Below are 55,786 nucleotides of genomic sequence, written 5' to 3'. Positions count from 1 at the left end.
GCCATTGCTAAAGCCGCCAATGTTGAAACACGAATGCGCCCCCTCATGAACAGCTTTTCAACCAAGGGAATAAATAATGGGCCAGTAGCAAACAAAACGACCCCCTCAACGAGCGTTAACGTTTGTAATGACGCGATAAAGCAAAGTTGTGACAAACCGATACAAAGAGCACGCAATAAAATAGGCTTTAGCGTGCCCGCTTTAGGAAAGGTAAGGTTTTTCACACGAAGTAAGATAAGCAAGATAAGCGCAGGCACCAAAAAACGTAAGAAGCTAAATAGTGTGACGGAAAGTTCGCCTGACAACTGCTTTGCTAACAGTCCAGTAACAGATAAGCTTAACGTAGACATCAACATGAAAAGGATAGATTTATTTACAGCATTCATTCAATACTCCTTAATATATGGAGCATTTTAAAAGACATCACTTATCGTAAATAGCGAGTAATATTAACCATTGATGTAAGAAAAACTTACAGTTTAACTTATCTATCACCAGCTACGGTTTTTAAATTATGCGGAAACTAGTCCCCTTAAAGTCCATCTACGCATTTGTTGCAGTAGCTGAGTCTGGCAGCATGACAGAAGCAGCACAGATATTAAGTGTGAGCCACTCAGCCGTAAGTCAGGCAATTAAATCGCTGGAGAGTCAAGTCAACAAGCCTCTATTTGATCGCATAGGCAGACAAGTTCAACTCAACGCGGACGGTAAAAAGTATTACAGGAAGGTGGCACCCGCTTTAGAGCAAATTGTCGATGCAACGGAAGCACTCATCCAAGATCAGAACTTGCAGCGTGTTACGCTCAATATGGTGAATTCATTGGCTCTTCACTGGTGGATTCCTCGAATGTCAGATTTACAAGGGTTTGCTCCTCAATTAGACGTTCGTTTATCAAACCTGTCTGGCAGATTCAATTTAGAACAAGAAGGTATCGACGCGGCCTTGGTGCATGGAAATCCCGAAGAATGGCAGGATTACTACTGCGAAAAGCTCAGTGAAGATGAACTGGTTTTGGTGTGCAGTCCTGAATTGATAGCGAAGACCAAGGACTCAAACATCACTCAACTCTTAAAGCAGTATCCCATCATTGAAGTTACTAACGAACGAAGAAAAAATGACTGGAACGTGTGGCTGGACGCGACGGGTATCCAGCGACCTAAAAATAAAAAACCAATCACTTTTAACATGTCGATACAAGCCGTCCAGGCCACAACTCGTCGTTTGGGGTTATTGGTCACTCATCGCTTGTTTGTGAAGGATGACATCAAATATGGTCAGCTAATCGAGCTGGGTGAACCCGTCATTAATCCTCATCAACAGCTTTACTTTGTATGCCCGCCACACAAGCTAAAGCTTGAATCGTTTCATCTGTTGCGATCTTGGCTACAACAATCATTCAACTATTAGAAACTTTTGTTAAGCACATTCACTGAAAAACTAGTATAAAGTTAGAAGAGCACTTTTCATCCAAGGATGGTTTATGAAGCAGTATCAAATATGGCTAAGCGCACTCTGTTTTGCAGTATCTTTGAGTACGACCGCTGAAGTAGAAAATGATAACCGCCTTTCAGAACAAGGGATCTCCACGGCAATTATTGGGGGTCAGCAGGCTACCCAAAACCAACTTCCTTTTTTTGCACGTCTTATTCTACATAAAACTGGCGCTAATCAGTTTGCCAATATTTGTGGGGGAACCATTGTAAACGACCGCTTCATTTTAACTGCGGCTCACTGCGTAGAACCAAGCGTTTTTACTGACGGCTGGACAATCAACGACCTACGAGTGTTAGTCAAAAACCCTACGATGAATGACGTGTTTGTTGAAGAATTCAAAGATGTTCGCTCTATCACGATTCATCCTGATTATGTGCCTAGCGATTTATGGATTAATGACATCGCTGTCCTTGAATTGACTAGACCTATCACCGATAACGTCCAATCCATCACTTTACCGCAAGACTTTGGAGACTACAGCAGCAAGTCAGTTTATCAGATATTCGGTTTAGGTCAGACCTCAACCAATGATGAAAGCCCCCCTAACTATTTACGCTGGGCAGAAGTAAAACCCCTTACCGACACCCAATGCGCTTCGTTGGTAACAGGGTTTAACGCTCAGGAAAGTTTATGTGCGAATGGATTTCCTGAACGAAGCTACACTGGTATCTGTCGTGGTGACTCAGGCGGTCCTCTCACCTATCAAGACAATAATGGCATGTATCAGCAAATTGGCATTGTGAGCTACGGTTCTTCAGTTTGCGAATCCGCTGCGATTCCAAGTGTGTTTACCGAGATTTTGAACTATGCAACATGGATTGAGACCCAAACCAGCTCAGGTGTAAAAACCAGTTATAACGCCCTCTTAGCAAGTTCGGAAGATTATCATAGCGAAGGGGACTCTGGCTTTGAGCCTGTCGATACCAACACATCTGGCTTTGGTAACAACGGCAGCAGTGGCGGCGGTGCTCTCGGATCAGGGTTGATCATGCTTGGAGGCTGGTTTGGTTGGCTAAGACACCGCAGAAATTATTCGCGCTCCTAGTAGCGTCAACAAGACATCATAATATCTTACGCTTAACGCGAGAGTTAATGATGTCTTCAATCATCTTTTGCTCTTTTTTCGCTTTTTCATAGTTCTGCTTAGTACGCCAACGATCAAGCACTTTTTCTAACCCTTGAACGCGTGCGTGCTTGTGTTCTAGCGTTTTCTGTACAGATGCACATTCCGCTTGCATAACGGCTTGCTCTTGCTCGTGGTGACGAAGCATTCTTTGTAGCATTTGGTCAACACGATTAAAGTTCATCAAAGCCGCGCTCGTCAGCGTCGGGCCGGTTCGGGTTGATTGTCCAGCGTGGCCTTTCAACGCCGACAACTGTTCCAATTGCATTGAAAGATGGGAGTGACGCTGACGCATGGCATCAAGTTGTTGACCCACACGGTCACGCTGTTTTTCTTCCATTTGCTGTAACTTGCCTACGGCTTTTAACTTGGATTTCATTTCAGCCTTGTCACTCCCATTTGATTAAGCACTTTGAAAAAGCTGCGCGAGCTCGGTCAAACTGGTTGGGTAATCTACAGACTCGTTGGCAGCTTGTTGTAGATATGCACGCAAATTTGGATACATAGCAACAGATTGATCTAACTCAGGATCTTGTCCTGGTTGATAACCCCCTAATGGCAGTAACTCTTTAACCTGAAGGTAGTTGGAGTACATTTGACGGAAGTTATTCGCAATCGTGCTGTGTGCGTCCTGCGTACAAGTATTCATACAACGGCTAATAGACGCGTTGATATCTATCGCGGGATAATGCCCTTGCTCAGCCAGTTGACGCGATAAAACGACATGCCCATCTAAGATGGCGCGCGCGGAATCCACGACAGGATCTTGTTGGTCGTCCCCTTCTGCCAATACGGTGTAAATTGCCGTTAAGCTACCATGTTGATTTTCACTGTTACCCGCTCGCTCTAAGAGTTGAGGTAACACGCTGAAGACTGAGGGCGGATAACCACGAGAAGCTGGAGGCTCACCGAGCGAAAGAGCGATTTCGCGCTGTGCCATGGCGTATCGGGTTAGAGAGTCCATCAGAAGTAGAACGTCTTTGCCTTGGTCTCGGAAATACTCTGAAACGCGATGACAAAGTAATGTCGCTCTTAACCTCATTAGCGGGGATTCATCAGCAGGAGCCGCGATAATGATCGCTTTCTTGCGCGCTTCTGGGGTTAAGTTTCTCTCGATGAACTCACGTACTTCTCTGCCTCGCTCACCGATAAGCCCGACCACAATTACATCGGCCTCCGTGTTTTTGGTGATCATCCCCATTAACACACTTTTACCGACGCCACTGCCAGCCATCAAACCAATACGTTGGCCTTTGCCTACCGTCAATAGTCCATTAATCGCTCGCACGCCTACGTTGAGTGGTGTATCAACTGGGCGTCGCTTCAGTGGGTTAATCGGTTTTGGTTCAAGTGAAACTCGATCTCCCCCCTTAAGCGGTGCCCCATCATCTAACGGCTCACCTAAACCATTCAGTACGCGTCCTAACCACTGAGAGCTTAGCTGCACGGTACTGTCACCATCAAGAGGGATGACTTTTGCACCTGCAAACAAACCGCCTAAACGGCGGATAGGCATGAGGTAAGCAATGGTGTGTTCAAAGCCCACAACTTGCGCTTCGATCATATCGCCTTCCGCGGTTTCTACGAGACAACGCTGCTCAAGCTTAAACCGACACCCTACGGCTTGTAACATTAAGCCGTTTACTTTTATCAATCGCCCTGTTACGCGAGCAACAGGGATTGAATCGAGCGAAGCCAAGGCTTCGCTCAAACGCTCACTTAATAGTTCATGGCTTAGGGTATTACTCATGCTCAGACTCTACCTGTGGAATACTGACTTCATCCAAAAGGTGTTGCTTTACATTGTCCATACAGGCTTCCAAGCGAGAGTCGCAGCTCGCATCCGCTTCTGCGTCATCAGTCACTAACTGACAGCCACCAATAGGAAGCTCCGTATTAGGGACCAGTTTCCAAGATTGCGGCAAATCAGCATTGATGTGAGTAATGCGCTCTAAATCTTGCGGATTTAAATGCACAGTTACTGTTTCCGCTTTACCAGGCATGGCAGACAATGTCTCGTCCACCAAAGCTAGGATCTGCTGAGGCATTAGAGTGAGCTCGGCACGAATCACTTGCTGAGCAACCTTTTGTACCAGTTCACAAATCATATGGCGTTGTTGCTGTTCTTTTTCATCTTGCCAACGAGAAAGGGCGTGAAAAAGTTCATTGACAGGCTTCGCCGCCTCCAAAAAGCCTTGCTTTCCAGACTGCTCACCGGAAACAAAGCCTTTTTGGAAACCTTCTTTTTGGCCTTCCAACAGACCTTGTTGCTTGCCCTGTTCGATACCTTGGCGTAAGCCTTCCTCATGTCCTTGTTGCAAACCTTGTTGAAAACCTTCTTCAAGTTGCTGTTGGATATCTATTTGAGGTTCTTGCCAGCCTTGGTTATCTAGCCCGAATTCGTCTTCGATAGTCTTAGGTTGCGCTAAAGGCGGAAAACGGTGTAAACGATACCCGCTCGGAGGCAATCGCATAGTACTTGATTTTGTCTCTAGCATGACCTTACTCCACCGTTGGCTCTTCATAGAGAAGCAGCTGAACTTCACCAGATTCATCCAACTCACGTACCATTTGCATGATGTCTTGACGTGCTTTTTGAACTCGACTTAACGCAACAGCGCCGCGTGCGTCCATGTCATCTTCTAGCGCTTTCACCATACGTTGCGGCATTGAACGCTTAATAGCTTGTTGTAAGGTAATATCGGAACCTTTTAGCGCAACAGCCCACAACTCTAGCGGGATTTGCTGCACCAACATGTCCATAGTTTCTTCGCGTTGTCGGCCAAGAACCATAAAGTCGAACATGTTTTCTTCAATTGCATTAACAACATCTTCATCATGCAACTTCAGCATTTCCATCAATGAACCACGGTCACCTTCAAAGCGGTTAATGATATCTGCTGCTTGCTTAACACCTGATAACGGCGTGCTTTGACTTGCGGATACTTTTTCGATGCAACGCTCAACGAGTTCATGCAAATCAACGGCAACTTGATGATCGATATCTTGCAATTGAGCAATACGGAACAATATTTCGTCATGGTAATCTTGTGGCAAGTGCTTCAATACCGCTGAAGAGCTGTCCGCTGGCAAATACGCTAGAAAAATTGCTTGCATTTGTGGGTGCTCATTCACAATGAAACGAGCGAGAGTTTCTGCTTCCACCCACTGTAAGCGCTGCATATTGTTGCGAATTTCATCGCCATATAAGGTATTTAATAACCCTTTTGCCAAATCGTTACCCAACGCTTTGCGCAATGTATTAGATAGGTATTCCTTAGAGGCTCCTCGAATACCGCTGTGCTCACGGAAATCTTCAAAGAAAGTTTGAATAACACCACGAGCAGAATCGCTCTTAATGCCATTTAACTTCGCCATTGCACGAGTCACACGCTGGGTTTCATCACGGCTAAAGTGTTGCAAAACCTTCGCTGCGGCATCCTCGCCCATGCCTAATAGCACGAGCGCGGTTTGTTCAACATAACTAAGCGTCTGCTTTGATAGAACTGTGTTCATTGATGTTTACCCATTGTTTCAGTATTTCGGCTACGCGCTCTGGCTCTTCATTAGCAATAAGCTGTAGGTGTTTCAATTGAATTTCTAATGGCGAACCTGCTGGTGGTAGCATGTCGCTGTTTACATCTAAACCTGAAGAGGCTGAGATGCCTTTTTCAGATAGGCGGCGATCAAGTACTTCTTCATGCTCGCGCTCTTCACGCGTTTGCAAGTTTTCGTAGTCAGGTTCTTCCTGAGGCTCAGCAAAATTTAGCTCAGGCACAGGTTTATCAACGCCAGTTAGGTGCATGATTAATGGACGCAGTACGAAGAAGATCATCGCCAAGCCTAACAAGCCACCAATAACGTAGCGTATTGGCTGCTGTACTGTAGGGTCTTGCCACCACGGCAGTGCAGGAGGAGCATCAATTTCAATTGGGGTGAAGTTGAAACTCATTAAACTTAAGCTGTCACCACGTGTGGCAGAGATACCAACAGCATCCATGATCATGTTTGAGATTTGCTCTTTATCGGCTTCACTCCACGCCACACCATCTGGCGAAGCTTTGGAGTTCAACAGAACCGATACACTAAGCTTTTCTATTTGGCCTTGTTGGTATTGAGTACGACGAACACTGCTCCCTACAGCATATTGACGATTCACTTCAGATCGCGCATTCGTGTTTTGGCTATCGTTCGTTTCCACTTCACCAGATCCTGTCACTGGCGGTTGGTTACTTAGAGAACCAGGAACACCCAACGCAATTTGATCAACCGAGTTGTTATGAATGGTGTGCTCATTACGCACAACCGGTGCGTTATCCAAAATTTCTTGTGTTTCTTCAACTTGGCTAAAGTCCAGATCGGCAGCGACTTGTACTCGGAAGTTACTCGGCCCCACAATCGGCGTAAGCATATCTGCTGCGCGTTGGATGATCTGTTTTTCAACACTCTTCTGGTATTCAAGATATTTCGCATTTACTTTACCAGCTTCCGCAGAAGCGACATCCGCACTAAGAAGACGGCCATACTGGTCAATGACAGAAACAAATTCTGGCTTCATTGCCGTGACACTGCCGACCACTAGGTTAATGATCGCTTCAACTTGTTCAGGCTTTAAGTCTTCACCAGGTTTGAGCTCAAGCATGACAGATGCTGAAGGATTCTCACTGTTTTGGCGGACGAATAGAGTTTGACGAGGTATTGCTAAATGAACACGCGCGTTCGCTACTGAGTTCAAAGACATGATAGTACGTACTAACTCACCTTCTAAACCATGACGATAACGCGCCGTTTCCATAAATTGGCTCGTACCAAGAGAGCTATCTTCCTTGAGCGAATCCAAACCTGTCGGCAGCTTAGCTTTAACACCTTTTGATGCAAGCAACATGCGTACCTTCGCAACCTCACCTTCTGGTACAAGAACTTGTCCATTTTGCTCTTGCATGCGGTAGCTTACGCCTTCGCTTTCTAATACCGACACAATTTCGCCGATATCAAAACGCTCTTGCTGGCTATATAGCGGACGAAAGCTCTGCGAGGAACTCCATAGTGCAACCACAATAATCGCTGCAACAATCGCAGCTAACACCGCAGATAGCACTAAGTTTCTCTGACTGCTAGACCAGATTTGCTTCAGCTTCGTTGTCACATCGTCCATGCCGTTGGCAGTAGAAAATGTCTGTGCTGTGCCGGTAGCCATAGCTGTGTTTCCGGCGACTTGGGGGGTTAGTTCTGACATGAATTACACCGGCATCTTCATAATATCTTCAAATGAGGTCACGACTTTGTTGCGCACTTGCATCAAAGCATTAAAGGACAAGCTGGCTTTTTGGCTCGCGACCATTGCACCAACTAGGTCATCACTTTTTCCTGTTTCTACGGCCGTCATTTTTTGACTAGCCACTGATTGATGTTGATTCACTGTATCCAACACATTTGTCATCGCTTGTGAGAACGATAAAGGTGCGTTTAGTGATTGTTGATCTAAAGGATTTGCACTCACGATAAACTCTGGCGGCTGCACTTGTGCCTGCATCGCCTGCATTTTTGACAACATAAGTTGCTCTGCCGAGACCGCATGAGTAGGTTGACTTGCCATCTATTTTTTCTCCTATTAGGCAGCCGAGCCTAGTGCCGACTGTAAATCAATACCATGTTCTCGCATTGCTGCGAGCTTGTAGCGTAGCGCTCGAGTAGAGACTCCAAGCGCGTTTGCGGTTTTCGTTCGGTTTCCACCAAACTGACGTAACTTTTCCAAAATAAACTGATATTCAGCTTGCTTCTTCGCTTCTACATGACCAAAACTTGCAGTTGGCTCTGCTGTAGGAACTGACGCGACAAGCTCAATAGGCAGCATCAGGTCATGGGCTGTAATGTAATCACCATGACGCATGACCAAAGCGCGTTGAATGACATTTTCCAACTCACGAATATTGCCCGGCCAGTGATACTGACTCAGCGCACTAATCGCATCTTGGGATAGGTGACAGCGGCTGCTATCTTGATACTTTTCAATAAAGAATTGGCTAATCGGTAGAATGTCCTCTTTTCTTTCACGCAAAGGCGGCCAGTGCAGAGGCAGCACATCTAATCGATAATAAAGATCTTCACGGAACGTGCCTTTTTGAACTTCCTCACGTAAGTCTTTGTTGGTTGCCGCAATAACACGAATATCGAGCTGAACGGCTTTATGGCTACCAACACGTTCTACTTCACGCTCTTGAAGGACGCGTAACAATTTCGCTTGAACCGCAGGTGACATTTCACCAATCTCGTCAAGCAGAATCGTCCCGCCATTTGCTTCTTCAAACTTACCGCTTTGAGAATTTGTCGCTCCGGTGAACGCGCCTTTTACATGACCGAATAGCACAGCCTCTAACATTGACTCTGGAATGGCGGCACAGTTAACCGCCACAAATGGACCATTGATACGCGGAGAGTGCTCATGCACATATCGCGCCAGCACTTCTTTACCCGTTCCCGATTCACCTGTAATAAGCACACTCGCGTTAGTACATGCTGCACGATGCGCTAATTGCAGAACTTGTTTGCTTCTCCAAGACTCCGCAACAATGTTGGCCATTGGCTTACCTAACGCTTCAACACGTTTAAGCAGATTAACCAACTGATTAGATTCAAATGGGCGTAATAGATAATCAGTAGCGCCCGCTTTCATCGTCTCAGCAGCCAAGATGCCTTGTTCTTGGTCGACAATCGCAATAACAACACCCGAATTTCGCTGCTTTTGGTGACACGCGACAAACTCACGAACACACATATCCGGCAGCGTAGAGCTCACTAAAGTGATTTCTGCTCGCTCTTCAAGCAAAGCGCCTCGACCAGTACGAGTGTGTTTCGCGGTGTAACCTGCATTTTGCAACACATCCAATACTGGTTGAGCAAGAGCTTCATTTGGCTCAACCAACAAAATTTTCGTTTTCGTCATCATTGAACCTTAACTTTCGTTTGTTGATTTTGTGATTGTAGATCTGGGTGGTGCTTCGTAGCCGTATACTCGTTGTCCCTCACTAAACGCAGGGTGACACGTCGGTTTTTTGCTTGGCCATTAACCGAGTTATTGCTGGCAATTGGGTAACGCGAACCATGAGCTCGTGTTTCGATCATCGACTCGTCGACCCCAAGCTCAATCAAAGCATTGGTGACTTGCTCTGCTCGAGTACGTGACACAGAAAGGTTCGTTAAACTTGAACCAACGTTATCGGTGTGACCGTCGATGAGGATTTTGGTCACTCGATCATCCACAGATACATAGCTATACAGCGCTTCTAGTGTTGCTTTCTGTCCACGACTTAACGTCTTCTGACCAAACTCAAATGAGAGCGCCATATCCCTTGCCTCTGAAAAAGACAATTTAGGCAATCGCGCGCGACACGCATTAAATGATTTCAATGCGTTTTGAATTTGAAGAGTAGGAATCACAATCTCTGAAACAGAGGAAGCATTACTTCCTTTAAGTGACAGCGTCACCCAGCTACCCAAAGCAATTGAATCCATGAATTCTTCAGCGCCTTTATTAAAGATGAAACGCTGAGACGGCTTAGTAAATTCAAGGGAACCAAATTCTTTTCTATAAAGCTCATCACCCCAAGGAGCATTTTGAGTTGTTAAAGCAATCGTTTTCCATTTATTGTTTTCATATTCTATATCGGAAATAAAATAGAATTTATTATTAGGTTCCGCTAGGAAATAAAACTTCCCATAGTCTTTATTTGATTGCAACAAGTTGCATTTGAATTTATTTCCCTCATATGTCCATTTAGAGAGGTCCATAGGGATTGTTAAGACTTCTTCTGAATATGACACTTTTGAAAAAATAAAACTGATAACAATAATTGTGTTACAAATTATCAAACGGACATGATTCATGTATATCTTACATTCCCATGACTTAAACCGTTTAATTAAATATGCCACCAAGCCGAGAGAACTGGCATAGCTAATCATTTTAATTACCTATTCTGAATATTAAAATTGGTTACAAAACGCTCAAGAGAGCACGCTTAGCCTCCAACGGAAGCTTTAAGCATAAAAAACAGTATCTTATAATTTATTTATTTGAAGTTGTTGTTACGCCATAAAGGCAATTTAAAAAATCTATAACAACTAAAACGCTCAACATTGTTATTTTATTTATTAAGCGATTTATAAAGAAAACTAACTCTTTTTAAATTTCATTAAAAGATTATGACTATATGAACAAAGCAACATGTGAACTAAAGTCACAATCTTAGAGTTTGGAGCTAAAAGATCATTAAAATTTCTGTGTAGACTACACGCCATTAAGTTAAAACACTTTCGATTGTTAACGCACGGTAAAATATAAATGGAAAATAGAGTTAGCGAGCCTATTTCTGATAGTCAACTACTTGATGTAGAATTATTAGGCAAACCTATTCATATCATTCGTGAGAAGCTCGATAATTTAATTTCAGAATCTTGCTCAAACCTTACGACTGAATTACAAAATTGGCTCAGCACAGGAAAAGTGGAAGCTAGCTTAACCTCAGTAGACTTGCACCGCTTTACATCGGTTGAGATGGACAAAGAGCAAACGTCGACCTATCAACATCAGGAAGGCGGCATGGTATTCATCCATGGTAACCCTCACACGCTCATAAAGTTGGCTGATAGATTTTATGGTGCAAGTGCAGAGCGCTCAGCCGCTACTCTGACGGCCAGTGACTTACGTTTACAAGAGCGCATCAGTCGAATCATCATCGGTTGGCTTGCTCCTGGTGAAATGTGGGACACGGGTGAGTATGAGACCCCTAGAGGTATTGGCATTAACGTTCAATTAAACATTGCGTTTGACGATCATCAAGGCTCAATTCATCTCAAGCTAGATGGTCATCTTATTCAAACGCTAATCGAGCAGCTTGAACTGCAGCCTGATACCGATTTGTTTCAACCTTTCTGTCGTTCTTTAGAGACGACCCCCGTTCGACTGAACGTTGTTCTAAGTAAAAAGAAGATGCCTTTAAGTGATGTGGTTGGCTTACAACCCAACGATATTTTACCTATTGAGCTTCTTAACACGGTTCCAGTAAGCATTGGCAACCAATCTCTATTTACAGGTCGTATTGCCGAGCAAGACGGCCAACTTGTTTTGATCTTTAACCCTGATAAGGAACCGCAGCGATGAGCGAAGCGCTAGAAATTAATGCATTCGACGCAGAAGAACTGAACTTTGATGATTTTCAATTAGAAGACTTTGAAGCCGAAGATACGCTCCAACAAGAACCAGCCACTGCGGAACGTGACCTTAGCTTTTTCAAAAGCATTCCTGTCACAGTCACGCTGGAAGTTGCGAGTAAGGAGATCCCACTTGGGGACTTAATGAAAGCGGGTGAAGGCACGGTTATCGAGTTGGAAAAGCTCAATGGCGAGCCTTTAGACGTGAAAGTAAACGGTTCTCTTATGGGCCACGCTGAAGTTGTCGTTGTCAATGATAAGTATGGACTTCGTCTGATCGATGTACATGACTCTGCATTGAGTGGCGTTGGTCAATAATCTTAGGTAGGCATCACAATGAAAAATCTGAGCGCTTGGCACCGTTGGTTACCTCTTTTGGTATTGGTGTCACTTTTGTTTGCTTTCCCAACAATGGCGGCTGACAACGGCTTAACTATCTTGTCCGTTTCTGATGGCGACACACAACAAGAATACAGCGTTAAACTGCAAATTCTGTTGTTGATGACGGCGCTCAGTTTTCTTCCAGCATTTATTTTGATGGCGACGAGCTTTACTCGAATTGTCGTTGTCCTTGCGATTTTGCGCCAAGCTCTTGGTCTTCAACAAAGCCCACCTAACAGAGTGTTGGTCGGGATCGCTCTCGCATTGACGTTACTGATTATGCGCCCTGTCTGGAGCGATATTTATGAAAATGCGTTTCAGCCATACGACAACGGCGAAATCACGCTAATACAGGCTTTTTCTGTTGCAGAGAAACCAGTGAGAGAGTTCATGCTGGCACAGACGCACCAAAGCTCTCTTGAACAAATGTTACGTATTGCCAATGAGCCTCTCGACCAAAACGTTGAGGATATTTCATTTGCCGTTGTCTTGCCTGCATTTGTCATTAGTGAACTAAAAACCGCCTTCCAAATTGGTTTTATGCTTTTCATCCCGTTTTTGGTCATCGACTTGGTTGTCGCCAGTGTCCTGATGGCAATGGGTATGATGATGCTATCACCTTTAATTGTCTCACTTCCCTTTAAGTTGGTGGTATTTGTACTCGTGGATGGTTGGGCAATGACAGTTGGCACCTTATCTGCCAGCTTCGGTTAACTAGGAGCAGTTATGACCCCAGAACTAACCGTAACGTTATTTTCCGATGCAGTATGGCTGATCATTTTGATGGTTGCCGTATTGGTTGTTCCAGGCTTAATTGTCGGTTTGTGTATCGCCGTATTTCAGGCTGCCACACAAATCAACGAGCAAACACTCAGCTTTTTGCCACGTTTGCTCGTTACCTTATTAATGGTGATTTTTGCAGGTCACTGGATGCTACGTAAGATCATGGAACTGTTTGATTTCTTGTTCCACAACATACCAGGGATGATTGGCTAATGGCCATCACATTTGCAGAGCTCTCGGCGATACTCGGTCAACTCTGGTGGCCGTTTTTTCGTGTGGGAGCCGTATTTATTTCAATGCCTTTCTTTGGTGATGCAATTATTCCTGTTTGGGTTCGTACTTTACTGGCCCTCTCGATCGTTGTCATTACTGGACCGTTAATGCCACCCATGCCACAAGTCGAGTTATTCTCTATGACTTCCCTGTTCCTTGCTTTTGAGCAAGCTATTTGGGGAGTAATGTTTGGGTTAATTTTGCACATGCTCTTTAACGTTTTCACCATGCTTGGCCAGGTGATTTCTCTGCAAATGGGCTTAGGTATGGCGATGATGAATGATCCTATTAACGGGCTTTCTGTCGCCATTTTGGGACGCATATTTCTGATTTTCTCAACCTTGTTGTTCCTCGCGCTAGAAGGACACTTACTCGTCATAGATATCGTGATTCAAAGCTTTGTTGTTTGGCCGGTCGGATCTGGTATCACATCGCTTTCTCTGCAAGGTGTTGTCAATATTTTCGGTTGGATGTTTGCCTCTTCACTCGCTTTGGCTTTGCCCGCTATTGTTTCCATGCTTCTAGCCAACATCAGTTTTGGTGTAATGAACCGAGCCGCACCATCACTTAATGTCTATGCGTTAGGTTTTCCTATGACGATGCTGCTGGGTCTATTCAGCGTATTAATCTCAGTTTCTGGTGTTCCTGGTCGCTACACGGCGCTCGTTCACGACACCATTAGACACTTGAGTAACTTTATGTTGGGGGGAGCATGAGCGATCAATCTTCTCAAGACAAAACTGAAAAAGCCTCACCGCAGAAGGTAAAGAAAGCCCGCCAGGAAGGACAAATTCCTCGCGCGAAAGAGTTTACTACTGCGGTAATATTTCTAGCGGTGGCGCTCTACTTTTACTCTCAGCTTAATAGTATTTGGGAAAGCATGTCGGGGATCTTTCGCTACAACATGATGCTGACGCGAGCCGACCTAGAAAATCCTAAACAACTTGTCGAGCAATTGGGACAAAGTTTAGCGGTCATCATCGACATGCTATTACCATTGTTTACCGTCATTATTATCGTGACCTGTGGTAGTAGCCTTGTGCTAGGCGGCTGGATGTTCCGTCCCGCGAACGTGATGCCAAAGCTCAGCAAAATTAATCCTTTGAGCGGGATAAAGCGCATTTTTTCGACCCGCTCAGTGGTTGAGCTCTTAAAGTCAACGTTCAAAGTAGCCGTGATATTCGGCATCTTATATGGCTATTTAGACAACCACTTACAGCCATTACTTGGCATGCAAAATCTCCCGCTCAGCCAAGGTTTTTCTCTAGTAATGTCAATTCTGTTTGAAGGCTTACTCTTAATGGGCTTCGCCTTGTTGTTATTTGGGGTTATCGACATTCCTTATCAGCGTTGGGAACACCTAAAAGAACTCCGCATGACGAAACAAGAATTGAAAGAGGAATTTAAAAATAATGAAGGTCGTCCGGAAGTAAAGCAACGTATTCGTCAAATACAGCAACAGTTTGCGCGCCGTAAGATCGATAAAATGGTGCCGACGGCTGACGTGATCATCACAAACCCAACGCACTACGCAGTCGCACTGAAATACGAGCCTTCGCTTTCTGACGCGCCCTTTGTCGTCGCAAAAGGCGTAGACGAAACTGCTATGCACATTCAACGTATCGCCCGAGAAAACAAAGTGGAAATCATTAACTCCCCGCCACTTACCCGTTCGATTTATCACACGACGGCGATTGAACAAGCAATCCCAAGCCAACTGTACATCGCAGTGGCACATATTCTTACTTACGTTTTGCAATTGAAAGCCTTTCGTAAAGGTGAGGGAAAAGAGCCAATTCCTTTACCTCATTTTTCGATTCCAAAACATTTGCAGCACTGATTAACCCGCGTTTATCCAAGGACACGAAAGTATGCTTAACCGGTTAAAACAACTTCAAACATCAACCAAAGGCTACGTTGGCATTCCAATCGTCTTGCTAATGATATTAGCAATGGTGATTCTTCCTTTGCCTCCTCTGCTACTGGATGCGCTGTTTACCTTTAATATCGTCTTAGCAATCCTAGTATTGCTGGTCAGCACAACCGCAAAGCGACCATTAGATTTCTCTGTTTTTCCAACTATTTTGCTGGTCGCAACATTATTACGTCTCACATTGAACGTGGCTTCTACGCGAATTGTACTCCTAGAAGGACATAATGGTGGTGACGCAGCGGGTAAGGTCATTCAAGCATTCGGTGAAGTCGTCATTGGCGGTAACTACGTCGTTGGTATGGTGGTGTTCGTCATCTTGATGATCATCAACTTCGTCGTAATCACCAAAGGTGGTGAACGTATTTCTGAGGTTTCAGCCCGCTTTACGTTGGATGCTTTACCAGGCAAACAAATGGCAATTGATGCCGACTTAAACGCTGGCCTTATCGATCAGGAAACGGCTCGCTTACGCCGTAAAGAAGTCGCCAACGAAGCCGATTTTCATGGTTCGATGGATGGTGCATCAAAGTTTGTGCGTGGCGATGCCATCGCAGGTTTGTTGATTCTGTTTATCAATATCATTGGTGGTATCAGTATTGGTGTCTTCGAGCATGGACTCGCTGCGTCTGACGCCTTTAAAACTTATGCCCTACTCACAATCGGTGATGGTCTAGTTGCTCAAATTCCTTCACTACTATTGGCAACGGCTGCCGCGATTATCGTTACGCGAATTAATGATAGCGATAATGGCATGTCGGAAACCATGCAAAAGCAATTACTGGCAACTCCTGCAACGCTATTTACTGTCGCAGGTATTATGGCGGTAATCGGTATGGTACCGGGTATGCCACACCTAGCCTTTTTTGCGTTTGCTGGCGCATTAGCGTTCGCAGGGTGGCGTCAAACCAAGAAGCCAGTGCAAGACTCCCAGATTGAAGAGGTCGAAGCACTTTCACAAGCGATGCAAGACGATGATACACCGCTGACATGGGATGATATTCCTCACGTCCAAACATTATCACTTGCGCTTGGTTACCGACTCGTCCATCTAGTCAACAAAGAACAAGGGGCTCCTTTATCACAACGTATCCGCGGTGTGCGTCGAAACCTTTCTGAACAAGTTGGCTTTTTATTACCTGAAGTTCGTATTCGTGACAACCTGAGCCTCAAGCCAAACCAATACACAATTTCTCTAAATGGCGAAGTCATTGAGCAAGGCTTTATTGAACCAGAGCGTTTAATGGCGATAGCGGTTGGCGAAACTTACGGTGAGGTAGATGGCATTTTGGGTAGCGATCCTGCTTATCAGTTGCCAGCTGTGTGGATTGAGCATCAAGATAAAGCAAAAGCACTTAATATGGGTTACCAAGTTGTCGATGATGGCACTGTTATTGCCACTCATATTAGTAAAATCATGAAGACAAACCTTGCAGAGTTGTTTACGCACGACGATGTGGAAGCAATAACCCAGCGTTTGACACAACAAGCCCCGAAACTAGCAGAAGCATTAGCAGCAGCACTTAATCCAGCGCAGCAGCTGAAAGTATATCGTCAGCTTTTATTGGACCAAGTGCCACTAAAAGATATTCGCACGATTGCCAACACAATGTTGGAATCCGCGGAAAATACAAAGGACCCGATCCTACTTGCATCTGATGTACGCTGTGCACTAAAGCGTACGCTTGTTAACTTAATTGCAGGACAAAAGAACGAATTAAATGTCTACGCACTGTCTGATGAGTTAGAACAAATGCTACTAACTTCACTGCAACAAGCACAATCTTCTGGTACGGTAACACTAGATAGCTTCCCAATTGAGCCAAACATTCTTGGTCAGTTCCAACAAAACTTGCCATTGATCAGACAACAGCTTAAACAACAGGGGCTACCTCCGATCCTTCTCGTTATGCCACAGCTGCGCCCTCTTCTAGCGCGTTACGCTCGCACATTTACACAAGGGCTAGCAGTATTGTCTTACAACGAAATCCCAGAAAACAAACAAATCAATGTGGTAGGAAACCTTGGTTAATCTTATTTCAACACATGCGATGTACGAACATTTGGTTGGTCTCGCAGTACAACACATCGTCACGGATGACGATCAATTAGTCTTTGATGCTTTAAAACACAATGATGTCCAACACGCATGCCAAGCAATTAGGGAAGCTCAATCAGGGGAAGTAGAATTCCAACACCTGACGTTGAGATTTGGTATGCGTGGAGAACAAAGTGTCTATCAATTCAAACTCTCTGAACAAATGCAGTACTGCCTGGATTTGTTCAGTCTTTACCTTGCACTAAGACAAACACAATTTCAGTTAGAAGCCTTTCATCACGACTTGATTAGTAATGTTGTCGTGCCGATTCGCGTGGATGCATTACTGTGGGAGCCTGGGGTTTATTTTCTCGAACAGACGATTCAATTCCACTCTTCTGCTTTTCAACATGTGATTCCTTCTCTTCAAGCTGATGAAACGTTATGTGATCGTGATAAAGTCGCCACACTCACCAAAAAGTTAAAAGAGAATGCATATTCACTTTGGTTTGAAGTCGCGACATCGCAAGTGAACTTCGAGCGCGTCGCAGACTTTAGTCCCGATATGATCAAATTGTCAGTCACACTAGAGGATAAAGAAGAAAGACACGCTTTCCTACCTATTGCTAAGTTCTTAAGAAAGCATAAATATACTTGGGTTGCCGGACGTGTAGCGAGTCAAACGGAACTTAACCGTTATCGTTTATTGGGTGCCAGTTATTATTTTGGTTATTTCAGCGATATCCCAACCTCTCTCTCCTTTCAGTCTTTTGATGAGGAATAGTTGAAACTCAACCATTTATATTTAAAACAGCACGATTTATTCGTGCTGTTTTTTTATTTATAACGGATAACCACAAGATCATTGGGCAATAGTTTCTTTAACTTAACTAAAAAATTTAGGCTTATATGATGATTTCCCCGGTTTTCATGGAATACAAATCACTAAAAATCATCAATTTTTATCTTTTTTAGAAATTTTTTAATTTTCAAATTAATCATTAAAGCCGACCGACCGCCTCTAGTTAGTGACAAGGGAATATCCCGAGGCCTGAAAGATATAGTGACTAACTAAGGAGACTAAGATGGCTTTATCAATGCACACTAACTACGCTTCGCTTGTAACTCAAAACACAATGAACACAACAAGCGGACTTCTAAACACAGCAATGGAACGTCTAAGCACAGGCTACCGTGTGAACTCAGCTGCTGATGACGCTGCTGGTCTTCAAATTGCTAACCGTCTAGAAGCGCAAACACGCGGCATGTCAGTAGCAATGCGTAACGCACAAGACGGCATCTCTATGATGCAAACTGCTGAAGGTGCGATGGATGAAATGACAAACATCGTTTACCGTATGAACGACCTTGCTACACAATCGTTGAACGGTTCAAACAGTGCAACAGACCGTGCGTCTCTTAACAAAGAGTTCACACAGCTTACTGCAGAACTAAACAACATCGTAGACAACACTAAGTTCGGTGGTCAAAACCTTCTTAAAGGCGGCGGCTTCGGTGCAGGTGACGTAACATTCCAAATCGGTGCATCTTCTGCTGAAACATTGACTGTAAGCGCAAGCGCAGGTATCGGTGAAATCACTACTATCCTTGCTGATGCAGCAATTACAGATGGTATCGATGACGCGACTAAAGCAAAAGCAGCACTAGACAAAATCAGCGGCGCTGACGGTCTAGTAGAAAAAATTGGTAGCTCTCGTGCAGACTTCGGTGCGAACATCAACCGTCTTGAGCACACTATGGCTAACCTTGGTAACATGGTAGAAAACGTTACAGCATCTAAAGGTCGTATCATGGATACAGACTTTGCAGTAGAGTCTTCAAACATGACTAAGAACCAAATGTTGATGCAAGCAGGTACAACTGTTCTGTCTCAAACTAACCAGCTTCCAAGCATGGCAATGTCACTACTACGCTAATTACTTAGTTAATAGTGCGCTTAATTTAAATCGTCTTAATTATAAAGCCTTCCTATGGAAGGCTTTATTTTTATCTACGAATATAAATAGAGCTCGTATTATCTTTGTGAGGTTCAGGCACTCTGAATCCGAACTTCAACATAATATTGAATAAAACCTTATTAAACAGTTCTAATTCTATCGTCTCTAATTTACTTCCTATTTTACTATCTCTAAGTTCAGGAAAATTGAACTTAGCTTCCTTTAAGATACTAGCTATCTCATCAGAATTGATGCTCTGTTTACTTAATAGTTTTTTGTTAATGAACTCTTCATATGCACGAGCACATTTCATCAATCGTAACGCAAATTCATTCATAACTGACATTCTTTGAAACGTAAAAAATTTAATTTTTAGTGAGAACACTTGCACATCGCACTATCAAAATAATATCAGAACGCAATTAATGCACTCTGTAAGAATTATCTGAATCAAGCTGAAGTAAAGGCTGAATATAACGTCTAATTAAAACATCTCTCCTAATTAGAACCGTCAATACAATTAAATATTTTCTTTGTTTAGGTCGCCTTTTCTTATAAGGAAATTACTTTTTCCATGGAGGAAGGCGGAACAAACAAGGTGGAAACACCACTTCCTCCCAAGAAAACAAAATAGCTTTAAACCTTTGTTTTAATTGAATTTAATATACGGCACGCATCTTGCCACTGATAATTAAACTAAGGCGTAGCATTCAAAGTATTCAAGCCAATAAGAGATGAGAGGAGCACACCTCATGAGTTCTTTAGACCCAGTAAAAATGGCAACCCAATTCGCACAATTGGACACAAACCCATTCAAAAACCGTTACCAAGCGCAAGCTAATGTGTACCAGTCACAACTGTCAGCTTTTAATAAAGTTGAAAGCGCACTACGTGATTTTCGTACTGCAATGAAAGAGATGAATAACAGCACAAACAGCATCATCAAAAACAGTGCGACACTCTCTCAAGAAGGTAACTTTACTGCAAACGCGGATGCTAAAGCGCTAACGGGTAACTATCAGATTTTTGTAGAAAAAGTGGCAACGGCGCATCAAGTATCTACAGGAATGCCTGCAGACCTTGAGGCGACGACAGAAGTACCAACAACTGGATCTTTAGAATTCACCATCAACGGTGAAACAATGACTCTAGACTTGTCCTCCGTTGATGTTAATGGTGACGGCACTGCAACGATCAGTGATTTAGCCAGTGCGATTAACAATCACACGGATAACCCTGGCGTTAACGCCACTCTAGTTCGCTCGAATGGTCAAACACACTTTATGCTATCGAGCACTGAGACTGGTGTCGAAAATAAGATCAACGTATCTGCATCGGGTACTGGCCAAGCGTGGTTTGAAGACGCCTTCACCAACCTCAAGCAAATCAACGCTCCGCAAGATGCGGTTATGTGGCTAGGTGCAAAAGACTCAGGCCTGAAACTAACCAACGCAAGTAATACTTTTGAAGGTGTCATCGACGGTGTTGACATTACCGTATCTAAACCGCAAGCCGCGGGAGATTCGCCAATCGGTTTAAAAATTGGAGCTGATAGCGAAGGCACTAAAGAACAACTAGATAAGTTTGTGGAAACCTACAATGCCCTTGTTTCTACTATCGATCAGTACACCCAAATTGGCGGTGAAGATCAGAAACGCGGCGTGCTCGCTAGCGACTCGACATTGCGTTCTATTGAGAGTCAGTTAACGGGGTTAATCCGAGGTGAACACAATGGTATGCGCCTAAGCGAAATCGGCGTGAGCCTAGACCGCAACGGTAAAATGAAAGTTGATCAAGAAAAGTTCAAAGAAGCTCAACAAACAAACAGCGCAGGCTTAGAGGCGTTGTTTAATGGGGATGACGCTTTGCTAGATTCTCTTGACGCGATGGTAGAGCCTTTCTTGAAGTTCTCATCAGGCACCTTCAGCACGCGTAAAGACGCAATACAGTCAAGCTTAGACCGAATCAAAGATAAACAAACCAATTTAGAGCGTAAGTACGAAATGTCGTACAACCGCTATCTCAAACAATTCACTCAAATGAATTCAATTATGACCCAAATGAACCAAACCATGTCCATGTTTAATGCTCAAAAATAAGACATTTGGTTCCAAATTTAGGAGAAATATTCATGCTTATGGATTCTGGTTACGATTCGTACCAACAAGTCGATCTCGACGCTCAAGCGGCAGCAGCAAATCCACACCAATTGGTCATCATGTTAATCGATGGCCTACTCGATGAAGTTGAACGTATTCGCGGCCACCTAGCCGCAAATCGTTTGGCCGAGAAAGGGAATGGAATCAACAAATGCATGAACATCTTGATTGGACTAACAAGTGCTTTAGATGATGAAAACGGCGGTGAAATTGCGGAAAACCTACGCCAGCTGTATGACTTCTGCCAAGTCGAACTTTATTACGCTAGCGTGCAAAACGATGCAAATCGCTTGGTTAACGTTGAGCGTGTAATGGGTAACATTCGTGAAGGTTGGATGAATTTTGGACAACAAGCATAAAGTATCGCCAGAGCGATTCCGTCATTTATCTCAGCTCATCCAGTTCGCCGCAAAAACGGCCGATTGGCATGCGCTCAAGCGGTACGACTTGCAGTTGCGAGAGCTTTTGATCAGTCACAAGCCTTTTTTGAAAGATCCTAAGCTTGCACCTGAAATCCAGCGAGCGAAAACAGTGCACGCTAATGCCTTCGCAGTATTAGAGAAGTCGACCAACGAGTTGAAAAAAGAGATGAACATGGTCAATGACCATCAAGAACGCGCTATGGCCTATCAATTAGCAATGACCATGGAGCTAACTCAATGATCATAACTTCTTCAACTCAGCACTCGGGTAATTCGCCAGCTAACAATGAGGGTCACATCAAGCAAGCGAACTCGGTACACGGCTTTTCTCATGGTTTTAAATCAGGGAACAAGCAGAATGGTGAGCAAGACTTTAACTCTGCGTCAGCGGTACCGAGTTTTCACCTTACGGCCTCTACTTTGAACAGCGCAAACAAAGTACAAAGTCATGGTTTTGATACTGATGACCGCTCAGCTTCAGATCCGGATGCCAACTTGACCAGTACACTAGGGTTAACAGAATCGACTGATCTTGCAGCGCAAGCTCAAGCTTTAACCCAGGGTATGATTACCATGGCAGAGAAGCAGGCTGAGAAACTAGGAAAAGCGTCATCTTTAATGACTGCGAGCGAAGTTAAGTCTGTTACTCAAGATTCGTCTAACGCTATGTTAAACACATCATCAAAACAAGATGTGAAGCAAAGTCTGCCAACTTCATCGAGTTCGCGTTTGCCTATCTCCGGTGCTGAGTTTCAAACTCTTTTGAATCAACCTGTTCAAGGGCAACCAACCGCCTCTCTACTTCAAGCACAAGCTCCTACAACACAACCTGCACATTCACCGGTTGCGACGAGTCATGTTCAAGCTCAAGGCTCTGAGTGGGCAGCGGTGCGTGTTGATACCACTGCAGGAAAGTGGGGGGAGCAAATGATGCAAGTATTACATGATCGCGTGACGCTCCAAGCTCAACAAAATGTACAAGAAGCAAAAATCCGCCTAGACCCACCAGACTTAGGGAAATTGGATTTACTTGTACGTGTTGAAGGTGACCGATTGAGTGTCCACATCAACGCCAATGCCGCAGCAACACGAGAAGCTTTAATGCAAGTTTCGGAACGATTGCGTACTGAGTTACAAGAGCAAAACTTCGTTCATGTCGATGTCAATGTTGGCTCTGATCAAAACCAAGGTCGAAATGACCCACATGCAAACGAAGAAGACGCCAATATTTTCGCCGCACGAGAATCTGGTGCATTCCAAACCACGACAACAACTAACTATTCAGAACACTGGCTAAGCACTCAAGCTTAGTGAATCTTCGAGGAAAAAGGTTATGACCAAACAACAAATGATCGCCCTGTTTATCGCCATGATCATCACCAGTGCCCTCGTTTCGGCCGTCACAATTATGGGCGGAATCTGGTACTTAAACAAACACGCTCAAGAGTCACCTGACTCTGGTTCACTGATCGAAGACTCTCCACTGTCTTTTTTGGTCACAGAACAACCGACAAGTAAAGGTCCTAGCTTCCATCCTTTGGACAAAGTCGTTTTGACCGTTAAAGGCAAGAAACAGACTCACTTTGTGATGCTAGAACTGGCAATTGAGACACGCCGTCCAGAGCGTATCAAAGAGATCGATGAATACATGCCTATGGTACAAAACTCTCTATTAAAACTGTTTAGCGACAAAACGTTTGATCAGTTACAGCAAGCGGGTGCCATCGATATTCTGCAAGACGAAGTGAAGCAAACGCTTCTACTCGCTTTTGCTAAAACAGACATCGTCCGAGAAATCGACGATGTTTTGTTGACTAAATATGTTGTGCAATAACGGAGCACAACCATGTTAGACATGAATGTACAAGACACTTACACCACAGAAGAGGAAGTGACAACACCGTCACGACCAATTGATGAAAACGCATTGCTACAACGTCATCAGGTCATGGTAAAACGCGTAGTTAACCAGCTGCGCGTTCATGCCACTTCTCACTGTAGTATTGAAGATATGCAGCAGATAGGCCTTATCGCTCTAGTCGAGGCTGGACGCCGATATGGCGATGTTGACGATCCTCACTTTCCTGCTTTCGCCGTTTGTCGAGTTCGGGGAGCTATTTTAGACGAATTACGCCGACTAGATTGGCGTTCACGTAAGACTCGTCAACAAGCCCACGAGCTCAACGACGTGACTCGAGATCTCACTCGAACGTTAGGTCGAATGCCAACGGATGCCGAAATCATCCAGGCTTTAGGGACGAATGAGCAAGATTATTACAACCGCCAAAATGCCGCTCTCGCAGGCGAGATGCAAAGCCTTGACCAACTGATGGAGAGCAGCGGTGATAGCTACATTGGCGGGCAATACGATGGCATGGAACATGAACATATTCGTCGTAGTTTAGACAGTGCTTTGGGTAAATTACCTAAGCGCGATCAACTGCTCCTGACTCTGTTCTATCAACATGAACTCAACTTACACGAAATAGCTCTGGTATTGGATCTGACACCACCTCGTATATGTCAGCTTCACAAACAAGCGCTGAAACAACTCAACCAATTAATGTCCTCTTAGGAGTCACAAGATGCAAAAGTTTTTTGGAGTGCTCACTATCCTGGTGTGCGTCTTCGGTGGATATATGTGGGCCGGTGGTAGCTTAGGTGCTATCTGGCAGCCAGCCGAATTCCTTATCATTATTGGCGCCGCTGCTGGTTCTTTGATCATCGGTAATCCGCCTCATGTACTGAAAGAAATGCGTCGCCAAGTGCCAGCGACCATTAAAGGTCCAACAGAAGAGCATGAGTACTACATGGAATTAATGGCACTACTCAACAACTTGCTAGAGACAGCGAGAAACCGCGGATACAAGTTTCTGGATTCTCATATTGAGGCTCCGGAGCAAAGCTCTATGTTCCTCGCTTACCCGACGATCGCAGAAGATCATCGCCTAATTTCTTTCATTACTGACAATTTACGTTTAATGGCAATGGGACAGATGTCGCCTCATGAATTAGAGGGACTGCTAGAGCAAGAAATCGAAGCAATACAGAACGAAATGCTTTTACCTTCACGCTCACTACAGCGTACAGCAGAAGCACTACCTGGCTTCGGTATTCTTGCAGCAGTTGGTGGCATCATTATCACCATGCAAGCTATTGATGGCTCAATCGCTATGATTGGTTATCACGTTGCGGCAGCTCTCGTTGGTACATTCATTGGTATTTTCGGTTGTTACTGTGGCTTAGATCCACTAAGTAACGCCATGGCTCAGCGAGTAAAACGTAATATGACTGCTTTTGAGTGCGTTCGTGCAACCTTGGTTGCCTACGTAGCGAAAAAGCCGACATTGCTCGCCATTGACGCTGGTCGTAAACATATTCAGCTAGACATCAAACCAACATTCAACCAAATGGAGAAGTGGTTAGCTGAACAGGAGGGATAATGCAAAAACAAGAGCATGTAGTGTTCAAACGTGCCAAAGTATACAGCCATGATGAGTCTTCTCATGGCGGCGCGTGGAAAGTCGCGTTTGCTGACTTCATGATCGCCCTAATGGCGCTGTTTCTTGTACTTTGGGTTATGCAGGTGGTAGACAAAGAAGAGCGTAAAGCGATTGTTGCCCACTTGCATAGTTCAAGCGTATTCGACAAGAGTTACGGCAACCCATTTGATACGTCACAAAGTATTTCTCCTATCGACTTGGCACAGGACTCTTCTGTGCCAAGTAAACACAACTCCAACCATGTAGTAAGCTCTTACTTTAAAGGTGATGGGGATGGACCAGAAATTGATTCTTTGATTCCTGGTAACTTCGATACTCAAGAGCAACTTGCCGCACTAGCGAAAGTAATTGAGCAAATGACTGCCCAAATTAATGCGCAGGGAAATGTAAACGTCACGGTGACACCACAAGGTTTGCGTATCGTCCTTCAAGATGATTACAAACAGCATATGTTCAGCCGTGGTGGTGCAGAACTTACTCCTTTTTTTGAAGATTTACTGCTCGCACTAGCACCTGTATTTCATCGTGTTAACAACCCTCTGATCATCAGCGGACACACAGATGCAATTCCATTTAAAAAGCGTTTTGGTCGTCAATCTAACTGGGCGTTATCAGCCTCTCGAGCAGACGTAGCAAGAAATACGTTAGTTGAAGGCGGTATGCCGGATGATAGAGTAATGCAGGTAACGGGTATGTCAGATAGAGCGCTGCTTAATCCTGATGAGCCAGATTCTAGCGAAAACCGTCGTATTGAGCTGTTTGTTTTAACGACTCCTGCCGCTAAAGTGCTTGAGACCCTTTTTGGCAACCACCAAGAAAGCGAACTGCAAAAAGCGAAAGATAAGGCTGAATTCAACCAACCAGTCATTCGTCAAGAAGTCATCAATTACTCCGGCGATACCGCCACCAGCGAAGTAAAAATTCAAGAATTATAATCTTAAAAGGTCACCACTCTGATGGTGACCTCTCTAACCAAAGCCTCTGTTACTGTGACTTTTTAGTTGAGTTCTATATGCACATAACATCATCCGAAAAAAGAAAAAGCGACTTACTAAAGAAAGCCTTTTTATGGCTCATTGTCTTCGATTACCTTTTATTGGCGTTTTTCTTAACTCAGCTATCAAGTATGACACTAAACAGCGGAACCATGATCAGCTTGTTACTTGTTGTTTATAACGTCTTACTTGTTTCGCTATGTTTTCAACGAACCAACAAGCAGGACTCTTACATTATCTACCCTGTTTTGTCCGCAACGTTATTAGCATTTGTCTGCTTTCTTTACTTCTTTTTTTTAATTTAGCTCCCCGACTCGACCATTGATTTTATTTTTACTGCTTTTTCGAAGTGGTCGAGCTGATGAGTCTGAATCCACCACGTAGCCGCTTCCATCAACAGCTCTGGGTCGTCATTTTTATTAGCGAAAAACGCATAAAATGAGAGACCAACCAATTCACCTTTACTCGCGATCTTTTTGTCACAGACCTCTATAATTTTGTCTCTCAGCGAAGCTCTCATTTCTAATCCCTTAACCTAGTACATACTCACTAACCATACGGTTGAAAGAAATCAAATCAAACGAGCCTTTAATTTCAAAACGCACTCTTCCCACCTCACTCATGAAGAACTCGATTTCACAATCCAAATCAAAAGTACCAGAGGTCTCGATAGAAAATGCATTGATCTTACTGTAAGGCAAAGAAGTGTAATCCACTTTTGAGCCGGTAATCCCTTGCACATTTGCCGCTATCACTCGCTTGTTCGTAAACACCACTTGGTCACGAACTGTTTTAAAAGCAGCGAAAATAGTCTCACCATCAATCAAGAACTTAAGGAAGTCTTCTCTGGCATTAGAAACGTCAATCGGCTTAAGCTTAAATACAGAGGAATTGTCGAAATCAATCATAATTAATCCTTTGAGTGGGCGTTAGAACGAATTATCAACGTATCAGATAGCACCACTTTTGCCTACTCGCAACGCACGTTTCTGCTTGATTCGCCCAACAACGAAGCGTCACTCACTTCCACCCTTGCATCCATTGCTCAGAGTCTTTTAGGTCTTGCCAGTTCATCTCTCGGTCGCGTTTACTCATGACTGCCTCGATGACACATCTCACAACGTTACCATCTTCATCTAGTTCCATTTCCGTCACGACAAAATGCTTCTCTTTGTTTTTAGGTGAAATTGCCGTCCATTTACTGTGCAATAGTTTCTTAGGGTGGATTCTGTTCATCGCATTGTACCAATTTAACTACCATGTTGATGTATACGACTGAATACCAAGAGAGAATCAGATTTTGTTTTTGCAAACCGACAAAAGATAAAACCGCAAAAGAGATCACTCCCTTTCGCGGCTCTAACTACAATCCGACTAGGTCTTCTGACCATTCAGTCGAGGGTTTAAGTACTGACTTTGTAGCAACTGTAACCCTTTACCGACCAGAACAATCACTACCGCGCCAATCAGGACAGGCGTGAAGAGAAAACTCCATCCCTGCCCAGACGCCATGATCAAAATTGGATTTGCCCCCGCAGGTGGATGAGTGGTCTTCGTAATCAGCATCGCAGACACACCTAGCCCCGTCGCAATCGCGAGCGTGACCGGCGTGACGTCAACATACTGGCTAAACGCAATACCGATAGATGCCGTAATAAAGTGACCAATGATCACGTTTTTTGGTTGAGCGAGAGGGCTGCTAGGCACCCCAAACACCAGTACTGCGGTAGCACCAAATGGTGCCATCAGGAGTACAACCTCCGTCAGTGATACCTCAGCGTAGGACAATACGCCAATAGCCAACGTAGCGCCAAGCCCGGCAACCAACGATAAAATTAAATTATTCATAAACACCTCAAAGTAGACCGAATTGTCTACAAAATAAAATAGACAAATCTGTCTACCTTTGTCAATATGTGTTTATGGAACTTTTTGAGGACGTAGTTATGAACAAAAAGAAACAGTTATTGATCGACACAGCTTTGTCACTGTTTTATAAACAAGGCATCAACTCTATTGGCATCAATGAAGTCCTCAATGTTTCCGGCGTGGCTAAACGCACGCTATATAACCATTTTGAGAGCAAAGAAGCGCTTATCATCGCCGCATTAGAACAACGCCACCAAGTATTTATGGAATGGTTGGAGGAAAAGCTTTCTTCAGCACAAACGTGCGCGGAGGTGATCGATCAGTTATTTACAGCACTCAACGGCTGGTTTCATGGCTCTGAAGAAAAGTTGGGCGAGTTTCGCGGTTGCTTTTTCATCAATACGTCCGCGGAATTCAGTGACGACAGTGGCGAGATCGCAACGTATTGCCGCTACCATAAGCAGCAAGTCAGAGAGCTAATTCAACACTATCTCAAATCAGACAACGCTGCATTACTCGATGCCATTTGCATCATGAAAGAGGGCGCGATCACTACCGCTTACATGACGAAAGAGTACGACAACGTCACGAAGAAATGCGTGACCATTTTGCACAAGCTTTAATGCGTTCAGGTATAGTCATTTGCGGATTAAGTATTCAAACCAAAGGCACCAATCGGTGCCTTTTGTTTTAGTTAGTCAGTGTACTTACAGCTCGTGCTCAGTACGTGCGATGATGTCGTCTTGCGCGTCAGGTGATAGTGCGGTGAAGAAGGCTGAGTAGCCTGCGACTCGCACGACAAGATCACGATATTGTTCAGGGTTCTTCTTCGCAGCTAGCAAGGTCTCGCGAGAGACGATGTTGTACTGCACGTGCCAACCTTTGTGGTGGTTGAAGAAGGTGCGAATCAACATAGATAGCTTGAGCTTATCCCCTTCAGACTCAACTGCCGCAGGGCTTAACTTCTGGTTAAGCAGCACGCCACCAAGGATCTTATTCGCTTGGATCTTACCGACCGAGTTGTACACCGCCGTTGGACCTAAACGGTCTGAGCCAGATGACGGGCTTGCACCTTCTGCCAATGGCGTTTTCGCTTTACGACCGTCCGGCGTTGCCATGGTTGAAGCACCGAATGGGACGTTTGCCGAGATACTTGATGTACCTGCGTAGTAACCGCCGCCAATTGGACCACGCCCATGACGCGTATTAACGAACTGTTCTAGCTCATCAATGTACACTTGGTAAGCGTCTGCCAGTAGTTGGTCTACTGCGTCATCATCGTTACCGTATTTTGGTGCAAAGTTGATAAGACGTTGGCGAAGCTGTTCGTTCTCCATGCCGTCGAAATCTTCAGCCAATGCTTTTGCTAGCTGTTGTTGTGAGATAAGGGGCTGGGTGATTTGCGCATCATCGAAAACAAGGTGCTTGATGGCGGCTAGGCTGTTGCCCAAGTTTGCGATACCGACTTGCAAGCCAGATACCCAGTCGTATTTCGCACCGCCTTCTTTCACAGTTTTACCACGAGCCAAACAGTCATCCACCAGAGTTGAACAGAAGATGTCTTGTGCTTGCTGTTCAAGTACGCTGTCGACTACCGTATCAATCTCAATCGATTTACGGGTGTAGTAGCGGATTTGCTCTGCCCAAGAAGCTGTCACTTGCTCAAAGTTCTCAAAGTTGCCTTTTGCTAATGACTTATCGTGCGGCAAGAAAGCTTTACCCGTTGTTGCATCCACACCTTCGTTCAATGAGGCAAGCAAGATACGAGCGAAGTTAATGAAGCTCATGCCCGTACAACGGTAACCCCATTTGCCCGGAACCGCCGTCTCGATACAGCCGATAGATGCGTAGTTGTAAGCGTCTTCTTTCTCTACGCCAAGCTTGATGAATTCAGGGATGACAATCTCATCGTTGTTGAACGCAGGCATACCGAAGCCGCACTTAATCACCTCGATACAGCCCATCAGGAATTCTTGGTTCAAACCCTCATGGTAACGCACACTCAAGTTAGGTTGCGTCGAACGCAACTGACCACAAGATTCGAGAATCGCCCAAGAAAGTGGATTCACTGCGTCTTCAGGCTCACCCTTGTCATTCAACTTCTGACCGCCGATACACACGTTTTGATACAACGGAGAACCTGCGGAGGCTTTTGAGTGCGCGCCAGAGCGAATCTTGTTTACTTCAAGCAGCTTCAACCAGCAGCTTTGTAATAGCTCTAGTGCAAAGTCTTTTTCAATCGCGCCGTTTTCGATATCGCGAACATAAAATTCGTTTAGGAATTGGTCCATACGACCGAAAGAAACCGAGTGACCATTCGATTCGATTTGTAGCATCAACTGAACGAAATAGCTCAACTGCAGTGCTTGCCAGAAGTTTTCTGGTGCGTGGCTCGCGACATGACGACAGTTTGCCGCAATGCTTTCTAACTCAGCTTTGCGCAGCGGGCGTGTCTCTTCTAGCGCCATTTTTGACGCCAATTCAGCGTAGCTCACTATGTGATCTTGAATCGCAAGCAGTACGATTTCGACCGATTTGTAGAACTGCTCTTTCTTCAAGCCTTCAAAGGTCGAAACATCATTGTTAGCACGGTGCTGACGAACATCCTCTAACAAACCGTTCATGCCTAGCTTCAAGATTTTCTCGTTGTCCACCGCAAGGTGCGCGTCACCCGAAGTCATGTTGCCTTCGGCTTTAATGATGGTGCTGGCTAAGATTTCTTGCTGCTCATCAGTGAACAAGCCATAACAACGGTCTTGAACGGTTTTACCGCGCCAGTACGGCGTGATACTGTGGATGCTTTGTTTATCTTCTTCGGTGACAGCAAAGCCAGCACCTGGTCGGTCGGCTAGCTCATCAATTTCCGCTTCAATCCAACGTACAGTGTATTCTGGGAACATAGGCGCAGCGCGCACTTTGCTCGCTTGGTTACCGACGATCAATTCATCGTGTTTAATCCAAATCGTACGAGTGCGTAAGTGCTCTTGCAGTGCTAGCGCACGTTGGACAATCACAGGTTTGTCTTCGTTTGCTTGATAAGCACGAGTGTATGCCTCTGCACGCTCGGTACAGACAGGTGGCGTTACGATATTTACCAGTGCCGATTTGTGCGCTTTGATACGCTCAGGAAGGTAATTCAGGTCCATAGTTAACCTCTTACAATCACGTTAAGTTGGGTGTTTTCGCTTGCGTATTGCATGGCGCTTTCTAGCAGTTCTGGTTTGTTTAATGGCTTGTCAGAACACTCGTAAGGCATATCGAGCAAGCGGTATTTATTGATGCCGAGCGTGTGGTACGGCAGCAAGTGAAGTTCTTGGCAGCTTTCTAGTGAAGCCGCAAAATCGATGATGTCTTTCAACTCTTCGATGGTGTCATTGAACCCCGGCACCACTGGAACGCGAATCACAATGCGTTTCGCGATAGGTGCCAGTTTTCGGAAATTGTCTTTGATGCGTTTTAGTGAACCTTTCGCCCAGCTAAGAAACTTTTCTTCATCGGTGTGTTTTAAATCCGCCAACCAACAATCGATATGCGGCGCGGCTTTTTCGACGTTCTTCCACGGCACATGCATGCACGATTCAATCGCAGTCGAGACTTGGTTGTCATGCAGACGCTGTGCGAGTTCTGCCACCAAATCCGCTTGCATGAGTGGCTCACCACCGGAGAATGTCACGCCACCTTGGCTTTGGTCATAGAAAGGTTTGTCTTTCATTAAGGTGTCGAACAACATGTCTGATTTCGCCTCTTCACCGCAGACAGTCAGTGCTTGCGTAGGACAGACGTCTCGCAGCGCGATCAGTTGGTCTTCTTTGATGGCTTTGCGATTGATGATGATCTGGTTGTCGATACGTTGAATACCATCACCCATCATTTCACTACCCGCTGTAGATTGAGTTGTGGCTTGATAAGCAGAAACGCACAGCTGGCAACCTTCCATACAACTTCGCTGATCAAATAAGAGTGAATGCTTTTCGCTGCGGCTTTCTGGGTTTTGACACCAAGGGCAAGACAAGCTGCATCCTTTAAGAAAAAGAATGGAACGAATGCCATCGCCATCATGGGTAGAGAATCGTTGGATATTGAAATACATCTCTGCTTGCCTCTTGGTTTGTGCTACTGCTGTGTACCTAATTCGTTTCTTTTGCTCGTTGAGTCTTATGAACAGCTTTTGTGTTTTCTAACTGAAAGCTTCATTTGAGCGTTTACAAGTTTCACTTGACTTTCATTTAATGAAATTATTATGGTTTCAAATGAAATTTCAATTGATCAAAATCAAGATCTCGTTCGATTGTCAGATCTATAGTGATCCCATCATCAAAACGAAGATTTTGTTTAAGGTAGAAACCATGATTGAACTTTATTTAGATACTGCTGATGTGGCAGAAGTAAAACGCTTTAACCAGTGCCTACCGCTAAAAGGCGTGACGACAAACCCAAGCATTTTGGCGAAGTCAAAGCAGGGACTGAATGAAACCCTCGCAGGTATGCAAGAAGCACTTGACGGGACACCTCGCTTTCATGCTCAAGTCGTGAGTTCAACCGTCGAAGGCATGCTGGCAGAAGCGCGCCAACTTTATGAATTGCCTTACGATATGGTGGTAAAAGTGCCAGCAACAGAAACGGGCTTAGCAGCAATTAAGCTAATGAAAGAAGAGGGAATTCAGGTTCTTGCTACCGCTATCTATTCAGCTCAACAAGGCTTCCTTGCAGCACTGTGCGGTGCAGACTACCTAGCACCTTACGTAAACCGCATTGATGCGATGAACGGCAACGGTGTTGAAGTGGTCGCGGATCTTCAATTGTTGCTCGATCAAAACCAACTACCAGCGAAGATTTTGGCAGCCAGTTTCAAAAACACTCAACAAGCGATGGAGGTGATGAAACTAGGCATCGAAGCCATTACATTGCCAACCGATGTGGCGGCACAAATGTTCGCTCACCCAGCAGTAAAACCGGCGGTTGAACAGTTCGATAAAGACTGGAAAGAGACGTTCGGCGATAAACTTTCATTTGAAAGCTAATTAAAAGTAGCAGCTAGATGTCTTAGTTAGGGTCTATTGAACTTTCATGGTTAAATTTTGTTCGAGATAAAAGCGTTTTAATCGCGGCGAGAGGTTTGCCGCCTAGTCATTCTAAGCAATTACCTCTCAACAAAGAGTAAAACGCTTTTAGCCGAACCCTTCGGGCAGCGTTTGTGGTTCATTTCTACTTCATTACCGGCTTATCAGTTACACCAACTACATTTCAAATGTCTCTGCCTCATATAAATTACCCACAAACAGCTGCAAAAATCAGCTTGAAAGCTCAATAGACCCTATTAATAAAGGGAATCTTAACTCACCCTGTGCGCCGGTGAGTTTGAGATTCCCTTTTGTATTTCATATAAAGAGGTGAGGTTTACAGCAGTTCTCTATTGGTAAGTGACCAAAGGTACACACGCTTGAGTAAACTGATTTTGAGCCTCTTACGAATACCTCGTTTGGAATTGCGGAGTCGGTTTGGTAGCGCAATGGCTTTCATCTCGGCTTTCATTTCTTTTCCATCCACCAACACAGTAGACCTCCGATGCAATAAGCCAGCAGATCTTTCCAATCAAATGTGGCGCCCAAAATTACAGCCAGAGGCGATGAAGATTCGATACCAAGCCAAACTACAACCTGTAACAGTTGCCCTAACTCAACAGCAAACGCAATCAACACCACCAATGAAACCAGCCAGTTAACGGGCATGGAGAACAAGCTTGCAAGAAAGTAGTAGAGCCAAACCACAACCAGAACATCACCAAATGTCGGGCGAATAAAGCTGTCTCGAACATAGAGCGCAATAACAACCAATGTGATAAAACACACCAAGCTTTTCAGTCCATTTTTTGCAGAAAATTGCAGGCGGATAGCAGACGTCTCTTCCACCATATAGCTTGGCTGCCCAGTGAGAACTGCTCGCTTAAACGTCTTCATGATTCGCCTTTGCACTTTCTTCTGCTTTCTTATTTCGTGCGTACCAGTCGATGTTGCGTGTAATAACCATAGTGAAACTCAAAATCGCGAAACACAGCAATGTCCCCATAACCAATGCGTAGCTTTCTGCTTGTAGCAAGCCAAACAGTAATCCGTAGAGAGTGAGCAAACACGCTCCGAAGATCGCGCCGTGTTTGGTGTTGCTCAACATACCGCTCACGTAAACACTTAAAAGCCCCGTCGATGCGACTGCTGACACCACATATGCCCAGTTAAAGCCGAGGTGTTCACTCATCGAAATCAGCAACAGATAGAAAAGTGCTAAAGCCAGACCAATAAAGCCGTATTGCACTGGGTGAACCGGACGCGCTTGGAACAGCTCCAGTAAGAAGAAACTCGCAAACACTAATGTGATAACCAATAGTGAATAGTTCACAGCTCGGTGGGATTTCAAGTAGTGGTCCACGGGATCAATCAAATCTACGCCCATTTGTCGCTGTTCAAGCTCGTGACACGCATGATTCGATGACAAACAGCTTTGGAACAGCTGCGCGATATTGGTAGAGAAGTTGTTGCTCGCCCATTGTGCGTTAAATCCATCTTCAGATACCTCTGACGACACTGGTAAGTAATCACCGATAAAGCTTGGATGCGCCCATGCTGAAGAGAGCTCAACTGTTGTTTGACTACCAATTGGTGTGACTTGAAGCTGTCCCATCCCTTGTAGCAAGAAGTTAAGATCGAATGCCAAAGGTTGCTCTATGTTCAGGTCAGCGAGAGTCAGAGCACTATGGAAGCCTTGTGGTAACTGATTTAACCCCGTTCCCGGTGCGACTTCGATGTCAGCACTCGCCATGGTCATGTCATCCAAACGAATCAATCCACGGCTGTCTTCAATGCCAACCACTAGGCTCATGTTTTCAATATCAAGCCCCTGCAACGCCGCGAGATCGTCTGCATCAAAAGTGCCTTTCAGTGCCACTTGTGCTTTGTATAAACGCGCACGGTAAATACCTCGGTATTTTTCAAAACTGTCCAGATTCGCGCTCATATCAAAAGTGCTAGGTAGGAGGAATTTACGACGCTCTTTAATCTGTACTTTGTCATCTCGGTAACTGGTTTCGGTGTAGTTAACCATGATGAATGGACCAATGATGCGCTGTTCGCCGCTGCTGCTGCGTGCGATGTCGTTTCTGACTTCATCTTGGCGATATGAGCGTTCTGAGATCAGCTCTGTGACCATTGAAAGCGGGATTTGCAGTAAGACAAACAAAAACAGCACGAAGGCGAACTTCGTGCCGAGTTGGTTATTGAGGATCTTTTTCATGTTTCATTCTCCATTTGCTGATGGGAGTAATCTAAATCAGCAATTTGGAGAACGAATGGAGCTAATGTGGAGTTTCTATGGAGTTGGTAAAATCAGGGTCACTTTCACGCCAGAATCGACGTTTTCAACTTGTAACTGACCTTTGTGCAGCTTGATCACTTGCTCAACAAAATTCAGCCCGAGCCCAGTGCTCTTAACGCCATTTTCCCGAGCTAGGGAGTAGAAGCGTTCCGTCAAACGCGACATCGCGTAGTCGGGAATGTGAGGACCTGAATTGAAAATCGACAGGCACACTTTCTCTTTCGCGACCTCAGCTTTCCATTCAATGCATCCCTCAGAGTGGACAAAATCCAGCGCATTGTCCATCAGGTTAAAAACGGCTTGTTTCAGTAAGAAGGCATCACCAAGCACGGCTTGGTGGTCATCAATTTGGATGTTGGCAATCACCGACTTTGCACTCAAACGCGCATCCGCCGATTCAACCACTTCATTGACCATTTGTTTTAGCGAGATAGCTTCGACTTGTTCTAGTTCAGGGCGCTTTTCAAGACGAGCCAGTTCTAGCAGCTTATCAATCAATGACTGCATGCGATCGCTTTCTCGCTCAATGTTGCCAGCAAAGCGTGTGACCTTTTCTTCAGGCAATGGCATTTGCAATATTTCACTCGCGCCTTTAATCGCTGATAACGGACTTTTCAGCTCATGAGTCAGCGTCTGTACGTACTCTTCCACATATTGTTTGCCATCGAGCTGATTGCGCATTTTCTCTAATGCGTCGCTTAGCGTGCCGTACTCGTAAAAGATACGAAATGTTGGCTTAGAGACCTTTTCACCCTCACCCATTTTGGTCGCGTAGTCTTCTAGCTTGTTCAGTGCCGAGTGAATTCGCCAAGCAAACAATGCCCCTGCCAATAGCACTAAACCACTCATCCACACCATCCAAAACAGCACATTGCGTTTAGAAAGATCGATGAAGGGTTGTACTGAGCGATTGGATTTTGCCACCGTCACGCTGCCAATGATTTCGCCTTTGTGATAAATGGGTGCAGCAACGTGCATAACGGTTGAGAGCGGATCTTTCGGGTCTTCGATGGTACTGCGCGCGCCGTATTGACCACGCAACGTGAGATACACATCGTTCCATTGCGAGTAGTCTTTGCCTACGTCTTGCTGCCAAGAATCCGCAATCACAATGCCTTGTTTATCTGTGATGTAAATTCGATGGTTGATCGCTTTTTTGCCAATTTCCCAAATGCGCGCTTGGGGTTCTCGCTGCCCATAAGCCGCTAGTAGTTTGGAGAAGCGACTCTCAGACAACTTTCCGTTCGCAACATCTTCTTCTGCCAATACCGCAAACAAGTTCGCCATATCCACCAGCGTCTCTTCGGTGGTTTGGCGCACGGTTGGCTTAAGTTCTTGGACAACGGTTTTGCTCACCATGTAAGCCGTCATCCCGACTAAGATGAAGTAGAGAAAAAACAGTCTGAGTCCAAGTGGGATCTTCGGCCAGCGATTCATCATTCACCTTTAATGCAGTAAAAGTAACCAAAGCCACGCTTGGTACAGATGCGTTCAGACATCTCAAACGGCTTCAACTTATGGCGAATGGCTTTGATGTGGGTATCGATATTGCGCTCGTATGCAGCCTCTGGCGCCATGTCTGCCGCGACCATGAGCTGCTCTCGGCTCAATACATTGGAAGAGACGGAAATCAGCTTATCGAGGATCTTAAATTCCACCGCAGTTAACCCAAGCATTTGTCCACCGACACCGTAGTCGAAGTTCTGCGCAACCAAATCTTGACTAAATTGAGGTTGTTCTGGAACAGCTACAGGCTCTGGTTTGTGCTCCATCATTGGCGCTTTAGCTTTGATTCGAAGTTTAATGCGAGCCAACATTTCGCGCGGGCTAAATGGCTTAGTCACGTAATCATCCGCGCCAATCTCCAAGCCCACGACGCGGTCAATTTCATCGCTTCTTGCGGTGAGAAAGATAATGGGGATATCAGAAAACTCACGGATGGTTTTGCACAATTCAAAACCATTGCCATCCGGTAAGCCTACGTCTAAGACAAGTAACGCTGCGGAGTTGTGCTGTAAAAAAGCTAAGCCCTCTCCTGCTGTTGCAAACCACTCTGCGTGGTAGCCATCCATCTCTAATACATGAATCAGGTTCTCTGCGATAGCAGATTCATCCTCGATAACAAGGACGGTGGGTTGTTCGCTCAATGTCTTAGCCTCATTGACGGTGTTTATCTTTATGTTGGTATTATCACTTAATTTGGGGCCAAGGCTAGTGGATTGATGCAGCAAAGGCGCAGTTCGTGGATAATACTAATCAAACACACTTCTATTCAGCATAATAAATTTATCACTTAGATTAATGAGTCACCACAATTGTGAATACAATGATTTCAACCATTGATATGAACAGTGTTCATTTTAAACTCAAGTTATCAATTCGATTTTATTTAAAGGACAGTCACTGATGAAAAGAGCGCTAATCCCCCTGGCTTTACTGACTTTGCTCTCAGGTTGCGCCAGCATGTCTCCGGATGAGTGCAAAACGGCAAACTGGTACAACGTAGGTTATCAAGATGGCCGAGATGGCAACGATCCAAACATTATCAATAGCTATACCGAAGACTGTGGTGAAGCGGGTGTGACACCCGACCGAGCGAAATGGAAAGAAGGCTTTGATAAAGGCACTATCCAATATTGCTCACCAGACAATGGGTACACTGTCGGTATCGAAGGCAAAGAATATTACGGTGTATGCAGCAGCAAAGAGTTTATTGAGAACTACCAGTTGGGTCATCAAGAATATCAACGCCAGCAACGCATCCAACAAATCGATACTGAAATCTCGGTCATCGATAATCAGCTTGATGGCAATCCAGACAAAGACAATGCCAAGAGACTGAAAGAGAAGAGAAAGCGATTGGCTGACGAGCGTTCAAGCCTCCTATCGCCAACCATCAACTTGAATCTGAATTTCTAAATCGATTGGATTTGGCTTCTAAAAATTCATGGCCCTAGCTCAGTTCTAGGGTCATAAATTGACTGTTCGGATCGAGTTCGTAATCCCCGAACGGCTCGCAGTACACAAAGCCATGCTTTTCATACAACAGGCGCGCTGGTTTAAAAAACTCCATCGAGCCCGTTTCTAAACTCAAGCGCTGCAAACCTTTTTGCTTCGCTTGCTCAATCACATGAATCAATAATTGAGATGCCACACCTTGGTTTCTTGCCGTAGGCGTGGTGCGCATGGATTTCAGCTCCGCGTGTTGGTCATCCAACTCTTTAATCGCCGCACACCCAAGCAGTTGCTCACCTTTCCATCCGGTCCAAAATGTCACTTCTGGCGCTTTGAGCTTATCTAAATCTAACGCATGCACGCTTTCTGGTGGTGACGTGGCGTACATGTCCTGTAAATGTCCTTCCAACAGCGCTATCACTTGCGGCCGTTCTAAATTGTCGATTTCAATCCTCATCTTTCCATCCTTGGTTTTTCCTAGCTAAAGCGGCTGTCTCATAATGTGCTGCGGTCCAACGGGGCCGCCGTGGTAAAGCTCATTGGTATCTTCAAACCCTGATTTTAAATAGCACTGATAAGCGGGTATGTTGCGGCAATTCACGGTGAGATAAAGCGCATCAAACTCGGGATAATGGCGTTTGGCGAAATCGGCAAACTGTTGAATGGCTTGCTTGGCGATGCCTTTGCCTTGATAACGGTGATCCACCAGCAAAGCACGCACGCCTAAACTGTTTTTCGGGCAAAAATCGTATTTCTCGCTGTAAGCTGCATCAAATAGAAAAAAGCCAACCACGTCATCGTCTGCCAAAATCAGATGCGGAAGTTCTGTAGGTTCAAGACATGTAAGCATTTCACCCACATCCGCGACCGTAAACTGCGATTGCTCTTCTAGCACGCTAAGTTCGCAAGTTTGTTTATGTCGCTCAGGCGAATACTTTTCAATAGTAATCATAATCTTCCTTGTTGTTTTTATGCTCAATTCATACAGGGTATGTCGTAAATAGAAATACCTAGTGTCGTATTTCCCACTCGCAGGCAAACGTTTAGCACTCTATTATCCTCACCATTCGATAGAGAGGTTTCCATGTCCCGTTTTTTACTTTGTAGTTTTGCACTCGTTTTACTCTACCCTACTGCCATTGATTTGTATCTTGTTGGTTTGCCTCAAATTGCGTCAGATCTCAATGCCAGTGAATCTCAGTTGCATATTGCGTTTTCGATCTATTTAGCTGGCATGGCTACCACCATGTTATTCGCGGGGAAAATTGCAGACTCTGTGGGACGAAAACCTGTTGCCGTCGTCGGCGCGATGATCTTCGTGCTCGCATCCTTTCTCGGCGGGATGGCTGAGCACCCAAACACTTTTTTGATTGCTCGCTTTTGCCAAGGCATCGGGGCTGGATCTTGCTATGTCGTCGCATTCGCGATTTTACGCGACACGTTAGACGATGAACGCCGCGCGAAAGTATTGTCGATGCTCAATGGCATCACCTGTATCATTCCAGTGATCGCACCCGTGATTGGTCACTTGATTATGCTGAAATTTCCTTGGCCGAGTTTGTTTACCACAATGGCAGGAATGGGCATTCTCGTCAGTGTATTGGCCATTTTTGTTCTCAAGGAATCACTACCCGGCCAACAAGGTGAAGAACAGACAGCGCCAGAGAGCCATCAAGAGACTTTCTTCGAGCGATTTTTTATCAGTAGGCTGATCATTACTGCGCTTGGAGTGACCACCATTCTGACCTTTGTTAACGCTTCACCAATTGTCGTGATGAGCATGCTTGGTTTTGATCGCGGCGGCTATTCTTCCATCATGGCAGGGACTGCGACGATCAGTATGTTGATTTCGTTCTCGGCGCCATTGGCATTGGGGATTTTTAAGCAGCGAACCTTAATGATCACCTCTCAAGTATTGCTCGCTTGCGCAGCCATCGTGCTCAGTGCTGCCCATTTCCATGATGGACAATCTCTTTACTATGTATTCGGACTTGGGCTGATTTGCGCTGGCTTCGCTTGTGGCTTTGGCGTGGCCATGAGCCAAGCGCTCAGCCCATTCTCTCAACAAGCTGGCGTGGCGAGCTCGTTACTGGGCATTGCTCAAGTTTGTAGTTCAGCGTTCTATATTTGGTTTATGGGTTTCATCGGCGTTAGTGCTCTGAATATGTTGGTGTTTATCTTAGTGTTAGGTAGCGTAATCAGCCTTGCTCTAATACTATTGATTCCAAAGCCTGTTCACGATACCCATTATGAAGAAATCCCTAGCGCGACTTGACTTAAACTTACTGTTCACTCTGCAATTATTGCTGCAAGAACAAAGCGTCTCGAAAGCCTCAAAAAAGCTGAACGTTACGCCCTCTACCGTAAGTAAGTCGCTCAACAAACTTCGTCATTGGTTCGATGATCCTTTGTTTGTCAAAACACCTAAAGGTCTTGCGCCAACGCCTTTGGCGCAAAGCATGGAGCAAGATCTTGCAGAATGGCTGCAAATTGGCAGCCAAATTGCAGAAAAACGCAGCGATATTACGCCTAAAGGAGTGCGTTTTGATATCACGATTGAGTCGCCATTAGTGCTCACAGTGCTGGACAGACTCATCGTCGCTATCCACCAGCGATACCCTGAAGCGAAAGTAAAAACCAGTAACTGGGATTACGATTCACTCGACGCCATCATTCGAGGAGAGGCGGATATCGGTTTTACCGGCCGAGAAAGTCACCCGAGATCGAAAGAGTCGTTGGATCTTCTGCCGTATTTCTTGGATTTTGAGATTCTATTTTATGACCTGCCGATGGTGTATTTACATAAAGATCATCCGGCATTACAGCAAGAGTGGAATCTCGAGACCTTTCTGAGCTACCAACACATCAATATTGTTTGGGAAAAAAGTGAAACTTGGGCGTTGGATGAAGTATTAACGGAACTAGGGCTACAGCGCTCTATCGGGCTGACGATGTCCAACTTTGAGCAATCCCTTTTTATGGCAGCGCAGCCGACGCATGACATGATCACCACCGCGCCGCACTATTGCATAAGTTACATAGAAAAGCTGCATCTCGATTTGGTGTGCTTGCCAATTCCGTTAGACCAAGCTCAACAAGACAAGTTACTGATTCCATTTACCATGATTTGGCATAAACGCAATGCGTACAATCCCAAATTGCTATGGTTTAAAAACACCATTAAGTCATTGTACAAACAACCTTCCCAACCACAGTTAGACTCAGGCTAAGGTCAGGTTTTCTCTGGTTATTTTTAATGACTTTCTTGCTCTGATAGCTATAACTAATCACTTTATCAACTAATAAAAATGTTCTTTTGGATCTACACTAGCTGTTCATTTACACGCTAAGGATCAAGGATGTCGACCTTTTTACTCACTGCCATTGCAATGCTGGCGTTCGCTGCCAATTCATTATTGTGTCGAATTGCCTTGGCAGAAGGGTTAATTGATGCAGGAAGCTTCACGCTCGTTCGATTGATATCCGGCGCTGTTATCTTAATCGCAATGCTTGTCGTGAGAGGTCAGTGGAAAACCGATCGGCCAACTTCTCGCTTTCGCTTTTTTGCTGGCGTGGCGTTATTTGGTTACGCTGCCCTTTTCTCTTTCGCGTACTTACAACTGGCGACAGGAACCGGTGCTTTGCTTTTGTTTGGTGCCGTGCAACTTACATTACTGGCGATCTATTGGTTGCAAGGTGAGCGCTTTCAGTTTCTCGAAGTCATCGGTATCGGTCTTTCAATTGTTGGATTTGTTTGGTTGATGTTGCCATCTGCCACTCGCCCCGATATTAGCTCTGCACTTCTTATGTTGATTTCTGGCGTTTGTTGGGCTGCGTTTACTGCGCTCGGTAAACAAGCGCCTTCTCCAAGTAGTGGCATCACGTGGGGATTCATCGCTGCATCAATAATTGGCGTGCTCCTTTCGCCATTAATCTTGTCCTCAATCCAACTTTCTTTGAGCGGAGTGTTGCTCGCTATCGCATCTGGTGCCATTGCCTCTGGCCTTGGTTATACACTTTGGTACCAAGTCGTACGTAAGCTCTCTTTACTTCAAGCCGCCGTCAGCCAACTTTCCGTGCCAGCCATTGCTTTACTACTCGGCAGCATCGTACTCCACGAGCCTCTTTCACTGCATACTCTTTTAACCAGCGGCATCATTCTTGGTGGCATCGCTTTGGTTTTTTTATCTCGATCCAAAAAAACAAACGAACAATCGGCAAGCCGATAAAAAGTAATAACTTTCCCTCTCAAATACCCATTCATCATCTATGCTTTTTAAAGCAGTAAAGCTCATTGCAGATGGTACAAGTGGTCTGCTTTGGTACCAGGCGAAGAATATAAGGTGAGAATTGGCTCACACAATGCAGCGATTTTGTTTCAAAAGTGAGAATCATCACAGATCGCGAATTTGCTCGTTTTAGGCGTTTCACCAATAACGCCAAGGGCTAGCACGAGATCAAGCCAAATACGCACTTTTTGTTTTGACAAAGGGTTTACAAAGCACACTTTTTCACCCGCTATATTCCGCCCCCCGAATTTATTCAGAACAATATTCTGATTATTCATATAAGAAATTCATCAATTTATAACGATAAGCCTGAGCAAACTTTGACACTATGAACGACAAAATAAAATTCGCTATTAAAGTATCGCTTAGCCTGACTCTGGCTTATCTGATCCCGTTTGCCATGGGTTGGCCGCAAGCATCGACGGCCGCAACCACAGTGATGCTGATTGCATCCACAGGCAGTCGTCGTGAATCACTCGCCAAAGGTACCTTACGCGTGTTTGGTACGTTGGTTGGCGCCGTCGTTGGCTTGTTACTGGTGGGATTGTTTGCTCAAGACCGCTTGTTGTACATGCTGAGCGTGTCGGTTGTGGTCTCATTCATTTTTTACTTCCGTAATGCCTATCAAAAAGATCCTACGCTACTCATGCTGACCGGTGTGATGACGTTGATGATGTCCAATGGCGGTGACGCAGAAGGTGCGTTCCTTTATGGCGTTGACCGCGCCTATATGACGGTGTTTGGGGTGGTGGTTTACACACTCGTGGGGACTTTCTTATTCCCGACCAAAACAGAACAAAACCTAAGGCAGCTCATCGAACAACTCAACCAAGCACAACGCGCGTTGTTCTCCGCTATCTTGCAAAATTTCGAGCAAAAATCGGCAGGGCAAATCTCTCCTCAAGAAGACGGAGAAGAAAATCCAGAAGCGGAAGAGCCACAACCTAGCGTGGACACTCTCATCGAACAGATGTTTGCCGCTCAAAATGCACTCGAACAGCGCTTTGCCACGGTCAGTGTGGAATGCAGCGACGTGTCGGCCTACATGAAAGAGTGGCGCTTGGCAGTTCATTTGAACAAGCAGGTAACGCAACAATTGACCGTCGCGGCGCACAGCCACTTTAGCCACCAGCAAGACCGTGAAAGCATCAGCAACTTTGATCAAGCCGTGGCGGAAATTGACGCGCTATTTGATACTTGCCAACAAGTCTGGGACAAAAAAGAACCCGCTTATCGTGCTCAGGAATTCAAAGTCAAATACAACCAAGCGTTGCTAGAAGACGCAGCTCACCTAGAGAAAGGCTCTGCGCTTACGCTTGGTCACCTGTTGGAGCTGATGCATCAAAACTTGTCGCGTTTAGCGGAGAGCATTAGCTGTATTGACTCTGTGACGAACAATGTCTCCTTTGACGTGCCACTGCCGAAACCGAAAAGCAAGTTTCTATGGTGGGACGCAGAAAACTTTAAAACTGCGGTCAAAACCTTTGTTACCTATTGGGTTGCAGGACTGATTTGGATTTATTTCAATCCACCAGGCGGCTACTCATTCGTGGTCTTCTCGACCATGTTTATGTCTTTGCTGTCGTTCGTACCTGTGCACCCGATATTGTTACTTGTGCTGTTCACTTTCGGCTTCTTGTTCGCGGTACCTTCTTACGTCTTCATTCTTCCGCAATTGGATCTCGGATTAGAACTTGGCCTGTTTATCTTTATCTACACCTTTATCGGCTTTTATCTGTTTAACGGGCCAGTGACGATTTTCTATATGATTGGCTTGTTTGTTCTTGGTTTAGACAACAACATGTTTTATCACTTCGGGATCCTCATGACGATCATGCTGTTGTTCTACATGGTGGTGTTCATGATTATTTTCGCGCACTACTTCCCGTTTAGCTCACGACCAGAACACCTCTTTTTGACCATAAAAGAACGCTACTTCCGACATACCCGAGAGCTGTTCACTACCTATCAACAGCAGTCTAGCTCGGTTATTACGCCGCTCAAACGGGCCTTACACTTGGTGACGCTCAATGACTCATCGAAAAAGCTCAAAGTCTGGGGTTCGAAAATCAACCACAAACACTTTGATAAAACCACGCCAGAAGCGATTGGCGCGTTTAGCAAAGCGTGTGATGTACTCAGTAATCACATCAACATCTTAATAGCCGCCGAGAAAAAGTTGATGACCAATCCACTAATTACTCAGCTTCGCCAACAGCACCGCGATTCCATCATTCCTTTGATGGCGGGCGCTTTAGCCAGCCATCAAGCAACACAAGAACTCGACTCCGTATTCGACCAATACAGTCAGGATTACCAAACATTCGAAGATAAACTGGAAGATTTTTTTAGTGAGTTGGATTTATCTGACTACGCTTATTCAGAGATAGCCGGTTTTTATATCTTGCTGAATTTAAAACGGAACGTGTTCGAAGCAATCAAGCATTGCAAGCAAACCTACGAGGATATCGATTGGGTGAACTTACAACAGAAGCGTTTTTAAAGGTGGGGATATGATGCTTCCAAAACTAACCAAACCAAGCCTCGCCATACTTTCTTTGCTCGGACTCAGTGCGTGTACCACGGTAGGACCAGATTATGTTCATCCAAAGCAGGCGCCACTGCCAAGTGACTGGTCGGTGCAAAAAGCAGCCAAAGATACGCAGCAATCAGAGCAACAGCTACAACAATGGTGGCAGCAATTTAATGACTCGACTCTTAATCAGCTGGTTGAGTTGGCGAGCAAACAAAACCTCGATTTAGAAGCCGCAGGGCTACGAATTGTCCAAGCACGTTCATTGCTTGGTATTTCGACTGGCTTGCAATACCCACAAGTTCAAACCGTGTCAGGAAACCTAGCGCGTGCCTACGTAAATGATCAGGGCGTGAATAACGCCACTTTGTCGTTTGATGCTGCTTGGGAAATGGATGTTTGGGGCAAGTATGCTCGCGGTATTGAGTCGGCAGAAGCGGGTTACTACGCATCCATCGCATCGTATCACGACATCATGGTCACCATAACCGCCGAAGTGGCGCGCAATTACATCAACTATCGCACATTCCAAGAACGTATTTTGCTGTCTCGCCGCAACATAGAGATTCAAGAGCGTGTCGTCCGCATTACACAGGTGCAGTTCGACTCTGGCAACGTTACAGAATTGGACGTTCAACAAGCTAAAAACCAACTCTACACCACCAAAGCAGCGTTACCGAGCCTCGAAGTGGCAATGAAGCAATCACGTACTGTGTTGGCTTTGCTACTGGGTCTGTTACCAGAAGAAGTAGATCGACTGCTACAGTCGGATGGGATGCACAAGCAAATCGCTGAGTACGAAGCCCAGTTCAAATCGACGGGCAGAAAATCGGCGCTATCGGGCACCGACGAGCGTTCCATTGTGCCACGTCCACCGCTTTTGGATACGCAAGTGGATGCTAACTTAGTGATGCGACGTCCGGATTTGCAAGTCTCTGAGATGCAAGCTCGCGCGCAAAGTGCGCAGATTGGCGTGGCAGAAACCGCTCTGTACCCAAGCTTTTCGTTGTTCGGTTCCATCGGTATCGACAGTACGGTTCCCGATGGCAGCAGTTTCAGTTTTAGCGATTCGCTCACCATGGTGGTTGGCCCAACGTTCAGTTGGAACATTTTCCAATACGGGCGCGTGAAAAATAACATTCGTTTCGAAGATGCTCGCTTCCAAGAAACGCTGACGAACTACAACAAAAAGGTACTGCAAGCCGTTAATGAAGTCACCAATGCAATCGAAGCGTATGACCTGTATTTGCAGCAAAAAGATTTACGCTTGCAATCGGTCAACTCTTCCATTCGTGCGTTCAACATATCCATGACACAGTACGAAAACGGACAAATTTCATTCGAACGTCTGCTTAACTCGGTAGAAAAAATGACCCGCGCAGAAGACAGCTACGCAACGATCAAAGGTAATGTTGCGAACCAAGTTGTCGCGCTCTACAAAGCCCTCGGTGGAGGCTGGCAAACCCAAACAGGTAAACCTTTCATCAGTGAATCGATTGCCACGCAGATGACAGAGCGCACTGACTGGGGAAGTTATTTAAATGAAGAAAACCGCGTATTGCCGCCTTTGCGACTCGAAACTCCGGCTGAGACCAGTGATGAAAACAAAACGGAGGATCGGTAATGCCTCATGAACTCTCTTGGGGAGACGTTTACTTTTCTCCTACGCTACTCGTGCTCTTTCTCGCCGTCACGGCCACGTGGATAACGGTGATGATATTGAACAAGACACGTTTGTCTCGCTTCATCGCTTTTCCGTCTCTGACGTTTATTGCCATCATGGTCGGTTATGTGGTGGCCATCGACAGCTTTTATATTCAATTTTAGGTGCCAAACAAGATGAAAAAACTATTCGTAATCGCACTCAATCTTGTCATTCTTGGTGGCGCAGCTTGGCTCGGCTATCAAAAGTTTGAGGAATACTTTAATAACCCATGGACACGAGATGGGCAAGTGCGTGCTAACGTCATCAAAGTGGCTCCTCGCGTATCAGGCCCAATTGTAAATGTCGCGGTGCAAGACAACCAAGAAGTAAAAATGGGGGATTTACTGTTTGAAATCGACCCTGCGACTTACCAGGTTGCGTTATCTCAAGCCGAAGTAGCACTGGAGCGCTCCATTGTTAGCTCTCGCGGTAAAAAAATCGAATATGACCGCTTAAAAGACATTCGTGCCAAAGACCGTGGCGCAGTTTCTCATAAGGATCTGATTCGTCGTGAAATCGCTTACGAAGAATCGCTACTGCAAATCAAATCTGCAGAAGAACAACTAAAATCAGCACGCCTTAACCTCAGCTTTACCAAAGTTTATGCGACCGTCGATGGTTTTGTATCTAACCTCGATATTAGAAACGGTACGCAAGCGGTCGCAAACCAACCACTGCTCGCACTGATCGACAAAAACAGCTTTTGGGTATTTGGTTTCTTCCGTGAAAACCAACTTGCGCAAATCGAACCTGGCAGCCAAGCGCGTGTCACTTTGATGTCTCACCCAGACACGCCAATTGACGCGACGGTTGACTCGATTGGTTGGGGTATTGCGCCCAAAGACGGCACGGTCGGCTACAACCTTCTTCCAAACGTAAACCCTGTTTTTCAGTGGATTCGCCTAGCACAACGTATTCCGGTGCGAATCTCCCTACAAGAACTTCCTGAAGATGTTGATCTTCGATTCGGGCTTTCTGCGTCCATCATGGTGATGAAAGAGTCATCCGCAGAAAGTGAACAATAACTAAGTGAGAAGAGCCATGGTCATTGGTAAAAACCTCAAAAATATTAATGAAGAAAACAACTTCTTCTATCTAACCTTAGCACTAGTGATTTTGTTGCTAGGGAGTGCGATGGCACAAGTCGTAGGTGAAGGGACGATTGAACACATACTTCAGGCTTTCACGGTTCTGACGTTTATCGTCTGTTTTGCGAGCCTTCGCTTTGACAAAACCTGGTCTCGTTTCCTCTACAGCCTGTTTGGTGTTTGGGTTCTTGTGATTGTGATCAAGACCGTTTTCGACATCAGAGAGATGAATGTGGTGATGCTTGCCCTCACCTTTGCGTTCTTTTTCGGCACTTTTAAATCCATCGCAAGACAGATTCTTTTCACCGGCCATGTCAACAGCAACAAAGTCATTGGCTCGGTAGCGCTTTTCTTGCTACTTGGTCTGATGTGGGCGATTGCCTACCTCATTCTGCTTGAGTTTTCGCCTGAAGCCTTTACCGGTATGGAAGCGATTTCTTGGGGGCAGAACTTCTCCAATGCAGCGTATTTCAGTTTCGTTACCTTAACCACGCTCGGTTATGGCGACATTAGTCCTCTAACACCACTGGCTCAAGTCGTGGTGTATTTAGAGGCCATCACAGGTGTTTTTTATATGGCGATTGTTGTTTCAAGTCTCGTCAGTTCTAACATTGATCATCAGGTAAACAAAAATGGATAAACAATCGGTAAAAATCGACAGTAAGCTTTTCATCAGTAATATGGTGGAATCAGCAATACGCATTGGCTTGATCTTTGTCTTGCTGATGTTTACGTACGACATCATCAAACCCTTCATACTTCCGGTTATTTGGGGCGCTATTATAGCCGTCGCTTTAATGCCGCTTACCCAAAAATTGCAGCGTGTATATGGTGGTCGCAGAGGTCTGGCAGCCACAACCATTGCTTTACTTGGTATTGCCCTCCTTGTCACGCCACTTGTTATGGTATCAGGCTCCATTGTGGATGGTGCAACGCACGCGCTTGAAGTACTACAAAATGGTCAAGTGAAAATACCAGGGCCAAAACCTTCCGTAGCGGATTGGCCTATCGTGGGTGATAAGCTCTACGAAGTGTGGACCCTATTCGCTACTAATCTTGAGCAAGCGATTCAAACCTTTATGCCACAAATAAAGGCAGGACTCACATCTTTACTGGGTACACTGGGGGGCGTATTGGGAAGTTTACTGCTTTCAATCTTGTCACTTGCTATTGCAGCAGGTTTCATGACGTACTCTGAATCTGCGGCATCAGGCCTAAGAACCATCGCGATTCGTACCGCTGGTGAAAACGCAAAAAGCTGGACCACGCTTATCGCAGCGACAATTAAAAGCGTACTGCTTGGCGTAGTCGGTGTAGCGGCGATTCAAGCACTGTTGATCGGTGCTGGTTTCTTCGTATTTGGCGTTCCGGCAGCAGGTTTACTCACACTGCTTCTAATGATCTTATGTATCGCTCAGCTCCCGGCGTTGCTCGCAGTGCTACCTGTGATTGGCTTCATGTACATGACCCAAGACACCTCAACAGCAACCATGTTTACTGTTTGGGTCGTAGTTGCGGCTCTTTCTGAAAACCTGTTCAAACCAATGTTAATGGGACGTGGCGTCGACGTGCCAATGCCTGTGATTCTGCTCGGTGCCATCGGTGGTATGCTTTTCTACGGCATCGTTGGTCTGTTCTTAGGTGCCGTTATCCTAGCAATTTGGTATGAGTTATTTGTTTGGTGGTTGAGCATTGAGAAAGCACAACAGCAAGAAGAAATGGCAGAACAACAAGACGCTTCTGATGACCAATCAGAACCTGGACACGGTGCTGGCATTTAATAAATCAATAAGTTAGAAAGAAATTTAATCTATAACTTATGATATCAAACCGCTGCATTTCAGCGGTTTGATTCTATTTGGATCACAGTTTCGTCGTAATAAATGCGATAAAAATGACGTTCTTGTTAAATTTTCATACTTATTACACTTGGGAGTTGCAATCGGGCAATGAACGATGCACTCTCGATGACCACTAATTTGCTTAGGATAAAAACAATGAAATTGATCAAGCCTTTAACTTGTGCGCTTGCTCTCGCAATGAGTGGCATGGCATTCGCAGATGTAACCGTGAGTGTTCCTGACAACGTTTCAGTATTGGCGGCTAACGGTGAAAAAGCAGATCTTTCGGGTGGTTTTTTCGCCTCTGAAAGAACACTGACGTTACCTGATGGCCTTAACCAAGTCGTATTTCGTTTCGCCCCTTACTTCAACCAAGGTAATGACCGTTTAAGTGTTGAAAGCGATGTTATCGTTACACGATTTGACGCGACCAATGCCGAACTCACTCTACAAATGCCAGAATACCGCAACCTACGTGATGCGGAAGAGAAGATCAAAGACTTAGATTGGAAACTGGTTGATGATTCAGGCAACGCAATCGCGGTTGACCAGGACAAGTTGCTCAAACCGGGTATGCAAATCGGTCGTGATTACGTACGTGAAATCGAAGATTATAACCAAGCTGGCGGTGCAGCAGCCGTGGCTTTTGCTGGCGCAGCAACCATGCAGCCAGTCACGCTTCCTGCAAAGGTTCCTGCGGATATGAAGCAAGTGAGAGCAACTGCGGTTAAAGCGGATTCGACAGCTGAAGAGATGCTGCACTTCTGGTACCAAAAAGCAGACGCAGAAACCAAAGCTCGCTTTAAGAAATATGTTAATCAACAGTAAATCTGGTTAACTTTATCGATATTAAAAAAGCCACTTCACGTGGCTTTTTCGATCAAAAAATTAGGAAACTTGGACAACTTTAGTATTGGCGATCAAGTCATGCAACAAACGTCGCTCCGGATGAAAGAACAACAATGCCAAATTTACCAACGGGATCCCCGGAATGAGCATCTCCAGTAAGTAGCTAATAACAAGCCTTAACCCTGCTGTAACTTTCGTTGCCTTACTATCATTTTTCATTACAACTTTAATACCAATCATGCGCATACCAATGGTTTGCCCATGACTCAATGCATTCCAGTTGATCATTAAAACCGTTGGTAAAGAAAGCAAGTAAAACGCCTGAGTTTCACGAACAAGCGTGAGGTTATCTGCTAAAGAGAGCTGAAAGTCGTTAAGAAAAGAGTTAATACTCAATGCAATTATTAACACGACCACCATCGTAAAGAGCAGGTCGATAAAACCAGCAATGATTCTCTGTTGCTTGCTCGCGATAAAAGCATACATGGACTTCAGTCACCTCAATGTAATTGGTTAAGCGAGAATGACTGAGTGTACAGACGCGCAATGGTGAGCGCAGTTTAGGTATTGCCAACATAATATTCAACTAAGAACATACTAAATCGCGGTCGTATCTCAAAAGTAATCATTACATCTTGAGCATAACCGTATCAATTTAACAAAACGCTACCAGTAACGTTCGTAAATGATATTTCCCCCAGTTTGATGGCGATACTTTTCCAAGCCTAGCTCTTGTAAAACGGGCACGGTATCTTTGATCATTTGTGGATTCCCACACATCATGACAAAGCTACGCTGAGCTGAGAATGGCGCATCAGCGGCGTTGGACAGTAAACCCGATTCGATGAGTTCAGGAATTCGGCCTTGTAATTTACCATCAACCACTTCCCTGCTGACTATCGGTATATACTTTAATCTGCCTTCATATCGTTGCTGAAGCTGTTCAATTAGGTATTTATAAACCAGATCTTTTTCGAAACGAACGGCATGAACCAGCACAATGCGCTCATTGTGAGGCGGTAAGTTTATATCATCCAGCAGCGATAAAAACGGTCCAATCCCCGTACCTGTAGATAGCAGCCACAGGTCATGAGCCTGTTTAGGAATAGAATCATGGATTAAATCGCCATGTGCGGTGGCACCGACATAAATGCTATCACCAGATTTAAGCTTTTGGAGCCGTGGAGAAAGTTGTCCTTGAGGGTCGGCTACTATTAGAAATTCCAACCAATCGAATTGCTCGCTTGGCGCATTAACCACAGAGTAAGCACGGCTGATCGGCTTACCTTCATCATCAAGCAAAGCAAGCTTGGTGAATTGGCCAGCTTTAAATGAAAGAGGCGCGCCAGATATTCTCAAACTGAACAGCTCACCTGTCCAATCAATGCGTTTCTCAACTCTTGCGAGGTTGAAACCTTTGAGTTCAATCATGAGACACCTCCTATCTGGTTACTCTTAGTTAAACTTACGCCTTCAACTCGATTATGTAAAGTTTCTAGTTTACATAATCAAACCACTATTTCATTTCACATTTTAAAAACAATTTTATTACACATTAAATGATTACATCTAGAATAAATGCTCAAAGTGATAAGTCGCGTCGCAATTTGTGGCAAAGCAGATGAAAAAGGAGCAATAAAAATGGACACACTGTTAAAGGACTTTCCCGTTATCACAGAGATAAAAGTCGCATGGGGTGAAATGGATGCTCTGCAACACGTTAATAACGTGGTCTATTTTCGCTACTTCGAGACCGCACGTTTAGATTACTTCAACAAAATTAACCTGCTGGTCGACCTGCAGACCTCGCAAATTGGACCAGTACTGAGCGAGACTCAATGCCGCTACAAATTGCCTGTTACTTACCCAGACACGCTATTAGTCGGTTCTCGCGTAATCGACATGCAAGAAGATCGCATCACAATGGAGTACCAAGTGCTGAGTAAGAAGTGGGGTAAAATTGCGACCATCGCGACCGCCACTGGTGTGATGTTTGATTTTAAGAACAACGTTAAAGCTGCGATTCCAGATCACGTTCGCCAGTCGATTTTAGACTTGGAAGGAACCGTGGGTAGTACGCATCATTTGGAGTAGCAAGAAACGAGAGATTAAAGGCGAGGTTCCCGACAGCGCTTCTTCATAGCTATCGGGAATGATGCTGAGGTACCATTCCAGCCCGCGTGATAAGAAAACTAGCGTCATTTTAATGAGCCTAAAGTGAATCATTCGAAACCTCGCTAAACGTAACAGTAGAGCGACTCTTCCAGCCTACGCGATAAGAAAAGCTGCGTCATTCTAGCGAACCAAAGCAAGACTAAGAATCTACATACCGCTTGCTGCAGACCATAAAGCTATGAATAAACTCAATACAATCTGAGAGTAGATTCTGAATCACGCTCGTTCCTCGCGGTTCAGAATGACGGTTCGAGTTTGGCTCTGATCTCTACAAAACCATCTAAAAAAGCGATTCCAGAAGAACCTAAGTGAGTCACTCGGAATCTCGCTTTAGACGCATCAGCAGAGCGACTCTTCCAGCCTACGCGATAAGAAAAGCTGCGTCATTCTAGCGAGACTAAGAATCTACTTACCGCTTGCTGCAGACCATAGAACCATGAATAAACTCAATACAATCTGAGGGTAGATTCTGAATCACGCTCGTTCCTCGCGGTTCAGAATGACGGTTCGAGTTTGGCTCTGAGCTCTACAAAACCATCTAAAAAAGCGATTCCAGAAGAACCTAAGTGAGTCACTCGGAATCTCGCTTTAGACGTATCAGCAGAGCGACTCTTTCAGCCCACGCGATAAGAAAAGCTACGTCATTCTAACGAGCCAAAGCGAGACTAAGAATCTACTTGCTGCTTGCTGCAGACCATAGAGCTATGAATAAACTCAATACAATCTGAGGGTAGATTCTGAATCACGCTCGTTCCTCGCGGTTCAGAATGACGGTTCGAGTTTGGCTCTGACCTCTACAAAACCATCTAAAAAAGCGATTCCAGACAAGCCTAAGTGACCATCCGAAATCTCGCTTGAGACGCATCAGCAGCGCGACTCTTCCAGCCGACGCGATAAGAAAAGCTGCGTCATTCTAGCGAGCCATAGCGAGACTAAGAATCTACTTACCGCTTGCTGCAGGCCATAGAGCTATGAATAAACTCAATACAATCTGAGGGTAGATTCTGAATCACGCTCGTTCCTCGCGGTTCAGAATGACGGTTCGAGTTTGGCTCTGACCTCTACAAAACCATCTAAAAAAGCGATTCCAGATAAACCTATGTGACCATCCGGAATCTCGCTTTAGACGCATCAGTAGGGCGACTCTTCTAGCCTACGCGATAAGAAAAGCTACGTCATTCTAGCGAGCCATAGCGAGACTAAGAATCTACTTACCGCTGCTGTAGGCCCATAGAGCTATGAATAGACTCAATACAAGCCTGAGGGTAGATTCTGAATCACGCTTTAAACGTAACAGCAGAGCGACTCTTCTAGCCTACGCGATAAGAAAAGCTACGTCATTCTAGCGAGCCATAGCGAGACTAAGAATCTACTTGCCGCTTGCTGCAGACTATAGAGCGGTTAGCAGAATGTCTCGATGTACAGCGCTTCGACTTTGTCTCTTGCCCATTGCGTTTTACGCAAAAACTTCAGAGAAGATTTGATCGACGGATCTTTCTTAAAACAGTTCACTCGAATGCGCTCATACAGGCCATTCCAACCAAAGTGTTCAACTAGTCGGGTGACGATTTTTTCTAAACTCAACCCGTGAAGTGGGTTATTCGGCTGCTGTTGGCTCATGCTATTGATCCGGTAAAGTGAAGTTTCGCGCTAATCTAACTCAAACTCGCCGTGCAACCTAATGTTTTAACCTTGAATTGGCCTACGACTCTCCCCTATAGTAGCCCAAACTTCTTAAAAGCCCTTTTCATTATGAAAGCCCTCAACGACCTCAATATTTTTGTCGAAACCGCGCGCCAAGGCAGCTTTTCAAAAGCCGCTAACAGCATGGACATGACACCAGCCGCCATTAGCGCATCGATTAAGCGTCTTGAAGGGCAAATCGGTTTCCCGTTGTTTGTGCGTTCCACCCGAAGCCTGCGTTTAACCTCAGAGGGCGAACTGTTTTTAGACAAAACCACGCAAGCGTTGGCAACATTGCAAGAGGGGTTGGATCAGATCTCAAGTGCGCGCGGGGAGTTGTCTGGTCAGCTGCACATTACTGCACCCTCCGATTTTGGTCGCAATATGTTGCTCGATTGGGTGGATGAGTTCATCGATCTCTACCCAAATGTTTCCATTAAACTAGAGCTGTCCGATAGCTTGACGGATATGTACACCAAGCCTGTCGATATTGCGATTCGCTACGGCGAACCGGCCGACTCCAATCTGGTCGTATTGGCATTGTGTGGGTCAAACGAACGGATATTATGTGCATCGCCAGAGTACGTAGCTACACATCCAGAACTCGCCTCTCCTGCCGATTTAACGCAACACAACTGCTTGTGCTACATGGTCGCGGATTCGGTCTACAACAAATGGACGCTCACGCGTGGCAGCGAGAAAGAACAAATCGTGGTCAGCGGTAACTTGTTGAGCAACGATAGTGACTTGCCACACCGGTTAGCGATCAAAGGCAAAGGCATTGCGAATAAATCATTGATGGACATTAGCCGAGACTTAATCGAGGGAAGATTGGTGCGAGTGTTACCAGAGTGGGATTGCGGCCCAGTACCGCTCTACATGGTGTGCGCCGATCGTCGGTTACTAACGCCAACGATTCGGACTTTCCGCGACTTTATCCAACAAAAATGCTGCCAGCAACGCGCCAACGTGCTGGCAACCTTCTGTCATTAGGCGATAAATCGAAGAGGACGAATCTGGGTATATTCAACCCAATCGTTCTCTTCTAATGTTTCAAGAAACGTCGCCATGTGCGGGCTTTGCAAATGCTTATCCAAGGCCTCTTGCGATGCCCAGATTTCTTGGAACATAAATAGGCCTTCAACTTTCTCGTCAAGATACAAC

The 55,786-nt window shown here is 45.1% G+C and carries 61 protein-coding genes (2 of these 61 running past the window's edge); 35 read left to right on the top strand and 26 right to left on the bottom strand.

Features of this window, described 5'->3' with window-relative positions; all coding sequences use genetic code 11:
- On the bottom strand, nucleotides 1-386 hold the 5' end (the start) of the coding sequence (locus R7O12_RS05135) for a DMT family transporter (RefSeq protein WP_033906700.1). It extends 538 nt beyond the left edge of the window; only the first 386 of its 924 coding nucleotides appear in the window; the start codon lies at nucleotides 384-386; its stop codon lies beyond the left edge, outside the window.
- 128 nt (nucleotides 387-514) lie between these two features.
- On the opposite strand from R7O12_RS05135, the gene R7O12_RS05130 reads away from it, so the two are divergent.
- Both R7O12_RS05130 and R7O12_RS05125 read left to right on the top strand, forming a co-directional pair.
- Nucleotides 515-1,408 carry a LysR substrate-binding domain-containing protein gene (locus tag R7O12_RS05130; protein WP_033906699.1) on the top strand — a complete coding sequence of 298 codons (894 nt, stop codon included), beginning with the start codon at nucleotides 515-517 and terminating at the stop codon, nucleotides 1,406-1,408.
- A 73-nt stretch (nucleotides 1,409-1,481) separates the two neighbouring features.
- A complete protein-coding gene (locus R7O12_RS05125; RefSeq protein ID WP_025768593.1) occupies nucleotides 1,482-2,540 on the top strand; it encodes a S1 family peptidase in 1,059 nt (352 codons plus the stop codon).
- 16 nt (nucleotides 2,541-2,556) lie between these two features.
- On the opposite strand, the gene fliJ is transcribed toward R7O12_RS05125, so the two are convergent.
- Genes fliJ through R7O12_RS05085 form a run of 8 tightly spaced genes read right to left on the bottom strand, consistent with a single transcriptional unit; the run spans nucleotide 2,557 to nucleotide 10,580 of the window.
- Nucleotides 2,557-2,997: a flagellar export protein FliJ gene (gene fliJ / locus R7O12_RS05120; RefSeq protein WP_017820533.1), complete on the bottom strand. Its 441-nt coding sequence runs from the start codon at nucleotides 2,995-2,997 to the stop codon at nucleotides 2,557-2,559.
- A gap of 24 nt (nucleotides 2,998-3,021) precedes the next feature.
- Entirely contained in the window at nucleotides 3,022-4,368 is a 1,347-nt protein-coding gene (fliI, locus tag R7O12_RS05115) for a flagellar protein export ATPase FliI (RefSeq protein ID WP_005375057.1), read from the bottom strand.
- The gene (fliH, locus tag R7O12_RS05110; protein WP_005375050.1) at nucleotides 4,361-5,116 is read right to left on the bottom strand and encodes a flagellar assembly protein FliH; all 756 of its coding nucleotides are present in this window, start codon (nucleotides 5,114-5,116) and stop codon (nucleotides 4,361-4,363) included. Before fliH ends, fliI begins: the two co-directional genes overlap by 8 nt.
- A gap of 4 nt (nucleotides 5,117-5,120) precedes the next feature.
- Nucleotides 5,121-6,134, bottom strand: a complete 1,014-nt coding sequence (locus R7O12_RS05105; RefSeq protein ID WP_005375048.1) for a flagellar motor switch protein FliG — start codon at nucleotides 6,132-6,134, stop codon at nucleotides 5,121-5,123.
- The gene (gene fliF / locus R7O12_RS05100; RefSeq protein WP_005384024.1) at nucleotides 6,103-7,854 is read right to left on the bottom strand and encodes a flagellar basal-body MS-ring/collar protein FliF; all 1,752 of its coding nucleotides are present in this window, start codon (nucleotides 7,852-7,854) and stop codon (nucleotides 6,103-6,105) included. Before fliF ends, R7O12_RS05105 begins: the two co-directional genes overlap by 32 nt.
- Nucleotides 7,855-7,857: 3 nt before the next feature.
- A complete protein-coding gene (gene fliE / locus R7O12_RS05095; RefSeq protein WP_005375045.1) occupies nucleotides 7,858-8,214 on the bottom strand; it encodes a flagellar hook-basal body complex protein FliE in 357 nt (118 codons plus the stop codon).
- A 15-nt stretch (nucleotides 8,215-8,229) separates the two neighbouring features.
- Nucleotides 8,230-9,561 carry a sigma-54 interaction domain-containing protein gene (locus R7O12_RS05090; RefSeq protein ID WP_017820535.1) on the bottom strand — a complete coding sequence of 444 codons (1,332 nt, stop codon included), beginning with the start codon at nucleotides 9,559-9,561 and terminating at the stop codon, nucleotides 8,230-8,232.
- Nucleotides 9,561-10,580, bottom strand: coding sequence for an OmpA family protein (locus R7O12_RS05085; RefSeq protein ID WP_169629140.1), 1,020 nt, complete (start codon nucleotides 10,578-10,580; stop codon nucleotides 9,561-9,563). Before R7O12_RS05085 ends, R7O12_RS05090 begins: the two co-directional genes overlap by 1 nt.
- 379 nt (nucleotides 10,581-10,959) lie before the next feature.
- On the opposite strand from R7O12_RS05085, the gene R7O12_RS05080 reads away from it, so the two are divergent.
- From R7O12_RS05080 to lafA, 9 genes are all read left to right on the top strand, one after another.
- Nucleotides 10,960-11,778: a FliM/FliN family flagellar motor switch protein gene (locus tag R7O12_RS05080; protein WP_005375039.1), complete on the top strand. Its 819-nt coding sequence runs from the start codon at nucleotides 10,960-10,962 to the stop codon at nucleotides 11,776-11,778.
- Nucleotides 11,775-12,146 (top strand): flagellar motor switch protein FliN, encoded by a 372-nt coding sequence (gene fliN, locus R7O12_RS05075; RefSeq protein WP_318125672.1) that lies wholly within the window; start codon nucleotides 11,775-11,777, stop codon nucleotides 12,144-12,146. Before R7O12_RS05080 ends, fliN begins: the two co-directional genes overlap by 4 nt.
- Nucleotides 12,147-12,164: 18 nt before the next feature.
- Nucleotides 12,165-12,923, top strand: a complete 759-nt coding sequence (gene fliP, locus R7O12_RS05070; protein ID WP_005375037.1) for a flagellar type III secretion system pore protein FliP — start codon at nucleotides 12,165-12,167, stop codon at nucleotides 12,921-12,923.
- Between the two features lie 12 nt (nucleotides 12,924-12,935).
- Nucleotides 12,936-13,205 carry a flagellar biosynthesis protein FliQ gene (fliQ, locus tag R7O12_RS05065; RefSeq protein ID WP_005375036.1) on the top strand — a complete coding sequence of 90 codons (270 nt, stop codon included), beginning with the start codon at nucleotides 12,936-12,938 and terminating at the stop codon, nucleotides 13,203-13,205.
- Nucleotides 13,205-13,981, top strand: coding sequence for a flagellar biosynthetic protein FliR (fliR, locus tag R7O12_RS05060; protein WP_005375027.1), 777 nt, complete (start codon nucleotides 13,205-13,207; stop codon nucleotides 13,979-13,981). Before fliQ ends, fliR begins: the two co-directional genes overlap by 1 nt.
- Nucleotides 13,978-15,105 (top strand): flagellar biosynthesis protein FlhB, encoded by a 1,128-nt coding sequence (gene flhB / locus R7O12_RS05055; protein ID WP_005375025.1) that lies wholly within the window; start codon nucleotides 13,978-13,980, stop codon nucleotides 15,103-15,105. Before fliR ends, flhB begins: the two co-directional genes overlap by 4 nt.
- Before the next feature lie 31 nt (nucleotides 15,106-15,136).
- Nucleotides 15,137-17,227, top strand: coding sequence for a flagellar biosynthesis protein FlhA (gene flhA / locus R7O12_RS05050; protein ID WP_005375024.1), 2,091 nt, complete (start codon nucleotides 15,137-15,139; stop codon nucleotides 17,225-17,227).
- Nucleotides 17,228-17,246: 19 nt separating this feature from the next.
- Entirely contained in the window at nucleotides 17,247-18,017 is a 771-nt protein-coding gene (locus tag R7O12_RS05045; RefSeq protein ID WP_005375023.1) for an EAL domain-containing protein, read from the top strand.
- 301 nt (nucleotides 18,018-18,318) lie between these two features.
- Nucleotides 18,319-19,170, top strand: a complete 852-nt coding sequence (lafA, locus tag R7O12_RS05040; protein ID WP_005375019.1) for a lateral flagellin LafA — start codon at nucleotides 18,319-18,321, stop codon at nucleotides 19,168-19,170.
- A 70-nt stretch (nucleotides 19,171-19,240) separates the two neighbouring features.
- Here lafA and R7O12_RS05035 read toward each other — a convergent pair whose 3' ends face one another.
- Complete coding sequence (locus tag R7O12_RS05035) at nucleotides 19,241-19,528, bottom strand: hypothetical protein (protein ID WP_025768597.1); 288 nt, start codon at nucleotides 19,526-19,528, stop codon at nucleotides 19,241-19,243.
- A gap of 415 nt (nucleotides 19,529-19,943) precedes the next feature.
- Between R7O12_RS05035 and fliD the strand changes: the two genes are divergently transcribed.
- The 9 genes from fliD (at nucleotide 19,944) to R7O12_RS04990 (ending at nucleotide 26,575) form a co-directional block, all read left to right on the top strand.
- The gene (gene fliD, locus R7O12_RS05030) at nucleotides 19,944-21,290 is read left to right on the top strand and encodes a flagellar filament capping protein FliD (RefSeq protein WP_005375015.1); all 1,347 of its coding nucleotides are present in this window, start codon (nucleotides 19,944-19,946) and stop codon (nucleotides 21,288-21,290) included.
- 32 nt (nucleotides 21,291-21,322) lie between these two features.
- A complete protein-coding gene (fliS, locus tag R7O12_RS05025) occupies nucleotides 21,323-21,709 on the top strand; it encodes a flagellar export chaperone FliS (protein ID WP_005375014.1) in 387 nt (128 codons plus the stop codon).
- Entirely contained in the window at nucleotides 21,693-22,013 is a 321-nt protein-coding gene (locus tag R7O12_RS05020) for a hypothetical protein (RefSeq protein ID WP_005375013.1), read from the top strand. Before fliS ends, R7O12_RS05020 begins: the two co-directional genes overlap by 17 nt.
- On the top strand, nucleotides 22,010-23,083 hold the full coding sequence (locus R7O12_RS05015; protein WP_213914751.1) for a flagellar hook-length control protein FliK: 1,074 nt from the start codon (nucleotides 22,010-22,012) through the stop codon (nucleotides 23,081-23,083). Before R7O12_RS05020 ends, R7O12_RS05015 begins: the two co-directional genes overlap by 4 nt.
- Nucleotides 23,084-23,105: 22 nt before the next feature.
- Nucleotides 23,106-23,606: a flagellar basal body-associated protein FliL gene (fliL, locus tag R7O12_RS05010; RefSeq protein ID WP_005375011.1), complete on the top strand. Its 501-nt coding sequence runs from the start codon at nucleotides 23,106-23,108 to the stop codon at nucleotides 23,604-23,606.
- A gap of 12 nt (nucleotides 23,607-23,618) precedes the next feature.
- A complete protein-coding gene (locus R7O12_RS05005) occupies nucleotides 23,619-24,347 on the top strand; it encodes a FliA/WhiG family RNA polymerase sigma factor (RefSeq protein WP_005375008.1) in 729 nt (242 codons plus the stop codon).
- Between the two features lie 10 nt (nucleotides 24,348-24,357).
- Complete coding sequence (gene motA, locus R7O12_RS05000) at nucleotides 24,358-25,215, top strand: flagellar motor stator protein MotA (protein ID WP_005375006.1); 858 nt, start codon at nucleotides 24,358-24,360, stop codon at nucleotides 25,213-25,215.
- Entirely contained in the window at nucleotides 25,215-26,210 is a 996-nt protein-coding gene (locus tag R7O12_RS04995) for a flagellar motor protein MotB (RefSeq protein WP_005375003.1), read from the top strand. The genes motA and R7O12_RS04995 overlap by 1 nt, the downstream gene beginning before the upstream one ends.
- Before the next feature lie 77 nt (nucleotides 26,211-26,287).
- Nucleotides 26,288-26,575: a hypothetical protein gene (locus R7O12_RS04990; RefSeq protein WP_005375002.1), complete on the top strand. Its 288-nt coding sequence runs from the start codon at nucleotides 26,288-26,290 to the stop codon at nucleotides 26,573-26,575.
- Here the strand turns inward: R7O12_RS04990 and R7O12_RS04985 are convergent.
- The 4 genes from R7O12_RS04985 to R7O12_RS04970 all read right to left on the bottom strand — a co-directional run bounded on the left by R7O12_RS04985 (nucleotide 26,572) and on the right by R7O12_RS04970 (nucleotide 28,118).
- Nucleotides 26,572-26,790 (bottom strand): DUF6500 family protein, encoded by a 219-nt coding sequence (locus tag R7O12_RS04985; RefSeq protein WP_017634431.1) that lies wholly within the window; start codon nucleotides 26,788-26,790, stop codon nucleotides 26,572-26,574. The two genes, R7O12_RS04990 and R7O12_RS04985, sit on opposite strands and share 4 nt — an antisense overlap.
- Nucleotides 26,791-26,800: 10 nt before the next feature.
- The gene (locus tag R7O12_RS04980) at nucleotides 26,801-27,178 is read right to left on the bottom strand and encodes a PH domain-containing protein (protein ID WP_005386881.1); all 378 of its coding nucleotides are present in this window, start codon (nucleotides 27,176-27,178) and stop codon (nucleotides 26,801-26,803) included.
- Nucleotides 27,179-27,290: 112 nt separating this feature from the next.
- On the bottom strand, nucleotides 27,291-27,506 hold the full coding sequence (locus tag R7O12_RS04975) for a TIGR02450 family Trp-rich protein (protein ID WP_005374999.1): 216 nt from the start codon (nucleotides 27,504-27,506) through the stop codon (nucleotides 27,291-27,293).
- Between the two features lie 138 nt (nucleotides 27,507-27,644).
- On the bottom strand, nucleotides 27,645-28,118 hold the full coding sequence (locus R7O12_RS04970; RefSeq protein WP_005374998.1) for an HPP family protein: 474 nt from the start codon (nucleotides 28,116-28,118) through the stop codon (nucleotides 27,645-27,647).
- A 98-nt stretch (nucleotides 28,119-28,216) separates the two neighbouring features.
- On the opposite strand from R7O12_RS04970, the gene R7O12_RS04965 reads away from it, so the two are divergent.
- On the top strand, nucleotides 28,217-28,762 hold the full coding sequence (locus R7O12_RS04965; protein WP_318125671.1) for a TetR/AcrR family transcriptional regulator: 546 nt from the start codon (nucleotides 28,217-28,219) through the stop codon (nucleotides 28,760-28,762).
- An 84-nt stretch (nucleotides 28,763-28,846) separates the two neighbouring features.
- On the opposite strand, the gene R7O12_RS04960 is transcribed toward R7O12_RS04965, so the two are convergent.
- Both R7O12_RS04960 and R7O12_RS04955 read right to left on the bottom strand, forming a co-directional pair.
- Nucleotides 28,847-31,285 (bottom strand): formate C-acetyltransferase/glycerol dehydratase family glycyl radical enzyme, encoded by a 2,439-nt coding sequence (locus R7O12_RS04960; protein ID WP_258474842.1) that lies wholly within the window; start codon nucleotides 31,283-31,285, stop codon nucleotides 28,847-28,849.
- 2 nt (nucleotides 31,286-31,287) lie between these two features.
- Nucleotides 31,288-32,229, bottom strand: coding sequence for a glycyl-radical enzyme activating protein (locus R7O12_RS04955; protein WP_033906693.1), 942 nt, complete (start codon nucleotides 32,227-32,229; stop codon nucleotides 31,288-31,290).
- 256 nt (nucleotides 32,230-32,485) lie between these two features.
- Here R7O12_RS04955 and R7O12_RS04950 point away from each other — a divergent pair, with 256 nt between their 5' ends.
- On the top strand, nucleotides 32,486-33,160 hold the full coding sequence (locus R7O12_RS04950; protein ID WP_258474840.1) for a fructose-6-phosphate aldolase: 675 nt from the start codon (nucleotides 32,486-32,488) through the stop codon (nucleotides 33,158-33,160).
- Nucleotides 33,161-33,667: 507 nt separating this feature from the next.
- On the opposite strand, the gene R7O12_RS04945 is transcribed toward R7O12_RS04950, so the two are convergent.
- From R7O12_RS04945 to R7O12_RS04930, 4 genes are all read right to left on the bottom strand, one after another.
- On the bottom strand, nucleotides 33,668-34,096 hold the full coding sequence (locus R7O12_RS04945) for a DUF2809 domain-containing protein (protein ID WP_238967398.1): 429 nt from the start codon (nucleotides 34,094-34,096) through the stop codon (nucleotides 33,668-33,670).
- A complete protein-coding gene (creD, locus tag R7O12_RS04940; protein ID WP_258474839.1) occupies nucleotides 34,083-35,423 on the bottom strand; it encodes a cell envelope integrity protein CreD in 1,341 nt (446 codons plus the stop codon). Before creD ends, R7O12_RS04945 begins: the two co-directional genes overlap by 14 nt.
- 75 nt (nucleotides 35,424-35,498) lie before the next feature.
- Nucleotides 35,499-36,941, bottom strand: coding sequence for a two-component system sensor histidine kinase CreC (creC, locus tag R7O12_RS04935; RefSeq protein ID WP_318125670.1), 1,443 nt, complete (start codon nucleotides 36,939-36,941; stop codon nucleotides 35,499-35,501).
- A complete protein-coding gene (locus R7O12_RS04930; protein WP_318125669.1) occupies nucleotides 36,941-37,651 on the bottom strand; it encodes a response regulator in 711 nt (236 codons plus the stop codon). Before R7O12_RS04930 ends, creC begins: the two co-directional genes overlap by 1 nt.
- A 259-nt stretch (nucleotides 37,652-37,910) precedes the next feature.
- Between R7O12_RS04930 and R7O12_RS04925 the strand changes: the two genes are divergently transcribed.
- Complete coding sequence (locus tag R7O12_RS04925) at nucleotides 37,911-38,423, top strand: DUF2799 domain-containing protein (RefSeq protein WP_005374970.1); 513 nt, start codon at nucleotides 37,911-37,913, stop codon at nucleotides 38,421-38,423.
- Nucleotides 38,424-38,457: 34 nt separating this feature from the next.
- Here R7O12_RS04925 and R7O12_RS04920 read toward each other — a convergent pair whose 3' ends face one another.
- Entirely contained in the window at nucleotides 38,458-38,916 is a 459-nt protein-coding gene (locus R7O12_RS04920; RefSeq protein WP_005386911.1) for a GNAT family N-acetyltransferase, read from the bottom strand.
- A 24-nt stretch (nucleotides 38,917-38,940) separates the two neighbouring features.
- Entirely contained in the window at nucleotides 38,941-39,411 is a 471-nt protein-coding gene (locus R7O12_RS04915) for a GNAT family N-acetyltransferase (protein WP_085569396.1), read from the bottom strand.
- Between the two features lie 132 nt (nucleotides 39,412-39,543).
- On the opposite strand from R7O12_RS04915, the gene R7O12_RS04910 reads away from it, so the two are divergent.
- From R7O12_RS04910 to R7O12_RS04865, 10 genes are all read left to right on the top strand, one after another.
- Nucleotides 39,544-40,734 carry an MFS transporter gene (locus R7O12_RS04910; RefSeq protein ID WP_318125668.1) on the top strand — a complete coding sequence of 397 codons (1,191 nt, stop codon included), beginning with the start codon at nucleotides 39,544-39,546 and terminating at the stop codon, nucleotides 40,732-40,734.
- The gene (gene yidZ, locus R7O12_RS04905; RefSeq protein ID WP_203345573.1) at nucleotides 40,709-41,689 is read left to right on the top strand and encodes an HTH-type transcriptional regulator YidZ; all 981 of its coding nucleotides are present in this window, start codon (nucleotides 40,709-40,711) and stop codon (nucleotides 41,687-41,689) included. The genes R7O12_RS04910 and yidZ overlap by 26 nt, the downstream gene beginning before the upstream one ends.
- A gap of 129 nt (nucleotides 41,690-41,818) precedes the next feature.
- On the top strand, nucleotides 41,819-42,688 hold the full coding sequence (locus R7O12_RS04900) for a DMT family transporter (protein ID WP_203345572.1): 870 nt from the start codon (nucleotides 41,819-41,821) through the stop codon (nucleotides 42,686-42,688).
- A 388-nt stretch (nucleotides 42,689-43,076) separates the two neighbouring features.
- Nucleotides 43,077-45,251, top strand: coding sequence for an FUSC family protein (locus R7O12_RS04895; protein ID WP_318125667.1), 2,175 nt, complete (start codon nucleotides 43,077-43,079; stop codon nucleotides 45,249-45,251).
- Nucleotides 45,252-45,261: 10 nt separating this feature from the next.
- The gene (locus R7O12_RS04890) at nucleotides 45,262-46,905 is read left to right on the top strand and encodes a TolC family protein (RefSeq protein ID WP_033906682.1); all 1,644 of its coding nucleotides are present in this window, start codon (nucleotides 45,262-45,264) and stop codon (nucleotides 46,903-46,905) included.
- Nucleotides 46,905-47,108, top strand: a complete 204-nt coding sequence (locus R7O12_RS04885; RefSeq protein ID WP_005374946.1) for a DUF1656 domain-containing protein — start codon at nucleotides 46,905-46,907, stop codon at nucleotides 47,106-47,108. The genes R7O12_RS04890 and R7O12_RS04885 overlap by 1 nt, the downstream gene beginning before the upstream one ends.
- Before the next feature lie 12 nt (nucleotides 47,109-47,120).
- On the top strand, nucleotides 47,121-48,011 hold the full coding sequence (locus tag R7O12_RS04880) for an HlyD family secretion protein (RefSeq protein WP_053350008.1): 891 nt from the start codon (nucleotides 47,121-47,123) through the stop codon (nucleotides 48,009-48,011).
- Between the two features lie 16 nt (nucleotides 48,012-48,027).
- The gene (locus tag R7O12_RS04875) at nucleotides 48,028-48,714 is read left to right on the top strand and encodes a potassium channel family protein (RefSeq protein ID WP_017634413.1); all 687 of its coding nucleotides are present in this window, start codon (nucleotides 48,028-48,030) and stop codon (nucleotides 48,712-48,714) included.
- The gene (locus tag R7O12_RS04870; protein WP_005386936.1) at nucleotides 48,707-49,855 is read left to right on the top strand and encodes an AI-2E family transporter; all 1,149 of its coding nucleotides are present in this window, start codon (nucleotides 48,707-48,709) and stop codon (nucleotides 49,853-49,855) included. Before R7O12_RS04875 ends, R7O12_RS04870 begins: the two co-directional genes overlap by 8 nt.
- 216 nt (nucleotides 49,856-50,071) lie before the next feature.
- Nucleotides 50,072-50,743, top strand: a complete 672-nt coding sequence (locus R7O12_RS04865; protein ID WP_017634411.1) for a DUF2057 domain-containing protein — start codon at nucleotides 50,072-50,074, stop codon at nucleotides 50,741-50,743.
- 60 nt (nucleotides 50,744-50,803) lie between these two features.
- Here R7O12_RS04865 and R7O12_RS04860 read toward each other — a convergent pair whose 3' ends face one another.
- Together R7O12_RS04860 and R7O12_RS04855 are read right to left on the bottom strand one after the other, a co-directional pair.
- Nucleotides 50,804-51,250 carry an RDD family protein gene (locus R7O12_RS04860; protein WP_025768614.1) on the bottom strand — a complete coding sequence of 149 codons (447 nt, stop codon included), beginning with the start codon at nucleotides 51,248-51,250 and terminating at the stop codon, nucleotides 50,804-50,806.
- Nucleotides 51,251-51,430: 180 nt separating this feature from the next.
- Nucleotides 51,431-52,195: a ferredoxin--NADP reductase gene (locus R7O12_RS04855; RefSeq protein ID WP_005374935.1), complete on the bottom strand. Its 765-nt coding sequence runs from the start codon at nucleotides 52,193-52,195 to the stop codon at nucleotides 51,431-51,433.
- A 210-nt stretch (nucleotides 52,196-52,405) separates the two neighbouring features.
- Between R7O12_RS04855 and R7O12_RS04850 the strand changes: the two genes are divergently transcribed.
- Nucleotides 52,406-52,858 (top strand): acyl-CoA thioesterase, encoded by a 453-nt coding sequence (locus R7O12_RS04850; protein WP_005374933.1) that lies wholly within the window; start codon nucleotides 52,406-52,408, stop codon nucleotides 52,856-52,858.
- Nucleotides 52,859-54,340: 1,482 nt separating this feature from the next.
- Here the strand turns inward: R7O12_RS04850 and R7O12_RS04845 are convergent.
- On the bottom strand, nucleotides 54,341-54,559 hold the full coding sequence (locus R7O12_RS04845) for a VF530 family DNA-binding protein (RefSeq protein WP_025768615.1): 219 nt from the start codon (nucleotides 54,557-54,559) through the stop codon (nucleotides 54,341-54,343).
- A gap of 132 nt (nucleotides 54,560-54,691) precedes the next feature.
- Between R7O12_RS04845 and R7O12_RS04840 the strand changes: the two genes are divergently transcribed.
- A complete protein-coding gene (locus R7O12_RS04840) occupies nucleotides 54,692-55,615 on the top strand; it encodes a LysR family transcriptional regulator (protein ID WP_005374928.1) in 924 nt (307 codons plus the stop codon).
- On the opposite strand, the gene R7O12_RS04835 is transcribed toward R7O12_RS04840, so the two are convergent.
- Nucleotides 55,612-55,786 carry the 3' portion of a putative quinol monooxygenase gene (locus R7O12_RS04835; protein WP_017820150.1) on the bottom strand. The gene runs 116 nt beyond the window's last position, so 175 of the gene's 291 nt are visible here — the last part of the coding sequence; its start codon lies off the right edge, out of view; its stop codon occupies nucleotides 55,612-55,614. The genes R7O12_RS04840 and R7O12_RS04835 overlap by 4 nt on opposite strands.

This window comes from Vibrio sp. Vb1574, from assembly GCF_033338675.1.
Note: the sequence above shows the minus strand (reverse complement) of the source record. Positions and strands in the feature narration are given on the sequence as shown.

What these genes read in the sequence shown, in the direction of transcription:
- R7O12_RS05090 (WP_017820535.1), bottom strand. Translation starts at nt 9,561, where the DNA reads ATGACGAAAACGAAAATTTTGTTGGTTGAGCCAAATGAAGCTCTTGCT.
- fliP (WP_005375037.1), top strand. Translation starts at nt 12,165, where the DNA reads ATGAAAAATCTGAGCGCTTGGCACCGTTGGTTACCTCTTTTGGTATTG.
- R7O12_RS04900 (WP_203345572.1), top strand. Translation starts at nt 41,819, where the DNA reads ATGTCGACCTTTTTACTCACTGCCATTGCAATGCTGGCGTTCGCTGCC.
- R7O12_RS04880 (WP_053350008.1), top strand. Translation starts at nt 47,121, where the DNA reads ATGAAAAAACTATTCGTAATCGCACTCAATCTTGTCATTCTTGGTGGC.
- R7O12_RS04910 (WP_318125668.1), top strand. Translation starts at nt 39,544, where the DNA reads ATGTCCCGTTTTTTACTTTGTAGTTTTGCACTCGTTTTACTCTACCCT.
- fliD (WP_005375015.1), top strand. Translation starts at nt 19,944, where the DNA reads ATGAGTTCTTTAGACCCAGTAAAAATGGCAACCCAATTCGCACAATTG.
- flhB (WP_005375025.1), top strand. Translation starts at nt 13,978, where the DNA reads ATGAGCGATCAATCTTCTCAAGACAAAACTGAAAAAGCCTCACCGCAG.
- R7O12_RS04890 (WP_033906682.1), top strand. Translation starts at nt 45,262, where the DNA reads ATGATGCTTCCAAAACTAACCAAACCAAGCCTCGCCATACTTTCTTTG.
- R7O12_RS05015 (WP_213914751.1), top strand. Translation starts at nt 22,010, where the DNA reads ATGATCATAACTTCTTCAACTCAGCACTCGGGTAATTCGCCAGCTAAC.
- R7O12_RS04980 (WP_005386881.1), bottom strand. Translation starts at nt 27,178, where the DNA reads ATGATTGATTTCGACAATTCCTCTGTATTTAAGCTTAAGCCGATTGAC.
- R7O12_RS05125 (WP_025768593.1), top strand. Translation starts at nt 1,482, where the DNA reads ATGAAGCAGTATCAAATATGGCTAAGCGCACTCTGTTTTGCAGTATCT.
- R7O12_RS04875 (WP_017634413.1), top strand. Translation starts at nt 48,028, where the DNA reads ATGGTCATTGGTAAAAACCTCAAAAATATTAATGAAGAAAACAACTTC.
- R7O12_RS04970 (WP_005374998.1), bottom strand. Translation starts at nt 28,118, where the DNA reads ATGAATAATTTAATTTTATCGTTGGTTGCCGGGCTTGGCGCTACGTTG.
- R7O12_RS05130 (WP_033906699.1), top strand. Translation starts at nt 515, where the DNA reads ATGCGGAAACTAGTCCCCTTAAAGTCCATCTACGCATTTGTTGCAGTA.
- fliF (WP_005384024.1), bottom strand. Translation starts at nt 7,854, where the DNA reads ATGTCAGAACTAACCCCCCAAGTCGCCGGAAACACAGCTATGGCTACC.
- fliJ (WP_017820533.1), bottom strand. Translation starts at nt 2,997, where the DNA reads ATGAAATCCAAGTTAAAAGCCGTAGGCAAGTTACAGCAAATGGAAGAA.
- R7O12_RS05045 (WP_005375023.1), top strand. Translation starts at nt 17,247, where the DNA reads ATGTACGAACATTTGGTTGGTCTCGCAGTACAACACATCGTCACGGAT.
- fliE (WP_005375045.1), bottom strand. Translation starts at nt 8,214, where the DNA reads ATGGCAAGTCAACCTACTCATGCGGTCTCGGCAGAGCAACTTATGTTG.
- R7O12_RS04845 (WP_025768615.1), bottom strand. Translation starts at nt 54,559, where the DNA reads ATGAGCCAACAGCAGCCGAATAACCCACTTCACGGGTTGAGTTTAGAA.
- R7O12_RS04855 (WP_005374935.1), bottom strand. Translation starts at nt 52,195, where the DNA reads ATGATTGAACTCAAAGGTTTCAACCTCGCAAGAGTTGAGAAACGCATT.
- fliR (WP_005375027.1), top strand. Translation starts at nt 13,205, where the DNA reads ATGGCCATCACATTTGCAGAGCTCTCGGCGATACTCGGTCAACTCTGG.
- fliH (WP_005375050.1), bottom strand. Translation starts at nt 5,116, where the DNA reads ATGCTAGAGACAAAATCAAGTACTATGCGATTGCCTCCGAGCGGGTAT.
- R7O12_RS04990 (WP_005375002.1), top strand. Translation starts at nt 26,288, where the DNA reads ATGCACATAACATCATCCGAAAAAAGAAAAAGCGACTTACTAAAGAAA.
- R7O12_RS05080 (WP_005375039.1), top strand. Translation starts at nt 10,960, where the DNA reads ATGGAAAATAGAGTTAGCGAGCCTATTTCTGATAGTCAACTACTTGAT.
- yidZ (WP_203345573.1), top strand. Translation starts at nt 40,709, where the DNA reads ATGAAGAAATCCCTAGCGCGACTTGACTTAAACTTACTGTTCACTCTG.
- fliL (WP_005375011.1), top strand. Translation starts at nt 23,106, where the DNA reads ATGACCAAACAACAAATGATCGCCCTGTTTATCGCCATGATCATCACC.
- R7O12_RS04960 (WP_258474842.1), bottom strand. Translation starts at nt 31,285, where the DNA reads ATGGACCTGAATTACCTTCCTGAGCGTATCAAAGCGCACAAATCGGCA.
- R7O12_RS04945 (WP_238967398.1), bottom strand. Translation starts at nt 34,096, where the DNA reads ATGAAGACGTTTAAGCGAGCAGTTCTCACTGGGCAGCCAAGCTATATG.
- fliN (WP_318125672.1), top strand. Translation starts at nt 11,775, where the DNA reads ATGAGCGAAGCGCTAGAAATTAATGCATTCGACGCAGAAGAACTGAAC.
- R7O12_RS04950 (WP_258474840.1), top strand. Translation starts at nt 32,486, where the DNA reads ATGATTGAACTTTATTTAGATACTGCTGATGTGGCAGAAGTAAAACGC.
- lafA (WP_005375019.1), top strand. Translation starts at nt 18,319, where the DNA reads ATGGCTTTATCAATGCACACTAACTACGCTTCGCTTGTAACTCAAAAC.
- R7O12_RS04885 (WP_005374946.1), top strand. Translation starts at nt 46,905, where the DNA reads ATGCCTCATGAACTCTCTTGGGGAGACGTTTACTTTTCTCCTACGCTA.
- R7O12_RS05035 (WP_025768597.1), bottom strand. Translation starts at nt 19,528, where the DNA reads ATGAATGAATTTGCGTTACGATTGATGAAATGTGCTCGTGCATATGAA.
- R7O12_RS04985 (WP_017634431.1), bottom strand. Translation starts at nt 26,790, where the DNA reads ATGAGAGCTTCGCTGAGAGACAAAATTATAGAGGTCTGTGACAAAAAG.
- R7O12_RS04955 (WP_033906693.1), bottom strand. Translation starts at nt 32,229, where the DNA reads ATGTATTTCAATATCCAACGATTCTCTACCCATGATGGCGATGGCATT.
- fliS (WP_005375014.1), top strand. Translation starts at nt 21,323, where the DNA reads ATGCTTATGGATTCTGGTTACGATTCGTACCAACAAGTCGATCTCGAC.
- R7O12_RS04840 (WP_005374928.1), top strand. Translation starts at nt 54,692, where the DNA reads ATGAAAGCCCTCAACGACCTCAATATTTTTGTCGAAACCGCGCGCCAA.
- R7O12_RS04870 (WP_005386936.1), top strand. Translation starts at nt 48,707, where the DNA reads ATGGATAAACAATCGGTAAAAATCGACAGTAAGCTTTTCATCAGTAAT.
- fliI (WP_005375057.1), bottom strand. Translation starts at nt 4,368, where the DNA reads ATGAGTAATACCCTAAGCCATGAACTATTAAGTGAGCGTTTGAGCGAA.
- motA (WP_005375006.1), top strand. Translation starts at nt 24,358, where the DNA reads ATGCAAAAGTTTTTTGGAGTGCTCACTATCCTGGTGTGCGTCTTCGGT.
- R7O12_RS04915 (WP_085569396.1), bottom strand. Translation starts at nt 39,411, where the DNA reads ATGATTACTATTGAAAAGTATTCGCCTGAGCGACATAAACAAACTTGC.
- R7O12_RS04975 (WP_005374999.1), bottom strand. Translation starts at nt 27,506, where the DNA reads ATGAACAGAATCCACCCTAAGAAACTATTGCACAGTAAATGGACGGCA.
- R7O12_RS04865 (WP_017634411.1), top strand. Translation starts at nt 50,072, where the DNA reads ATGAAATTGATCAAGCCTTTAACTTGTGCGCTTGCTCTCGCAATGAGT.
- R7O12_RS05005 (WP_005375008.1), top strand. Translation starts at nt 23,619, where the DNA reads ATGTTAGACATGAATGTACAAGACACTTACACCACAGAAGAGGAAGTG.
- R7O12_RS05105 (WP_005375048.1), bottom strand. Translation starts at nt 6,134, where the DNA reads ATGAACACAGTTCTATCAAAGCAGACGCTTAGTTATGTTGAACAAACC.
- fliQ (WP_005375036.1), top strand. Translation starts at nt 12,936, where the DNA reads ATGACCCCAGAACTAACCGTAACGTTATTTTCCGATGCAGTATGGCTG.
- R7O12_RS04995 (WP_005375003.1), top strand. Translation starts at nt 25,215, where the DNA reads ATGCAAAAACAAGAGCATGTAGTGTTCAAACGTGCCAAAGTATACAGC.
- R7O12_RS04920 (WP_005386911.1), bottom strand. Translation starts at nt 38,916, where the DNA reads ATGAGGATTGAAATCGACAATTTAGAACGGCCGCAAGTGATAGCGCTG.
- R7O12_RS05085 (WP_169629140.1), bottom strand. Translation starts at nt 10,580, where the DNA reads ATGATTAGCTATGCCAGTTCTCTCGGCTTGGTGGCATATTTAATTAAA.
- flhA (WP_005375024.1), top strand. Translation starts at nt 15,137, where the DNA reads ATGCTTAACCGGTTAAAACAACTTCAAACATCAACCAAAGGCTACGTT.
- R7O12_RS04850 (WP_005374933.1), top strand. Translation starts at nt 52,406, where the DNA reads ATGGACACACTGTTAAAGGACTTTCCCGTTATCACAGAGATAAAAGTC.
- R7O12_RS04860 (WP_025768614.1), bottom strand. Translation starts at nt 51,250, where the DNA reads ATGTATGCTTTTATCGCGAGCAAGCAACAGAGAATCATTGCTGGTTTT.
- R7O12_RS04965 (WP_318125671.1), top strand. Translation starts at nt 28,217, where the DNA reads ATGAACAAAAAGAAACAGTTATTGATCGACACAGCTTTGTCACTGTTT.
- R7O12_RS04925 (WP_005374970.1), top strand. Translation starts at nt 37,911, where the DNA reads ATGAAAAGAGCGCTAATCCCCCTGGCTTTACTGACTTTGCTCTCAGGT.
- creD (WP_258474839.1), bottom strand. Translation starts at nt 35,423, where the DNA reads ATGAAAAAGATCCTCAATAACCAACTCGGCACGAAGTTCGCCTTCGTG.
- R7O12_RS04895 (WP_318125667.1), top strand. Translation starts at nt 43,077, where the DNA reads ATGAACGACAAAATAAAATTCGCTATTAAAGTATCGCTTAGCCTGACT.
- creC (WP_318125670.1), bottom strand. Translation starts at nt 36,941, where the DNA reads ATGAATCGCTGGCCGAAGATCCCACTTGGACTCAGACTGTTTTTTCTC.